Genomic DNA, 57671 nt, shown 5'->3' with positions numbered 1-57671 from the left:
CCCGGTTTAGTCGACAAACTCACCCCGGATGGCGTCATTCCGGAAGGTGGTTTGCTGGCGCAGGGGCTGGAGTTTTTCAAGGGGAAATTAACCTGAACATGATTCATCCGGCAAAAAAACCGTAAAGAGTCAAATCTGCATGCTACCGGGAATTCCGGGGACAGGCACCGATTACGCCGGGGCAGCCTGTCCCCTTTCCCGGCAGCACCCCGCCCTGCATACCGCACCCGCACGGATCCGTGAAAAATGACCCAATAGTGATCCATGTCACACCGTTGCAACCTCCATCCGTGTATCGTAAATAAAAAAACGAAGCGCAAAAAGATAAACGATAATGCTAAACCATCCGCGAGGATGGGACAGAAAATCCATGGGTCTCACCGAGACAGCCGGATTGCCGAAATATCTCAGGATATTTCCGCGATCCGGCTTTTTTTGCGTCAACACAGATCAAAGGAGGTCACATGAGCATGATGAAGCCTTTATCCGCTTTATTCCTGTCCTTACTGGTTATTATTTCCCTGGCGGGGTGCGGCAGCGGCGGCGGATCGACGGCGTCGACAGATAGTTCTTTGCCGAGCAGCGTCACTGGCGGCTCAACCGGAGGAACCACCCCGGCAGGAGGAACCACTTCGACAGGAGGAACCGCCTCGACGGGAGTCGTCAAGCTATCCTGGGATCCGCCGCAAGGCGCTGTCGCAGGAATCAACTTGCATTACGGGACGTCCCCCGGAAGCTATACGAGCACCATTAAAGCCGGGATGGTGTCAAGCTATGCCGTCAGCGGGCTTGCCCCGGGAACATACTACTTTGTCGTTACGGCGTATGACTCGGCCGGGAACGAGAGCGTGTATTCCAATGAAGTACAGGCCGTCATCCCGGCGAGCTCATAAAGGGAAGATGGAGGGACGCCGCGCCAGGGTACGTAGAGAGACGTAACCCCGGGGGATCAGCGCCCATCAAGCCCCGCAACGGCCTTGCCGATCCCGTCGCACAGTGTCCGCAACTCCCCCGGGGAGATGATGAACGGCGGCATGGTATAGACCAGCTTCCCGAACGGCCGCAGCCAGACCCCCTCGGCCACGAGGCGCTGCTGAAGCCGCCCCACGTCCACCGGCTCCCTCATCTCCACCACGCCGATCGCCCCCAGGACCCGCACGTCGGCCACCGAAGCGACCTGTTGCAACGGCAGGAGCCTCTCTTTCAGGGTCGCTTCGATACGCGCGACGTTTCCCTGCCAGTCGCCCTTCAGCAAAAGCCGGGTGCTGGCCAGGGCCGTGGCGCAGGCCAGGGGATTGGCCATGAAGGTGGGGCCGTGCATGAACACGCCGGGCGCGCCGTCGGAGATGGTGTACGCCACCTCTCGGGTGCAGAGGGTGGCGGCGAACGAGAGGCAGCCGCCCGTCAGGGCCTTGCCCACGCACATGATGTCCGGCGAGATGGCGGCGTGTTCGCAGGCAAAGAGCCTGCCGCTCCGGCCGAAGCCGGTGGCGATCTCGTCGGCGATGAGCAGGATGCCGTAGTCGGTGCAGAGCCGGCGCACCTGGCGCAGGTATTCCGGGTGGTAGAAGCGCATGCCGCCGGCGCCCTGGACGATCGGTTCGAGGATGAACGCGGCGATATGTTCGTGGTGTTGGCGCAGGAACGCCTCGACCTCGCCGGTCTCCGCCGGGTCGTAGGCGGCGTAAAAGCCGGAGCGGGGCGCGGGCAGAAAGTACTGCTTGGCCAGGTTCCTGTTGAAGATGGCGTGCATGCCGGTGTCCGGGTCGGATACGGACATGGCGTGCCAGGTGTCGCCGTGATACCCGTGGCGTACGGTGACGAACGCGTGCTTGGCGCCGCACGAACGGGAGTGCCAGTATTGCAGCGCCATTTTCATGGCCACTTCCACCGCCACCGATCCGGAATCGCTGAAAAAGACATGCTCAAGGCCGTCCGGCACGATCCCGATCAGCAGTTGCGCCAGTTCCACGGCCGGCTGGTGGGTCAGGCCGCCGAACATGACATGGGACATGCGCCCGATCTGGGCCGTCATGGCGGCATTGATGACCGGGTGGTTGTAGCCGTGGATGGCCGACCACCAACTGGACATGCCGTCGATCAGGCGCTGCCCGTCCATCAGCTCGATGTACACCCCCTCGGCCCTGGCCACGGGATAGCATTTCAGCGCCTTGGTGGCCGACGTATAGGGGTGCCAGATGTGCGCCCTGTCGAATTCGAGAAGCTCCTGCTCGGTCATTTTTCCAAAATTATCGGAATCAGCCATCTCCATACCTTTATCTCGTCGTTATTCGGGGAACATCCCCTCGCACTGCGTGTGCATTATACGGCAGACACCTCCATCTGTCATGGGGGAAACGCCCCAGCCCCCGTAACGCCATTTGCGCTGCGGGTTCCGTAAGTTTGATAATAAAAAAATAAATTTTGTCTTGTTGAACCCCCCCCCTCCGGTGGTATAATCATTCAAGTAATGAGTCGTTTTCATACGTTCGTTCTGTCCCGATAAGGCCAAACCTTTCGCGAGAGAGGGACGGAAAGCCACGGATCTCCCGAAGGACGGGAAGATGGCCGAGCTGCCGAAGGATATGTCATCTTCGTGGAGCCCGGCATTTTTTGCGCGCTTTTCGGCTCTGATGTCTCCGATGGACACCATGCAGTGGGGCGGGATTCAGTGAAATGCCGGGCGACCGGCAGAGGAGAAATGAGGGACTTATGTCTATACCGATTCAAAACTTCAGCGGAAGCGAGCCCAATGTGGCAGAATGCAGGACCGAGTATCTTGTCGATGAATTTTCCCGGTGTCTTGCCCACAACACCGCCTGCCGGTACGCCGTTCCGGCAGGCAACACCAGCAGCTACTGCATCCATCCCAACCACACCGCCTTTCAGGACATGCCGGCGTTCGGAGACCGGCAGGATCATGGGGCGTCGGGGCACAACCACTCCATGGCCCACTAGTGCCCTGGAACATAAAATATTTCGGGAAGTCCCCCTCCTGTGACGGGAGGAAGGCGCACGTTAATTCGGTCGGTACCGCGACCGGTCAGCCGTGGGGCAGTTCCCGGGCAAAGCGCCCGTAGGCGGCATCGGTCTTGAGGATGTGATTGGTGAGCCAGCTATGGAGGAATTGCAGCACCTCCAGGGAGAGGTGGGCCTCCCCCCGGCGGAACTCCTCCCGGATCTCCGCCACCCGGTCGCAGAACCGCTGGTGTTCCTGCCGGTGCTGCGGCAGGGCGGGGTACTGGTGGGTTTCCATCCACTGTTCCTCGGCGGCGAAGTGGTAGGTCGCATAGTCGGACAGCTCGTCGAGAACCGCCTCGATCTCATCCCGCTCCGCCTTGTACATAAAGCCGTCGAACGCCAGGTTGATCAGGCCCACCAGGTGCTTGTGATGCTCGTCGAACTCATGGATGCCGAGTTCGAAGTTCGGGTCCCATTGCATAAAGGTCATGGTGTCACTCCCCGTCACGCTCGCTTCGTCCGTAGCAAGTATTCCAAAAAATATCGGGTTGGCAAGGCCTGCCGCCATTTCCCGCTCCAGGGCCGCCCCGGGCTTTTTCCGCTGTTTACACTATTGTGTTGACGATTCCGAAATTTCCCCTATAATTATTTAATAATTCTAATTGGAAATCAATGGTTTATCTGGCCAGAAACCATTTTCCCGCGGAGGTGATCGCATCACATGCCCGACGTCACCCCCACGACATCCGGTACGACTGCGCCGGGCCGTGCTTCTTTCTACCGGCTCGTGGCCGGCGTCCTGCTCACCAACCTGTTCGTGATCGGGCTGGTCGGCTTTTCCCTGTACCAAAGCCGTCGGCAGTACGAATTCCGCGCCGCCACCCAGACCCAGGACCTGTCCCAATCCCTCAGCCTGACCATTGCCGGCATTATCGACAAGACCGGCATCGCCCTCCTGTCGGTGCAGCGGGAGCGGGAGCGGCAACTCAGAAGCGGCCGCGCCGCCGGCCCGGACCTGGACGACTATATCCTTGCCCAGAGGCTGCTCATACCCGAGTTGGACGGCCTGCGGGTTGCGGACGCCCGGGGCGCGTTCATCTCTGGCGATCTCCACCTCTTGGGCCCCGACACCCTGGTGAACGACCGGGAGTACTTCCGCCGGGCCCGGAACGACCCCCGGGCCGGTTTGATCATCTCCGAACCCCTGTTCGCGCGTTCTGCCGCCAAGTGGGTGATCAACATCGTCCGGCGCATCGACAACCCGGACGGCAGTTTCGCCGGTGTGGTCGTCGGCGCCATCTCTCTGGATTACCTGATGCGGCTCTTTTCCACGTTCGACATGGGCCGCCAGGGGGCCATCACCCTGCGGGACGGGGCGTTGAACGTTATCGTCCGCTACCCGGAGCCGCGCAGCATCGGCAGCGCCGTGGTATCCCGGGAACTGCGGGAGTTGGTGCGGGCGGGGCACGTCTTCGGCATCTACCGGAACCCGGGAAGCATCGACCCGGTGGAACGCTCTTTTTCCTTTCACAAGGTCTTCGACTATCCCCTGTATATAACGGCCGGCCTCGCAACCGCCGACTACCTCCTCCCTTGGCGGCGCGAAGCCCGGGGTATGGCGCTCCTGGTGGCCGTCTTTGCGGCGGGATCGCTCCTGGCCGCACGGTTGATCCAGCGCAACCGCAGGCGCGAGGAGGAAGCCAAGGCCGAGCTGCTCCGGCACCGGGAGCAGCTGGAGGATACGGTGCGGGAGCGGACCGCCCAGTTGGAGGCGGGCAACGCCAAGCTGGCCGAGGAGATCGTCCTGCGGAAGCACGCCGAGGCGGATTTGAAGAAGGCGGCGATCATCATGGACCGCATGGCCGACGCCGTGGCGTTGGTCGCCCCGGACGGCCGCTACCAGTACGTCAACGACGCCGCCTGTCGGATGTACGGCTACAGCCGCGAAGAGATGCTCTCCCTGTCGGTGCTCGATATCGGCCTGATGGGGTTCGATCGCGAGGCGTGGCAGCATTTCATGGAAGAGCTGCAGCGCCGCGAGTGCCTCCATATGGAGACCGAGGCCACGACCCGGGACGGCCGCCTGTTTTCGGTCGAGATCACGGCCAATTACCTGGAGATAGACGGCCAGGTGTACAACTGCTCCATCCTGCGGGACATCTCGGAGCGGCGGGCGGGGGAGGCCGAGCGGCAGGCGCTGATGATCCAGTTGAGCCAGTCCCAGAAGATCGAGTCCATCGGCCGCCTGGCCGGGGGGATCGCCCACGACTTCAACAACCTGCTGACGCCGATCCTGGGCTATGCCGAGTTGCTGAAGAACCACTTGCCCGCCGACAGCCGGGACTTCGAGCAGGTCGACCGGATCATGCAGGCGGCCGGCAAGGCCAAGGCCCTCACCCAACAGCTCCTGAGTTTCGGGCGCAAGCAGATCCTGGAGATGAAGACCGTCAATCTGAACAACGTGGTGATGTCGTTCTACGAGATCCTGCGCCGGACCATTCGGGAAAATATCGCCATCCGGCTGCGCCTCTCGGAGATCGTCTACGCCGTCCGCGCCGACCGGAACCAGGTGGAACAGATCCTCATGAACCTGGCGATCAACGCCCAGGATGCCATCGAGGACCGGGGCGTCATCACCATCGAAACGGCGCCGGTGACCCTGGACGACGAATACGTCCGCCGGCACGAGGGGCTTGCGCCGGGCAGGTACCTGATGCTGGGGGTCAGCGACACCGGCGCGGGCATGGCCCGGGAGACCATTGCCCACGTCTTCGAGCCGTTCTTCACCACCAAGGATGTGGGCAAGGGGTCGGGCCTGGGGCTGGCCACGGTCTACGGCCTGGTCGAACAGCACAACGGCTATATCCAGGTGTCGAGCGAGGCGGGGGAGGGCACGGCCTTCAAGATCTACTTGCCGATCGTCGAGGGGGCGTTGCCCGAGGAAACGGCGGCTGTGGAGAAGCTCTCGGAGGTCGACGTGACCGGCAGCACCATCCTGTTGGTGGAGGACAACGACATGGTGCGCACCCTGGTCGGCGATCTCCTGGAAGGGTGCGGCTGCCGGCTGATCGTTGCCGGGGGACCCCGCCAGGCCCTGGAACTGAGCGCGGGCCGGGAGGTGGACCTGCTGCTCACCGATGTGGTCATGCCCGACATGAACGGCCCGGAATTGTGTGAAAAAATGCGGTCGAGCCACCCGGGCCTTGCGACGCTCTACATGTCGGGATACACCAACGACACCATCGTCCACCACAGCGTGCTGGACGATGGCGTCAACTTCATCCAGAAACCGTTTACCGCCGGGGATCTCATGAGAAAGATCGACGCCATCCTGAACGGCCCGGCCGGGCACTAACCGCCGCGCGCAACCCGCCCACTATTATGTTGACGGTTTTCTATTATAGTTTATAATTAATTGTTGATATTTCAATGATATCAAGCGGATCGGTCGCATCGGCAGGTGACCGGCGCCGAGCGGAGGCTGTTCCCCACAATGCCCGAAGCCCCCCTCTCTACATCCAACCCGGTCATATCCACCCGGGTCTTTCTCCCCTGGCTCGCGGCGAGTTGCCTGCTCCTCAACCTGTTCGTCGCCGGGCTGGCAGGCTATTCCCTCTACCGGAGCCACCGGCAGTACGAGAGCCGCGCCGTCATCCGGACCCAGAACCTGTCCCAGTCCCTCAACCTGACCATTGCCGGCATTATGGACAAGGCCAGCCTCACCGTCTTTGCGGTGAAAAAGGAGGCCGAACGGCAGATCAAAAACGGCGGCATCGACGGCCCGGCTCTGCGCTCCTACCTCCGCGCCCATGACGAACGTATCTCCGAAATCCAGGACCTGAGGATAGCCAACGCCCGGGGCGAGATCGTCTTCAGCGAACGGACGGCCCTCGAAACGCCGGTCGACATCTCCGATCGCGACTACTTCGTCAGCGCCGGCCAGAATCCCTGGATCGGCCTGATCGTCACCAAGCCGCTTGTGAGCCGGATCACCAACCGGTGGGTCGTCAACATCGTCCGGCGCATGGACAACCCGGACGGCAGCTTCGCCGGCATCGCCTGTGCCGCCGTATCCCTGGATTATTTTGTCCGGCTGTGCGCCTCCTTCGACCTGGGCGCGCACGGCCTCATCGCCCTGCGGGACGCAGACCTGGCCGTCATGGTGCGCTATCCCGAACAGGCGGGGGGGAAGAGCAGCACCGGCAGCACCGTGGTGCCGCCGGAGTTGCGGGGGCTGGTCCGGGGAGGGCATACCTCCGGCACCTACCGGACCCGGGGGAGCCTGGACCCGGGGGAGCGCATCTTTTCCTTCCGCAAGATCGCAAACTACCCCTTCTACGTAACGACAGGCCTGGCCGTCGACGACTACCTGGCCCCCTGGCGCACGGAAGCGGCGCTCATGTCGGCCCTGGTGGCCCTCTTTGCCGCCGGGTCGCTCGTGACCGCCCGGCTGCTCTACCGTAACCGCAGGCGCGAGGAGCGGGGGAAGGCCGAACTGCTCCGGCACCGGGAGCGGTTGGAGGAGATGGTCCGGGATCGGACCTCCCAGCTGGAGGCGCGCAACGCCCAACTGGGCGAAGAGATCGTCCTGCGCAAACGGATCGAAGCGGATTTGCAGAGGTCGGCCAGCGTCATGGACCGGATGCCGGATGCCGTCTCCTGGATCGCCCCGGACGGCAGGATTCTCTACGTCAACGACGCCGCCTGCCGCCTGAGCGGCTACGAGCGGCGGGAGTTGCTTGCCCTGCGGGCGTGGGACGTTTCCTCCCACGCTACGGCCGAATCATGGCTCGCCCATTGGGAAGAGCTGCGCCGGGAGGGGCACCTGCATTTCGAGGCCGCGGCCCAAACCCGGGACGGCCGCCGGGTGCCCGTGGACGTGTCGGCCAATTATCTGGAAATCGACGGCCAGGGGTACGACTGCGCCATCCTGCGGGACATCTCGGAGCGCCGGGCGGGGGAAGCCGAGCGGCAGGCGCTGATGGTCCAGTTGAGCCAGTCCCAGAAGATCGAGTCCATCGGCCGCCTGGCCGGGGGGATCGCCCACGACTTCAACAACCTGCTGACGCCGATCCTGGGCTATGCCGAGTTGCTGAAGAACCGCTTGCCGGCAGACAGCCGGGATTTCGAGCGGGTCGACCGGATCATGCAGGCGGCCGACAAGGCCAGGGCCCTCACCCAGCAGCTTCTGAGCTTCAGCCGCAAACAGTTCCTCGAAATGCGGCCGGTGGACCTGAACAATGTCATCGCCTCGTTCTACGAGATCCTGCGCCGGACCATCCGGGAAAACATCGCCATCCGGCTGCGCCTCTCGGAGATCGTCTACACCGTCCGCGCCGACCGGAACCAGCTGGAACAGATCCTCATGAACCTGGCGATCAACGCCCAGGACGCCATCTTCGACCAGGGCGCCATCACCATCGAAACGGCGCCGGTGACCCTGGACGACGAATACGTCCGCCAGCATGAGGGGCTTGCGCCGGGCAGGTACCTGATGCTGGGGGTCAGCGACACCGGCGCCGGCATGGACCGGGAGACCATTGCCCACATCTTCGAGCCGTTCTTCACCACCAAGGATGTGGGCAAGGGGTCGGGCCTGGGGCTGGCCACGGTCTACGGCCTGGTCAAACAGCATGGCGGGCATATCGTGGTGTTCAGCGAGCGGGGGGAGGGGACGACCTTCAAGATCTTCTTCCCCCTGGATGAGGGCGCCGTGCCGGTGGAAACCGCAAGCGCCGCGGAGATCTCGGAGGTCAACGTGGCCGGCAGCACCATCCTGTTGGTGGAGGACAACGATATGGTGCGCAACCTGGTCCGGGACCTGCTGGACAGTTGCAACTGCCGGCTGATCGTCGCGGCAGGGCCCCGGCAGGCCCTCACCCTGAGCGCCGGCCGGGAGGTGGACCTGCTGCTCACCGACGTGGTCATGCCCGACATGAACGGCCCGGAGTTGCAGGAAAAGATGCAGAAGACCCATCCGGGGCTCGCGACCCTCTACATGTCGGGATACACCGACACCACCATCCTCCACAACGGCGCTCGGGACCGGGGGATCAACTTCATTCAGAAACCGTTCACCACGAGAGAACTTCTGAAAAAGATCGACTCGATCCTGAACGGGACCCCTGAGCCGTCGTCCGGCGCGCCGGCGGGGATGGGGGAGATGCGCTAATGGGGCAGCACTTCATCGGCAGGCAGGCCATCGTCAGCAAGGCGGAGGAGATCGTCGCCTACGAGCTGTTATTCAGGTCATCGGAAGCGCCGGACCATGCCGAGATTCAGGGTGACGTCAGCGCCACATCCAATACCATCATGAATACGATCTCCTGCTTCGGCACACAGGCCGCCATGGGGAGGCATCGCGGGTTCGTCAACGTGGATGCGGACCTGCTCATGAGCGATACCCTGGAAATCCTGCCGCCGGAACGGTTCGGCATAGAACTGCTGGAAACCGTCGCCATCACCCCCGACGTGATCGGGCGCTGCCGCGAACTGAGGGCAAAAGGGTACCTGCTGGCCCTGGACGACCACACCTACGATCCCCGCTGCCGGGAGTTGTACGACGGCGTGGTCAACGTCATAAAGATCGATATCACCGGGGTGGACAGCGCCGGCATGGCCCTGCTGGTCGAGCAGTTCAGGCCGTACCCGGTCAAGCTTCTGGCGGAAAAGGTCGATAGCCGGGAGCGCTACCAGGAATGCAACCGCTTGGGCTTCGACCTGTTCCAGGGGAATACGTTCTCCCGGCCGGCCGTCATGAAGAAGCGGCGCTGGGACGACTCTTCCGCCGTTATCTTCAAGCTGATGCAGCAGCTCACCGCCGAGGCGGAACTTGAGGATCTGGAGCAAACGATCAAGCAGAGCCCGCCGCTCGTCTACAAACTGCTGGTCCTGGTCAACTCCATCTCCCTGGGGCTGCGGGCAAAGGTCGTCTCCATCCGCCACGCCGTCATGATGATCGGGCTGCGCCAGCTCAAACGCTGGGTGCAACTGGCGATCTTCGCCACGGACGGGGAGACGTGCCTGGACGACCCGGCCATCGACCTGGCCGCGGTGCGGGCGGTCTTCATGGAGGAGTTGGTCAAACAGACCCCCCTGGTGCGCAGGAACCGTCATGCCGCCGATGAAGGCTACATGATCGGCATACTGTCGATCCTCACCGCCGTCTTCGATCTCCCCATGGAGGAGATCGTGGCGAATCTTCATCTCTCCGACGAGGTCCTGGATGCCTTGCTGCACAGGGAGGGGGACTTCGGCGTGCTGCTGAGTCTGGTGGAGCAGATAGAAAGCCTGGAATTCGAGCGCGCCGCCGAACGTCTGGAAGTGTTGGGGATACCGCTCATGGCGGTCCTGAACTGCCAGAAAACGGCCTATGGCTGGCGTTTTGGGTTGTGAAGACAAGAGGGGTAACGGGAGCTGGGACGTATGATAGTTTGAGGACCTATGCGTCCCATTGGTCCCATAACCCCCCTTTCCCATAAAAGTTACACAGGAGGACCATCATGCCCGAGAAAACCATCCTGATCGTCGACGACGAGGAGATGATCCGCGACGTTTCGGCCGCCATGCTCGAGGAACTCGGTTTTGCGACCCTTGCCGCCGCCAACGGCCCTGAGGCCGTCCGTATCTTCCGGGACCAGGGGGACGGGATCGCCGGGGTGCTCCTGGACATGAGCATGCCGATCATGGACGGCATCGCGGTCTTCAAGGAACTGCGCCGCATCCGGCCGGACGTCAAGGTCATCCTCGCCAGCGGTTATAGCGAACGGGAGGTCGCGGAATCCTTCGGGGAGGTGGGGGTGGACGGTTTCGTCCAGAAGCCGTTCAACCTGGAGAGCCTGTCCGCTGCCGTGCGGCGCGTCGTGGGACGCTAGGATATGGGAACATCTCTAGCTCCCCAGTCTATACACCGTCACGGGAGGGGAGCTGACCGCAACTACCTAACCGGACATTGCCACGAAGAAATAGATGTCACCTGGTACCGGCAACCCTAACCGACCGAAGGGATTCCCCCGATGTCCCATGCGCCGCTGTCCGTCAAAACCGTACTCTTCTTCATCATAGGGATCGTTGCGCTCCCCTGTGTCGGCATTATCATCCATACCGGGCTGCATCACCGGGACGAGGTCGTCGCGAGCGCCGGAGCGGAGACCCGGAGGGTGGTGGGGCGCATCGTCTCGGAGCAGCAGAACCTCACGGCGGCGACCGAACAGTTGCTGGCCACCCTTGGCCGGCTCCCCGAGGTCACGGGCGAGGATGCGGCCCGGACCGGGGCGATCCTGAAGAGCCTGGTCCTGCTCAACCCCCAGTACGCCAACCTCCTGATCGCCGATCCCCTGGGCAACGTCTGGTGCTCGGGCATACCGGCCATCCTCCCCCTCTCCATCGCCGACCGCCGCCATTTCAGAAACGCCCTGGCCAGCGGCCGCCTCTCCTCCAGCGAATACCTTATCGGCCGCACCACCAACAGGCCCGCCATCAGCTACGCCTATCCCTACCGGGGCCGGGACGGCGCCATCGCCGGGGTCATCGTCGCCACCCTCAATCTGGATTTCTACCAGAATATCGTGGAGCAGTTCAAGCTCCCTCCCAAAACCGGGCTCCTGCTCGTGGATCATCGGGGCATCATCATCTACGCCAGCAGGGAGGCGAACCCGAGGATCGGCACCCCGCTGCGGGCCGACCTGTTCCGGCAGATGGTCGCGGGGCCGGAGGAGGCGACCGGCAGCATCGACAGCATGGCGGGGGACCGGCGCATCGCCAGCTACCGCAAGATGCGCCTCGAGGGCGAGGCGGAGCCCTACCTGTACGCCCGGATGACCATCCCCTATAACGCGGCCCTGGCTTCGGCGGACACCCAGTTCCTCATGAACGTGTCCCTGCTGTCGGCCTTTCTGCTCCTGGCGGCCGGGGCAGCCTACCTGGTGGGCACCCGTCTCATCATCCGGCGGATCTCGGTGTTGACGGACGCCTCCCGGCGCCTGGCCGAGGGGGAACGGAAGATCCGGGTGGCGGAACTGGTGCGGGGGGGCGAACTGGGAGCCCTGGGGCAGACCTTCGACCACATGGCCGAGCAGCTTGAACGGCGGGAGAGCGCCCTGCGGGACAGCGAGGGGCAGATGCGGGTGCTCTTCGAGTCGTCCCAGGCCGGCATCGTGCTGCTGGACGCGGCCTGCACGATCATGGTGGCCAACGGGCGCCTGGCCGAGATGCTCGGCCGCACCCCGGAGGAGCTGACCGGCTCCCATTATACCGACCACGTCCCGCCGGACCAGCGTTCCCCCTGCAGCGAAAACCTGCGCAGGATCGTCGGCCGGGAAATCGATACCATAAGCACCGAACGGCCCTACCTGCGGAAGGACGGCAGCGTCTTCTGGGGGTATTTCACCGGCCGCCGTTACGAGGACGATCACGGCGGGCTCATCGGCATCGTGGGGCACATCAGCGATATCAGCGAGATCAAGCATGCCGAGGAGGAACGCCGCAAGATCGAACAGCAGATGCTGCACGCCCAGAAGCTGGAAGGTCTGGGGGTCCTGGCCGGGGGCATCGCCCACGACTTCAACAACATCCTCATGGTCATCATCGGCAATGCGGACCTGGCGCTGATGCGCATCAACAGGGAATCCCCCTGCGTGGAGAACCTGCACAAGATCGAGGAGGCCGCCGCCCGGGCCGCGGATCTGGCCAAGCAGATGCTGGCCTACTCGGGCAAGGGAAAATTCCTTGTCGAGAGCATCGACCTGAACCGCATCCTGGAAGAAATGGTCCAGATGCTGGAGGTCTCCATCTCCAAGAAGGTATCGCTGCGGCTCAACCTCTGCCCGAAACTCGCGGCGGTGGAGGCCGACGCCACCCAACTGCGCCAGGTCGTCATGAATCTGGTGATCAACGCCTCGGAGGCCATCGGCGACCGGGACGGCGTGATCGCCATCACCACCGGCTGCATGGAGTGCGACGCGGCGTACCTGAAGGACGCCTGGCTGAACGAGAGCATAGGCCCGGGGTTTTACGCCTGGCTTGAAATCGCCGATACCGGCTGCGGCATGGACCGGGAGACCATGGCGAAGATCTTCGACCCCTTCTTCACCACCAAGTTCACCGGGCGGGGTCTGGGCATGGCCGCGGTGCTCGGCATCATCCGCGGCCACCACGGGACCATCAAGGTCTACAGCGAGCCGGGGCGCGGCACGACCTTCAAGGTGCTGCTACCCGCCGCTACCCTGCCTGCGGAACTGCCCGCCCCGGAGCCCCCTGTCTGCGAGTGGCACGGGAGCGGCACGGTCCTTCTGGCGGACGACGAGGAGAGCGTGCGGGGCATCGGCACGGAGATGCTGAAGGCGCTGGGGTACGCTCCCATCACCGCCGTGGACGGCCGGGAGGCGGTGGAGTTGTGCCGGAACACCCCCGGCATCGCCTTCGTCATCCTGGACCTGACCATGCCGAACATGGACGGGGAACAGTGCTTCCGGGAACTCAGGCGGCTTGACCCCGGGATCAGGGTCATCATGTCCAGCGGCTACAACAAACAGGAGGTCGCCCCCCGGTTCGCCGGCAAGGGACTGGACGGGTTCATCCAGAAGCCCTACACCATGGTTGCCCTCTGGGAGGCCATATCCCGCCTGGGGCTGGCCAATCCGGGGGATGGTGTGCCGCTCGGGCACAGGTGACGTCAGGGTGGGGCGGTTCTCCCAAACCACCACATATGCAGAGAAGGAGCAACAAGGGATGAAGAGAGCCATAGCGGGTATCATGCTGGTCCTGTTCGCCTGCAGCGGGGCAGGGGCCGAATCGTCGGTGTGGAAGGCGCAAAAGGGGGGGAGCGTCCTCTACCTGGGGGGCACCTGCCATGTGCTGCGGGAGAAGGATTTTCCCCTGCCGGTCGAGTTCGACCGGGCGTACCGGGCGTCCCAGGTCGTGGTCTTCGAGACCGATTTGGGCACGCTCCAGGCCCCGGCGACCCAGCAGCGGTTTCTGGCCAGGGCCCTGTACAGCGACGGCAGCACCGTGGACAAGCATCTGTCGCCCAAGGCCTACGCCGCGCTCCGCGCCTTTTCCGAGGCCAACGGCATCCCGCTTTCGACCTTCGGCCAATTCAAGCCGTCCATGATCGTGACGACCCTGACGCTCATGGAATTAATGAAAATGGGGGTAACCCAGCAGGGGGTGGACAACGTCTACTACGCACGGGCCATCGCGGACAAGAAGGCCGTGGATGGACTGGAGACGGCCGACCAGCAGATCGACTACGTGGTCTCCATGGCGGACGGCAACGAGGATGCCTTTGTGGCCTACTCCATCGAGGATATGAAGAACATGCGGGAGCAGTTCGGGCTCCTCGTGGGAGCCTGGCGCACGGGGGATGCTGGGAAGCTGGACGAGTTGATGTCGGGGGAATTCAAGGCCCGCCAGCCCCAGCTCTACCAGCGGCTGATCGTGGAGCGCAACAAAAACTGGCTGCCGGTGATCGAGGGGTATCAAAAGCTGCGCCAGACCCGGTTCGTCCTGGTGGGGGTGGCGCATCTGGTGGGGCCGGACGGGATCATCGAGGCCCTGCGGCAGAAGGGGTATAGGGTGGAGAAGTTGTAGAGCGGCGGCATGTGAACTGCGTGGAAGACGTTGCCAGGTTTTATTTAATTGGCTACTATAATATCCATTCAGGCGTTAAAAACTACTATCGTATCCATTGAGAGCCAATAACGGGACAGGCGCCCAATGGGTGAGACCCCCCATGGGCTTTCCCCATCCGGGGCGTAGGCACTACGCCCCTACAGCCGGAGTTCATATATTTGACCGCCGGAGCACTACCCTCCTCCTGCCGCGCCTCTGGAAGCATCACGAAAGGGACACGTCGTTTCGTATGAAGGACTTTAAACTGTTTTCACCACGCCGCGACCGTACTGCCGCCATGCCGTTCATCATGCTGACCGTGTTGATCGACGTGGCGTCCATCGGCTTGATCATCCCGGTGCTGCCCCCCCTGGTCGGAAGTTTTACCGGCTCCCAGGCGGATCAGGCCTTCTGGTTCGGGGTGGTGGTGTTCGCCTTCGGGTTCGCCAACTTCTTCGGCTCGCCGGCCCTGGGGGCGCTGTCCGACGCCTATGGCCGCCGCCCGGTGCTGCTGCTCGGTTTCTGCGGGTTGGGGCTCACCTTTTTCGCCACCGGGCTCTCCACGGCCCTGTGGATGCTCATCGCGGTGCGGCTGGTGGGGGGCGCCATGCAGGCCAATGCGGCCGTGTGCAACGCCTATGTGGCCGACATCACCCCCCCGGAGGAGCGCGCCCGGCGCTTCGGCCTGCTGGGCGCCATGTTCGGCGCCGGCTTCATCATCGGCCCGGTCATGGGGGGGCTGTTGGGGGCGATCAGCCTGCAACTGCCGTTTTTCGTGGCCGGGGCTCTGGCCATGGTCAACTGGCTCTACGGCTACTTCGTGCTCCCCGAATCGCTCCCGATGGAGCGCCGCCGCCCGTTCCACTGGAAACAGGCCAACCCCCTGACCTCGCTGCGCACCCTGACCCAACTGAACGGCGTGGGGCGGCTGGTGGCCGTGGTCGCCCTGAGCGGGCTGGCCCAGTTCGTCATGTTCACCGGGTGGGTCTTGTACACCACCTTCAAGTTCGGCTGGGGCCCGCGGGAGAACGGCTGGTCCCTGGCGGCGGTCGGCCTCATGTCGCTGATCGTGCAGGGATTTCTGCTGGGCCGCCTGCTGAAGCGCTTCAGCCCGCGCCGCCTGGCGGTGGCCGGTCTGTTGTCCTCGTCCGTGGCCTTCCTGCTGTGGGGCATGGCCACCCAGGGGTGGATGATGTACGCGGTGATCTTCCTGAACATCCTCGGCTTCACGATTACGGCGGCGCTCCAGAGCATCATCTCCAGCGCCGCCGGCCCCCGGAACCAGGGGCAGGTCATGGGGGCGGTCAACTCCGTGAACAGCCTCGCGTCCGTATTCGCGCCCCTGTTCGGCGCGCCGCTTCTGGCCATGGTGTCCCACCTGCCCCGGGGCGACTGGCGCATCGGCGCGCCGTTCTACTTCTGTGCCGCGCTCCAGGCCGCGTCCCTGGCCCTGGCGTTTTTCCACTTCCGCAGCGAGCGGGGACGGAGCGTTGCGGGGGCTGTGAAGGGGAGCCGTCAGGATGGATGATGCGGTGCGGAAGGGAAATCGTGGCATAGCGGGCAACGTGGCAACCAGCAAGCGGCGGCAGACCATGAGGGAAACCGTCGTACGCTATGGGCGGCGCCTTCTGAGGCCGGGGCCCCGCAACGACCCCGCTGCCTTGCTCCATCTTATTGTCTGGATCGCCGGCCTCTCCATTGTCGTCATCCTGGCGTTTTCGGCGGCTGCCGTCTACGAGATCACCGTGCGTGATGTCACGCATGATGCGATGGCGGGGGCTGACAGGGTCAGCCGGGCCATGTTCGAGGAGCAGCGGGACCGGCTGGCCCCCGTGGGGAGCGACGGCCGGTACCGCCTCCAGCCGAATCAGGCCGACCTGCCGGCCATCGACCGCTATTTTCGCACCTATCTGCGCAATTTCGACATCCTCAAGGTCAAGATCTATACCCCTGCCACAGAGATCGTCTACAGCACCGACGGGAAGATCATCGGTCATACGGACCCCGATAACAGGCGTCTGGTCAGGGCTTTGCGGGGAGCGATCGATTCCCACATGGAGAAGAAGGACCGGATGCTCGACCTGGGCGACGAGACGAAATTCAACGTCGCCGTGGTGGAAACCTACATCCCCATCAGGGCGGGGAACGATGTCATCGGCGTCTTCGAGCTCTACACGGACGTTACCCCCTACAGCCGCGAAATCGTCCATATCGTTGCGCTGACCGTGGCTTGGCTGGCGGGTATCCTGCTGTTCGTGTTTGCCTGTTCCTATCTGGTGATCAGGAGGGGGGTCGGGATGCTCAGGGATACGCAGCGGGAGCTCGCGGACAAGGTGCTGCAACTGGAAGAGGCCCTGGCAAACGTGAAGCAGCTTGAGGGCATCATCCCGATCTGCATGCATTGCAAGAAGATCCGGGACGACAAGGAAAGTTGGCACCAGTTGGAGCAGTACATATCGAGCCACTCCGAGGCCCGTTTCAGCCACGGGCTCTGCCCCGAATGCTATGAAAAGCAAATGCAGGAAATAAAGGACGGGTGGGGGTGAGTGGTACGCGGTGTAACACCACCGGGCCAGAGAAAGGGGAACCCATGAAGCGGATACTGCACATCATCGGCGGCGACATTGCCGGGTCGAGCCTGGAAAAGAGCGGCATCCCCGGCGAGGTGTTCGTGTGGCACGACATCCTGTACGACGGCCCACGGGCTCCGGGGTGGCCGGATGAGGCGACCCTGGCCGCCCGCGCCCGGTTCCTGGATAAGGAGACCGGGGGCGGCATGGGGGTGGCGGAGATCCTGGACACGGTCAGGGCACAGTACCGCAAGTTGGAAACGGCCGGGGAGTACGACCGGCTCTGCCTCTGGTTCGATGCCTGCCTGTTCGACCAGGCCATGCTCGCCCATATCCTGGCCTGCCTCACGCTCAGGGGGATCGAGGGCGCGGAGCTTGTCTGCGTGGCCGCATTCCCCGGCATCGTCCCGTACCACGGCCTGGGACAGCTCTCCCCGGAACAGCTCGCCTCGGTGTACGAGCAGCGTCGCCCGGTGACCGGGGAACAGTTCGCTTGTGCCCTCCAGGTGGACCAAGCCTTTGCAACGCAGGATCAGGCCGCGTTCGTCCTGTTGTCCCGGCGCAAGGACACCCCCTTGCCCTGGGTCCCGGCCGCCGTGGCCCGATGGCTGGAGGAGTCGCCCGACCCGGCCACCGGCCTGGGGCGTCTGGAACAGTTGGTCCTGGATGCGCTCCACGCGGGTTGCACGGCCCCGGAAGAGATCTTCAAACATGTGGCCGCCCACGACGCGCCGCCCCAGTATTGGGGCGACATCACCCTGTGGGCCAAGATCAACGGCCTGGCGACCCACACCCCGCCGCTGGTGAAGATACAAGGCCCCGCGCCCCTGCTGCCCCAGTGGGATTGCCGCGGGAAGATGGGGGCGTTCGGGGTGGCGGCGGTGTAGGGAAATGGAGATCTGTCGCCTGTGACCTTTCCCTTTGCCCCTATGGGGGGTATAATCAACTGCAACCGAAGGACAATGAAGAACCGCAAGATTGGTGAAGAGTGTGAATCCGCGACGTATCAGACCAGAACTGCCCGGTGCCGTTAAACGCACCATCATGTATGCCCTCTTCTTTACCGCGCCGTTTTTCTTTTTCGCCTACCTGGTGGGGGGCGACACCCTGCAGCGGAACATCAGGAACTACCGCCTGGTGCACTCCGGATTGAAGTCCAGCGGGGTGATTATCGAGTACCGGGAGCGGTGGAGCATCTTTAACCGCAAAGACGTCAAGGAGTTGCGCCCGGTCGTCAAGTTCGGGACCCACGACGGCAGGACGGTTACCTTCGAATCCCTGTACCATCCCCATTACAGCGGGTTTTCCATCGGCCAGACCGTGCCGGTCCTCTACGACCGGGACAACCCGCACGATGCCGAAATCGACAAGCCGGAACGGCTCTGGGGCGGGATGGGGGTCCCCTATGCGGTGAGCGGCGCTCTGATCCTGATCGGCTGCTGGCCGCTCGTCGCCCTCCGCACCAACAGCCGCAGGCGGCACACATGGGGCGGCCGCGGGTGATCTGATGCCGAACGTGCGTGCCCAACGGGAAAAAGGACAGGAGTAATGCGCCATGACGACGAAGAAACGACATAAACCTTTTTCCATGATCCGGGAGTTCCAGCTTGCCGACTGGTTTACCCTGGCAAACGCGGTCTGCGGCACCGGGGCGCTGTTTTCCATGCTGACGTACCTGCAAACGGGCGAGATCAGCCATGTGTACTTTGCCTGCGGGATGGTGCTCGCCGCGCTGATCTTCGATGTCCTGGACGGGCGGGTCGCCCGGTGGCGGCAGAAGAGCTCGGGCATGGGGCGCGAGCTGGATTCCCTGGCGGATGTGATCTCCTTCGGCGTGGCCCCGGCCGTGATCGGGTACGGCTGCGGCATGCAGGGGCTCTACGACCGTATCGTCCTCACCGGTTTCGTCGCCTGCGGCGTCTCCCGCCTGGCGCGTTACAACGTTACGGCCGGGGAGTTGTCCGGCGCCGACGGCAAGGTGAAATATTTCGAAGGGACCCCGATCCCCACGTCGCTCTTGCTGGTGCTGGTGCTCTTTCTGGCGGCCACCCAGGGGGCCGTGCACGAGTATCTCTGGTTCGGGCAGGTGGCGTTCGCCGGTTTCACGCTGCACCCGCTGGTGCTGATCTTCGCAGTCTCCGGCTCGCTAATGGTGAGCCGCATCCGGTTTCCCAAGCTCTGATTCGTTCCCGTAGATGCTTTGTTCCAGGTGCCACTCCGGGGCAGGAACTGCTTAAGGAGGTTCAAAATGGCTGATTTGAAATATCAACCGGTAACGCATGACCATGCGGCGTTTCTCGAAAAAGCCGGGAAACGCGAAGGTTTTAAGAAGGCATATGAGGATTTGGCGACGGAATACGAACTCGTCAGGGATACGCTTGCCGCCCGTGCGCAAATTATCCAATAACGGCGCCCTGTTTGCGCTGTCGCTACTCTGGTATTCCCCGTTTCGGTACGGGGCCTACGTGTTGTCACCCAACTCCACACTACTATCTGTTAGCAGAGGCGCTCAATAATCTGCCTTTGATACTCTCGAATTCATCCGACATTCCTTCCACACGCGACCAGCGTGCCAGTTCGTCCAGGTCGATCAGACATGACCCGGCGACCATGAGCGCCTGCTCCAACCCCTGCTTGTCACCCCAGTGGAAGTAGTGGGCAAGGCGGTCCTTGATGCAGTCGGTCGGGGTAAGCATGCGCAGGGTGCCGGTAGAAAATGCCATCTCGGCGATCTCCCTGACCGGTTCGGAACCTATGGAGAGCGGTCCGGTCGGAAACTCAAGAAAGAATGGGGTGTCCGGGTGGACGAAGTAGCGCCTCTTGGGTTTGAAGCCGATCATGTCCAGGGCCGCGGCAAGTTTCTTGCGATCCTCCCGGTAGCGCTCGATGAAGTCGAGGTCGTCGGATCGGTAGCGATTGTCGCTGTAGACGGAGACGCAGCCTCCTCCGCTCAACACCACGTCGATGCCTTGTCCGGTCAGGTGGTCGGATACGTAAGCGGCCAGTTCGGCCAGGCTCATGTCACCCAGTGGGATGGACATTACAACGGTTTCCCTTTCCGCCTCGGCCTACGGCGATTGTCCTCCAGACGCTGGCGGACATCATCGGGATAGAAGGAGAGCGCCTTGGCGAGCAGCGCCTGGAGTTCAGCCAGAAATGGGTAGCGTGGGTTGAAGCCGAACACGCGGGTGCGGCCGACTGATTTGCTGTAGAGGATGCCGCCGGTTTCGAGTTTATCCAGTTGACGGAGCAGGGGTGCCGGCGCAATGTCGAAGAAGTCGGCAATCTCCCGCATATATCCCTCCGACCGGGCGGTGAGATAGATGAGCGCCTTTTCGCTGGTTGTGGAACCGATGAGTGCTTCTAACATTTCGATACCTTTTAGGTGTTACATGATACCTTTTAGATAACATATAACATGAACCACATGATTGGCAAGGAGAATGTCGGTTCACTCTTCGCCATTACTTACAGTGCTGCCGCTCCTGATGACCGTATTTATCCCCCATAGGTTCACCCCACCGCCACGGCATGCGACAGGGTGGACGGCGATGCTGTGCTGGTCCGGTCCCTCCTCCTCTTTCTCAACTCACCGGTTTTACATATTTTTTTCACTAAGTTATTCTAAATTGCCACAACGGTATGGTATGATGAGACAATGCCTTGAAGTACGAAGGGGCAGCCTGTTTCCCGCCCGGAGTTTCCGGGGGAGACCAGATCAGCGACAAGGAGACCTTATGAGAAAATTGTTAGCGGCAGCAGCGGCAGTGGCCCTGCTCCAGGCGGCTCCGGCGGCTTGGGCGGGCATCTCTTTCAACATCAACGTGGGCGGCCCGCCGGTCGTCATCGCGCAACCGCCTGACTTTCTCTATCCGGCGGAACTGGGCTTCGGCGTGGCTGTGGGCGTGCCCTACGACATGTTCTATCTCTCCGGCGTCTATTTCATCAACCGCGGGGGCGGCTGGTACCGCACCTCGTACTACGGCGGCGACTGGGTAAGGGTGCGCTATCGGGAACTCCCTCCGGAACTGCGCCGTTACAAGATGGGCCGGATTCACGAGTACCGTGACCGGGAATACCGCGTCTATTCGAGGGACCGGGATCATTACCGGGGAAGATACTATCGCCCGGACCGGGACGGGCGTGACGGGCGCCGCGACATGGGGCAGCCGGGACGCGAGCAGCGCCGGGAGATGAAAGAGGAACGCCGCGACCAGCGCCGGGATGTGAAGGAAGAGCGTCGTGAGCAGCGTCGGGATGCGAAAGAAGAGCGCCGCGACCAGAAGGAAGAACGTCGCGATCAGAAAGACGAACGTCGCGACGAGCGGGGCGGCCGGTAGGCGCACCCCTCCTTATACCGTTACGGATGCAAAGGGTCAGGCAGACATGCCTGGCCCTTTGTCCGTCTGGGCAATCGCGGGCAAGCTCGGGGGAGGGGATGCATCCCCGCGGCGGGCTGGAATCGGGTCCGGCTGGGAGGAGGGGGCGGTTTCAGAGGTCTTTGGGGAAGCCGATCCGCGACTGGATGTAGGGCAGCCACTCCGCCGCCCTGCCGAGTTCGCCGGGGTTGCACCGGCTGCAACCGACACAGGCCAGGGCATCGTTGTTCTTCTGGTACTTCACGCAGGCATCCGCGGTGATCCGGGCTGCCATCCTCCGGCAGTCGACCATGATGTGGGTTTGCATGAAGACATCGGATTCAAGAGATTCGGCCATATCATCACCTCGATGACACTGCTCTCATGGCTCTTGGCACTCCAGTGACCGTACCTATTCTATAGCACATGCCGATCCGTTTGCAAGGGGAGATGCGGGGCAGGGTGTATGGCAAAAACGTCCGTTATCCCATGGCCTTGCGGATCATCTGGCTGAGTTTGAGCAGATCGAACGGTTTCTGCAGGTAGTGGAGCGAGGCCTCCGGTATCCCCTTGGCGGAGATGACGTCGGCGGTGTAGCCCGACATGAAGAGCGCCGGGGTGCCGGGGCGCAGTTCCCGAATCCGGTCGCACATCTCCTTGCCGTTCATCCCCGGCATGATGATATCGGTCAGGATCAGGTCGATGTCGCCCAAGTGGCCCCCGGTGCACAGCTCGATGGCCTCCCCGGGTGATTTGGCTATGACGGCGCGGTAGCCCAGGGTGCCCAGCATCCTGGCCGCAAGTTCGCACAGCGCCTCCTCGTCCTCCACCAGCAGGACGGTGCCGCTGCCGGGGACCACGCGGTGCTCGTCCTCCTGGGGCTCGGGACTGCCCCCTTCCTGTGCCATGCGGGGGAAAAAGATGTTGAAGGTGGTGCCGAAGCCGACCTCGCTGTACACGGTGATGAAGCCCCTGTTCCGGGAAACGATGCCGAAGATGGTCGCCAGCCCGAGCCCGGTCCCCTTGCCGACCTCTTTGGTGGTGAAGAAGGGCTCGAAGATGTGCCCCAGGGTCTCCCCGTCCATGCCGCAGCCGGTGTCCCCCACGGACAGCCGCACGTAATCGCCGGCCCGGGCCTGGGCGATCCCCTGGCAGGCGGCCTCGTCCAGGGACGCGTTCCCGGTCTCGATGCTGAACAGGCCGCCGTCGGGCATGGCGTCCCGGGCATTGACCGCCAGGTTCATGATGATCTGGTCGATCTGCGTCGGGTCGAGCAGGGCCGGCCAGATATCCTCCGCCGGCCTGAATTCGAACTTGATGTCCTCGCCGATGAGCCGCCCCAGGCTCTTGCGGGCATCGGCGATGATGGCGTTGATGTTGACCGTGCGCGGCGAGATCACGTCGCTGCGGGAGAAGGCGAGGAGCTGGCGGACGATCTCGCAGGAATGGTTGGCCGCCTTCTGCATCTCCTCCAGGTAGTGGGTCTGGTTGTCGCTCAGGGGATTCGGCTGCAACTTCAGCAGGTCGGCGTAGCCCATGATGATGGAGAGCTTGTTGTTGATGTCGTGGGCGACCCCACCGGCAAGCCTGCCCACCGCTTCCATCTTCTGGGCCTGGTTGAATTTCTTCTGGAGCGCCTCCCGCTCCTGCTCCCCCTTCATCTGCCGGCAGATCTTCCAGGCGGAATCCAGCAGCACGCGCAGGTGAAGCACGTCCGCCTGATCGTAATCCCCGGCCTTGTTGGCGACGCCGACCACCGCTGCGATCTCCTGCCCGCCGAAGACCGGGACCGACAGGAACCGCTCCAGGGGGATATGCCCGGCCGGGCACCCCTTTTTCAACGGATCGGGGCGTTCATAGCTGTTCACGATGACCGGCTGCCGCTGGCGCAGCGCCTCGCCCCACAGGCCGGCTTCCTCGAGCGCCGAGGGCATCCGCTGCCCCGTGGCGCCGCACGCCTTCACCGCGTCCCGCGACCACGCCGTATGGATGAATTCGCGGCGGGCCTCGTCATAGACGAAGATGAAGCCAAACCTGCTGGCGGTGAGCCCCAGAGCCTCCTCCAGGGCATAGTCGAGAAAGCCCTGGACGGAGTCGCAGCGGTATTGCAGGATCCTCACCAGGCTCTCCAGACGCTGGAAATTGAGGCCCATCTGGAACTGCGCGTTGCGAAGCTCCGTGATGTCGGTGATCACGATGATGATGGCCAGCAGGCTGCCGTCGTCGCCCAAGTGCCGCTTGGCGTTCAAAAGCCCCCAGAAGTCGCCCCCATCCCTCTTCAAGTAGTGGCGCTTTTCCGTGATGGCGTCTATTTCGCCCCGCGCCAGCCTGTCGCGCAGTTCATCGGAGATCGGGCGCTCGTCCGGGTGCACATGGTCGTCGTACCGGGAGCCCGTCATCTCCTCTGTCTCGAAGCCGTAGAGCTTACTCGCGCACTGGTTGGCAAAGGTGATGACGCCGTTGGCGTCGAGCATGACGATGCCGGCCTGGGCCGCATCGAAAATGATGTGCAGCTTGTCTTCCGCCTGCCGGCGTTCGACGATCTCCTCCTCCAACTGGTATGCCTGCTCCTGCAACGCCTCCTGGGCCGCTTGCCGCTCCGAGATTTCCTCTTCCAGTTGGAACGCCTGCTCCTGCAAGGCCTCCTGAGCCGTTTGCCGTTCGGCGATCTCCTCCTCCAGTTGGACATTCTGGTCGTGGAGGAGCTCCTGCTTCCGGGCCAGTTTTTCCGCCATCTCGTCGAATGCCTGGGCCAGACTGCCGATCTCGTCCGTCCCCGGGGCCATGGCCCGGGCGCCCAGGTTGCCGCCGGCGATCTCCTTCACCACCCCCAGGAGCCTGTCGATGGGCCTGGTGATGAGGAGGTGCAGGAGAAACGACAGCACCAGCGCAAAGAGGAAGAGAATCGCGCCCAGTTTGGCGGCGCTCCGGAACGCCTCGTGCCTGAGGGCGCCGAGCTGGCCGGAAAAGTCATAGCCCACGAACAGGATGCCGGTGTGCTGCGGCCTGATCTCTCCGGCCCGCATGCCGAGGGTCACGGGGTAGTAGCCGTGGAGGCCATCGGTGGCCCCCGGGTAGAGCGTGCCCTGGTGGAGCGATATGGCTTTGTCGGCCAGCCCTCGGTCGTAATGGGGGATGGCGGCGGCGTCCCCGTTCACCCATTCCTGGCGGCTGGCGATGAGCACCCGGTGGTCGGCGTCCACCAGGGCCAGGGCGACCACCTGGGGGGAAAGGGCCGCGTAGGAGAGCCGTTGCGCCGCCTCCCCCTGTTCGCCCCGCATGAGGCTGTCCGAGAGGAGGTCCTGGAGCTGGTTCATCTGGGTGTGGGCCGTTTCGGTCAGGGAGCCGATGATCGCCTGCTTTCCTTCCCGGATGCGGTCGAGGGTGAGAACGAGGATCAGCAGGAGGGTCACGGTGAAAACGATGCCCGGGACGAGGAGGCGCAGGCGGTAGCGGGGAAGGGCCATGCTAGGGTCTCCTGACGACGAGCCGGGCGGGATCGACCGGCCGGTCCAGCAGTTTTCCCCGCAGCATGACGTCGGCGAGCCGCTTGGCCGGCGGCAGCAGGGCGCCGGACAGGAGCCGTTTGTTTTCGTTCCTGTCCGGGATGACGATCCCGTCGAGCGTCGCCTTGAACCGGGCCGCCGTCAGGCCTTCGCGTTTCCCCATGAGCCGGGCGGCATCGGCGGGGTTGGCGCGCAGGTACTCCAGCGCCTTGAACCACCCCTCCTCCAGCGTCTTTACCTGGCCGGGCCGCGATTGCAGCATATCGGCGCGCACCACGACCACATCGATGATCTCGTTCGGGATTTGGCGACTGTCGAAGATGTTGTGCGCCCCCAGGGCCACAAGCCGCGTCCTGGCCGGTTCGAAGGTGACCACCGCATCGATTTCGCCCGCACGGTAGGCGTGCTCGTGCTCCTGTACCGGAACCGGCACAACGGTCACATCCCGGGGGGAGAGGCCGGCCTGGTCGAGGGCCCGGGTCAGGACATAGGCGCCAAGGGCCATGGATTCGACGCCGACCCGTTTCCCCTTCAGGTCGCGGATGGTCTTGATGGCGGGACGGGCCATGATGGCGTCGGCGCCGTGGGAGATATCCGCGACCAGCAGTATCCGCACGTCGATCCCGTCCCGCACCAGCAGGAGCGCCTCGTCCAGGGTCAGGGCGGCGACGTCCACGGCGTGGTTGCGGAACGCCTTCAGCACATCGGCCGAGGTGGTCATCTCGTGGAACCGCACCGCGGAGTCCGGGTAATAGCCCAGGGAACGGGCCAGGTAGAGCGGCTCGTAGCCGGGCCAGACATTGGTCGCGACCTGCAGGGGGGCGGGGGCCTCCCGGCTGCACCCCGCCATGCCGAAGAACCACGGCAGGCAGAGCCAGGCGCACACCATGATTCGAACAACCGATATGTGCCTCATGGGCAGCCTCGTACCATTTTCCGCCCCTGCCATACACCGTGGTCAGGGGGGGCGTGGAGGGGAGGGAGGTGAAGAATTTTTAAGGTAGGCCGAAAATTGCGTAAAGTATACAGCAAATCAGGGAATTGTGAAGTCTTTTCAGATGCCTTTTACGGCCCGGCGCCCCGCCCGGACCTCTCGTTCCGGGACGGTGCCGGGTGTGCAACGCGCTATTTTTCAACGCTTTTAATTGTCTTTTTTTCACATTGCTCTTGAAATGGGGATTTGCGTAGGGTAGAAGTGATAGCGCACCATGCCCGCACGCCCCGTGCCCCAGATACCGGACAAGGGGCGCGGCCATTTCCCCTCTGGGGCGGAATGCCGGCATGCACCCGCACTCATCTTCTCAAGGGACTCTCTATGAAAGCCGATATCTATCATCTGGTGACCGTCAACGACGGTGCGTCGGACAATGCCGCCATCGTGCAGGTTTTTTCCGACATGGCGGCGAACAGGCTGAAACGCAACTTCTCGCTGCTGAACTATTACGACGAGGTGCCGGTGAGCTATGGCTCGACCATCGTCGGCGTGGAAGGCGACAGCGTGGAGCTCAAGGTCCATGAGCACCAGGCGCTGATCCTGAAACAGGACAACAACGCGCTCATAAAATGCCCCCACTTTCACAACGATCTGGGGGTGCATTGCTATGCCTCCTATGTCAACGTCGCCAAGAAGACCGTTATCCTGCACAAATTCAGCTATGCGCAGATCCGGGCGGAACGGCGGGAGGCGGTCCGGGTCCGGGTCCGCGATCCGTTGCCGGTGAAATTCACCTACGGCGACGTCGTGATCGCAGGGAACCTGGTGGATATCTCGGGAAGCGGTGTCTCGATCCATGCCGATCTGGTCCCGGCGACGGACACCGACCAGGGAGGGGTGCTGCATCTCGCACTCGCCGGGACCGCTCTGAAGATTCCGGGAACGTTCGTCAGGGCCACGGCTGACGGGAACGACGGCACTACCTGTGTCTTTCAGATAAAGCCCGACACCAGGGCCGACACGATCATCGGCCGCTTCATCTACCAGCGCCAGGTTGAAATCATCCAGCAACTCAAGGATGAAGTGGCGGTGGAATAACATGAAATTCAGATTCTGCGCCGTACTCCTCATGGCCCTTTTCGTGGCGGGCGCCGGGTTCGCCCCGGCGGCTCCGGCACCGGCGGCCGTTGAAAATTGGGCCTATACCTACCCCGATGCCGCCTTCGAACTCTGGTCGTGGTCCCGGGACAACCCCGCGGCGGCCCGTATCTTTTCCCGGTGGGATGCCGTCAATCACGAACGTTCCAGGATGATCGTCACCTGGGCCATCGCCCACCCCGGCAAGGGGATCGAGCTGTTTCTGGAAAGCCACCCCTACTGGGCGGACGTGGAACAGCTGGCGGGGCGGTACCGTCCCGCCGCCAGGACGCTTTTGGCGTGGTGCCGTCATTATCCCGGTGCGGCCAAGGCGTTGATGAAATCCGCCCCCAAGAGCCGTGTCCGGGCGGCAACGCCGCCGGCCAGACCCGCAGCGTCCCCGGAAGGGGCTTCCGAGCCAGGCCCGCAAGAATGAAAAGGGGAGACTGCACAAGCCTCCGGGGGACCCCATGAAAAAGGCCCCGGATTTTTCCGGGGCCTCCTGGTGCCGGTGCGGGTGCCGCCAGCCTCAGACTTTTTTGACGTTGGCGGCTTGCAGCCCTTTCGGGCCCTTGACGATGTCGAACGTTACCTTATCGCCTTCGGCAAGGGATTTGAACCCATCGCCGGTGATTGCGGAAAAATGGCAAAAAACGTCTTCGCCGTTTTCCTGTTCGAGAAAACCGAATCCCTTGCTGTCGTTAAACCATTTTACCGTTCCCGTTACCATGTGCTTGCGCTCCCCTGATTTTTGGATTTTATCCGTGACGGCTGCGGATACGTATGTAGTGTAGCTGCAACCCGCTCCATGTCAAGTTTGCCCGCACCACTCGCGCGTCCCTTGCCGGCGTTCCGCGCGACGCCCTCTACCCGTAAAAAAAAGAAGTTGACTGGTCAGTCAAATAGGATTACGGTAAAACCATAGCTTGATGAGGAGCTATACAATGAAAACGACGCAAACGGATACCAAAACGAAATTGATCGAAGCCGCCATGGAGCTGATCTGGAAAGGGAGCTACGGTTCGGTCAGCGTTGACGACATCTGCCGGGCCGCCGATGTGAAGAAGGGGAGCTTCTACCACTTCTTCCCCTCCAAGGTGGACCTGGCCATCGCCGTCATGGAGGAATCCTATACGCTCTTGCAGCCGGAGCTGGACAGCATCTTTTCACCGGGCACCGAGCCCCTGGCCCGTTTCGAGCGCTTGGCCGACTCCATCTACGAATTCCAGGCCCAGACCGCCGCCAAATACCATCAGGTGTGCGGCTGTCCCTTCACGTCCCTGGGCTCGGAGATGGCCGGCCAGGAGGCCGGTATCCGCGCCAAGTTCGCCGATATCGCCCACCGCAGGGAACGGTATTACGTGAATGCCCTGCGGGACCTGGTGGCGATGGGGCAGTTGCCGGAGACCACCGATGTCCAGGTCAAGGCCCAGGAAATTTATGCCTATATCGTCGGCCAACTGGTGATCGCCCGCATCGAGAACGATCTGGAACTGCTGAAGCGGGATCTGAAACCGGGGCTGCTGAAGATACTGGGAGCGGGGAACAGGACCGGAAAAGCCGCCTGAGGCGGCCCGGTCCGCTCTTTTACAACTATATACGCCGTTTCGTCGCACCACTGCCGCTTCCCAGCGGCATTTTTTGACGCCGCTATTGACTGACCGGTCAACTAGTAAACTGGGAAAGATCTTGATGGGTTAGGGGGACGGGGAAGAGACAGCAGACGAAACGGCAGCAAAATCATACCGACAGACACTCGCGGGGCGGCGCAACCGGCCGCCCCGGACAGCAAGGAGAAAAGCCATGGAACATCTGACAAACATAATCAGGAAACGCGCCGTCCTCGTGGGGATCGGCGCGATAATCGCCCTCGGCGGGGCCGGAGTGGCCGCCTACCACATGGCCGCGAACGTGAACGCCCAGCCGACCGCCGCGGCCCCGCCGCCCCCCCAGGTGGGCGTGGTGACGGTCAAGCCGCAGAACGTGCGCATCTGGTCCGAATTTTCCGGGCGGATGCGGGCCGTGGATTTCGCCGAACTGCGCCCCGAGGTGAGCGGGCGCATCACCGGGGTCCGCTTCAAGGAGGGGCAGATCGTGAAGGCGGGAGAGGTGCTGTTCGTCATCGACCCGCGCCCCTATGAGGCGGCCGTGGCCAAGGCAGAGGCCAATCTGGTCACGGCCCGGACCAACGCCGGGTTCGCCAGGACCGAGCGGGAGCGGGCCGCCAACATGGTGCAGACCCAGGCCATCGCCCAGCGCCTCTACGACGAACGGGCCAATGCCGACCGGGTCGCCCGGGCCGCCATCCAGGTGGCCGAGGCGGAGTTGAAACAGGCCCGCATCGACCTGGACCACGCCTACGTCAAGGCCCCCATCGGGGGGCGGGTCAGCCGCGCCGAGATCACCCTGGGCAACCGGGTGCAGGCGGGGGCGGGCGCGCCGCTGTTGACCTCCATCGTGTCCAACGACGGGATCTACGCCGATTTCGAGGTGGATGAGCAGACCTACATGAGCAGCATCCGGGCCCATGCCGACACCCCGGCCAAGGAGCGCCAGGTGCGCGTCGAGGTGACGGTGCAGGGGGACGAGGCCCATCCCTATCAGGGCACGATCCAGAGCTTCGACAACCGCATCGACCCCGCCTCGGGCACTATCCGGGCGCGGGCCCGCTTCGACAACAAAAACGGCGCCCTGGTGCCCGGCATGTTCGTGGCGGTCCGCCTGGCCAGCAGCAGCGAGAACGCCGCGCTGCTGGTGCCGGAACGGGCCATCGGCACCGACCAGAGCAAGCGGTTCGTCTACGTGGTGGGCGACAACGACAAGGTCGCCTACCGGGAGGTCAGGCTCGGCCAGCAGGCCAGGGGCGAGCGGATCGTGCTCGCCGGGGTGCGGCCGGGGGACCGGGTGATCGTTGACGGGGTGCAGCACGTGCGGCCGGACAGCACGGTGCGCGTCCAGGAGGTCGCCCAACATCAGGAGCCGGACCGGCTGGCGGCAAAGTAATATCTCTCTCTTTTTCCTCCCCTCCTTATCAAGGAGGGGGACCTTACGAATAAGTGATGTTACAAGGCACGAGCCCGTAACTACAGGATTGAATCCGGAAAGAGTGTGCCATGAACCTATCCAAATTCTTCATAGACCGGCCGATCTTCGCCGGCGTGATCTCGGTCGCCATCCTGTTGGCCGGCCTGATCTCCATGTTCCTGTTGCCGATCTCGGAATACCCCGAGGTCGTGCCCCCCTCGGTCATCGTCAAGGCCCAGTTTCCCGGGGCCAACCCCAAGGTGATCGCCGAAACCGTCGCCACCCCGCTGGAGGAGCAGATCAACGGCGTGGAGAGCATGCTCTACATGTTCTCCCAGGCCGCCAGCGACGGCACCCTGACCCTCACGGTCAGCTTCAAGCTCGGCACCGACCCGGACCTGGCGACGCAGCTGGTGCAGAACCGGGTCAACCAGGCCCTGCCGCGCCTGCCTGAGGTCACCCGCCAGTTGGGGGTGACCACGGTGAAAAGCTCCCCCGACCTGACCATGGTGGTGCACCTGAATTCGCCCAACGAGCGCTACGACATGCTCTACCTGCGCAACTACGCCCTGTTGAACGTCAAGGACCAGTTGGCCAAGATCCCGGGCATCGGCAGCGTGAATCTCTTCGGCTCGGGCGATTACGCCATGCGCCTCTGGCTTGACCCGCAGAAGGTGGCCGAGCACGCCATGACCGCCGCCGAGGTGGTTGCCGCCGTGCGCCGCCAGAACGTGCAGGTGGCGGCCGGGGTCATCGGCGGCCCACCCTACAAGGAGGGGGTCGAGCTGCAACTGCCGGTCAACGCCCAGGGGCGGCTGACCGACCCGGACCAGTTCGGCGAGATCATCATCAAGCGCGACAACGGCGTGGTCACGCGGCTGAGGGACGTGGCGCGCATCGAGGTGGACGCGGCGGAATACGGACTCCGCTCCCTCTTGAACAACAAGCCGGCCGTGGCCATCCCCATCTTCCAGACCCCCGGCTCCAACGCCATCGCCATCTCCGACCAGGTGCGCAGCACCATGGCCCAGTTGAAGAAGAACTTCCCGGCCGGGCTTGATTACAGCATCGTCTACGACCCGACCATCTTCGTGCGCGGCTCCATCGAGGCGGTCGTGCACACCCTTCTGGAGGCGGTGGCCCTGGTGGTCCTGGTGGTGATCCTCTTCCTCCAGACCTGGCGGGCCTCCATCATCCCGCTCTTGGCCGTGCCGGTCTCCATCATCGGCACCTTCGGGGTCATGCACATCTTCGGCTTTTCCATCAACGCCCTCTCCCTGTTCGGCCTGGTCCTGGCCATCGGCATCGTGGTGGACGACGCCATCGTGGTGGTGGAGAACGTGGAGCGCAGCATCGAGAACGGCCTGGCCCCCCGGGAGGCGACCATCAAGGCCATGGGCGAGGTCACCCGGCCGATCATCGCCATCGCCCTGGTGCTGTGCGCCGTGTTCGTGCCCATCGCCTTCATCAGCGGCCTGACCGGCCAGTTCTACCGGCAGTTCGCCCTGACCATCGCCTTTTCCACCGTGATCTCGGCCTTCAACTCCCTGACCCTGTCGCCTGCCCTCGCCGCCATCCTGCTCAAGGCCCACGACGCGCCCAAGGACCGGCTGACCCGGTGGATGGACAAACTCTTCGGCCCGGTGTTCCGGGGCTTCAACCGGTTCTTCCGCGCCAGCTCCCACGGGTACAGCACCGGCGTGACCGGCATCCTGGGGCGCAAATCCGCCGCGCTGCTGGTGTACGCGCTCCTCCTGGGGGCCACCTACGCAGGCTTCCGGCACGTGCCCCCCGGCTTCGTGCCGACCCAGGACAAACAGTACCTGGTGAGCTTCGCCCAGCTCCCGGACGGCTCCACCCTGGACCGCACGGAGGGGGTCATCCGGGCCATGTCCGACATCGCCCTGAAGGAACCGGGGGTGGAGAGCGCCATAGCCTTCCCCGGCCTCTCCATCAACGGCTTCATCAACAGCCCCACGGCGGGCATCATCTTTGTCTCGCTCAAGCCGTTCGAGGAGCGCAAATCCAAGGATCTGTCCGGTTTCGCCATCTCCGAGAAGCTGCAACAGAAGTTCAACGGGGTGAACGGGGCCTTCATCGCCATCTTCCCGCCGCCGCCGGTGCAGGGGCTCGGCACCATCGGCGGCTTCAAGCTCCAGGTGGAGGACCGCACCGACCAGGGGTACGAGGCGCTGGACCGGACCATGAAGGCGGTGCAGGCCCAGGCGGCCAAGTCGCCGGAACTGGCGCGGGTCTTCACCAGCTACAAGATCAGCGCGCCCCAGCTCTACGCCGACCTGGACCGCACCAAGGCCGCCCAACTGGGGGTGGATGTGCAGGACGTGTTCGACGCCATGCAGATCTACCTGGGGTCGCTCTACGTCAACGACTTCAATAAATTCGGCCGCACCTACCAGGTCATCGCCCAGGCCGACAAGCAGTTCCGCTCCAAGCCGAGCGATATCCTGAAACTCCAGGCCAAGAACTTCGAGGGGCGCATGGTGCCGCTCGGCTCCATCGTCCAGGTGTCCGAAACCACCGGGCCGGACAGCGCCATGCGCTACAACGCCTTCCGCTCCGCCGACCTGAACGGCGCCCCGGCCCCCGGCTACTCCACCGGCCAGGCCCAGGCGGCCATCACCCGGGTCCTGGGTGCCACCCTGCCCAAGGGGATGGGCTTCGAGTGGACCGAGCTGACCTACCAGCAGATCCTCTCGGGCAACACGGCCCTGTTGGTGTTCCCGCTCTGCGTGCTGCTGGTCTTCCTGGTCCTGTCGGCCCAGTATGAGAGCCTGTTCCTCCCCATGGCCATCATCCTCATCGTGCCCATGTGCCTGCTGTCGGCCATCACCGGGGTCTGGCTCACCCACGGCGACAACAACCTGTTCACCCAGATCGGCCTGTTCGTCCTCATCGGCCTGGCGTGCAAGAACGCCATCCTGATCGTGGAATACGCCCGCGAACTGGAGATCCAGGGGCGGACCACCGTTGCCGCCGCCATCGAGGCCGCGCGCCTCAGGCTGCGGCCGATCCTCATGACCTCCTTCGCCTTCATCATGGGCGTGGTGCCCCTGGTGTTCTCGTCCGGGGCGGGCGCGGAGATGCGCCACGCCATGGGGATCGCCGTCTTCTCCGGCATGCTGGGGGTCACCTTCTTCGGCCTGTTCCTGACGCCGGTCTTCTATGTGCTGATGCGCGCCCTGGAAAAACGCATCACGAAAACGGAAGAGGTACACCACCATGTCTAAGCTCAAACCAACTGCCATACTACTGACGGCCCTGCTGGCCGTCCTGCTGCTGGCGGCGTGCAGCGGCCCCCTGGGGCCCCAATCCTCCGGGATCGCCGCCCCCTCGTTCTGGAACCGCCTCACCGGGAAGGCCGGGACGGCGGACCCGAACGCCCCCCTGATCGTCACCCCGGAAGCCGAAGTGGACCACGCCTGGTGGACCCGCTTCGGCGACCCGACCCTGGACGCCCTGGTGGCCGAGGCCCTGGCCAACAACAAGACCCTCCAGATCGCCCGGGCCCGGGTGGAAGAGGCGCGGGCCGGACGGAGCGCCGCCCGGTCGCGGCTCTTTCCCCAGGTGAACGGCGTCGCCGCCGCCCAGCGCGGCAATCAGGGGTTTGCCACCAACAATCAGACCGTCTGGATCGCCGGGGCCGATGTGGAGGCCTCGTGGGAGATCGACCTGTTCGGCCGCAACCGGGCCCGGACGGCCGAGGCGTCGGCCCTCCTGGAGTCCAGCGAGGCGGGCAGCCAGGCGGTCCGGGTCGGCCTTCTGGCCGAGGTGGCCCGCAATTACTTCGACCTGCGCAACTATGAGCGCCAGCTCCAGTTGACCCGGCGGAACCTCAAGACCCAGCAGAAGACCCTGGAACTGGTGAAGGCGCAACTGCAGGGGGCCATGGCCAGCGACTTCGACGTGCAGCGCGCCGCGGCGCAGGTCTCGGCCACCGAGGCGCTCATCCCCTCCCTGGAGACCGCCTACGACGCCGCCATGAACCGCCTGAACGTGCTGATGGGCTCTCCGCCGGGGACGAAGGACACCCTGCTCGCCACCGCCCGCGAGCTGAAACCCCTGGACCACCGGATCCTGCTCGCGGCCCCGGCCAAGGTCCTGGCGGCGCGGCCCGACATCCGGGCCGCCGAGCGCCGCTTTGCCGCCGCCATCTCGGCCAAATCCGCCGCCCGGGCGGAGTTGTTCCCCAACATTTCCCTGACCGCCCTGTTCGGCGTCCAGACCGCGACCCCCTTCGGGGCTACCCCCTGGGGTATCGGCGTTAATCTCGTGCAGCCGCTCCTCAATTTCGGCCGGATCGAGGCGCAGATCGACGCGGCGGACGCGCAACAGAAACAGGCGTTCCTGGGGTATCAGCAGACCGTGCTGGAGGCGCTGGAGAACATGGAAAACGCCCTGTCCGGCTATCTGCACGAGACCGCGCGCAACGCAGCGCTCACCACCGGGGTGGGGCAGAACCGCCGCGCAGCCGACCTGGCCATGCAGCAGTACATCAACGGCTACACCGGCCTGTTGGACGTGCTGGTGGCCGTGCGCAACCTGCTCGATTCCGAGGCCGCTCTGGCCGCCTCGGACGCCGGCCTGAGGAACGACTTGGTCAACATCTACGCCGCCGCCGGGGGCGGGTGGCGGGAATAGGCCGGCTGCTCAGGGAAGCACCATCCCCGGAAACAGCTTCATGTGCAGCGGCATGAACCGCTTTTTTTGCAGGAGATCGTCAGAGGTAACGGGGAGTGTTCAGCGGTTGGGGCGTCGGCGCCGGTCGGATGGACCGGCGTCTCGGGATGAAAAAGGGCGGGACGGAAGAAACCAACTATTCCGATGATGCTCGCGGTTGCGGGGTTGCGTTCCGATCAGAACCGTTCGTCGATCTCGCGCGGGGGCTTCGTGTCCGGGCGCGAGGCGTCGAAGTATTCATTGGGCAGCAACGCCGCCGTTTCCCGTGCCAGTTCGTCCAGGTCGCTATGCCAGGCCGTAACCGCGTTTGTGGAGGTGCTGACGATATACCAGTCGCCCAGATTCGACTTGTCGCTCTCGCTGCGCGACTTCACCAGGCGATGTTTGCCCTTGGTCAGTACCCGGTTGATCCTCTGTACCAGCTCCTTCGTTTCCACGGCCACTTTAAAATCGTTCATATTCACCTCAATGCTTACAGTATGCCAAACCGTAAACAAAGCCAAGCTAATACGTTGCGGGAAGCCGGGGCGGGCTCTCCGGGGTGGCCCCGGCCGCTTGGCGATTACGTTCCCCGTGATTGACGCTTGTGCCGGCACATGGTAAGCTTTGTCCCGATTGCGCGTTGTAACTCTCACTACCGATAAAGCCTAACCCTTCGCGAGGAGGGGGCGGAAAGCTACGGGTCTCCGTCATGCCCTGCGACTAAGCGCGCCGGGCATCGGGGAGACGGCCGGGTTGCCGAAGGATCTGTTTCTGTGCGCGGCCCGGCTTTTTTGCGCCCGGATTCCGGGAACGCCGCCGGATTCCCGGCGGCGCGGCGCTCCCTACTTTCACGCGAGGCAACTATGGCAAAAGGGTATCAGGCCCACAAGGTACGTGAGGAAACCATCGCCGTCTTCGGCAAGTCCATCGGCAAGCGGGCCGGTTTCAAATGCGAATGGTGCGGCGGCAAGGACGATCTGCGGGTTTGGGACTACAAGCCGGAGATCGAGCCCAACATGGACACCCTGGCTCTGCTGTGCGGGCGGTGCCGCGAACTGGCCGCCGGCAAGCCGGCCGATGGGAATGAACTGCGCTCGCTGCGCAACGCCCTGTGGAACAACATCCCCTCGGTTGCCGAAGGGGTCGCGCGGGTGCTCGCCCGGTGCAAGGAATCCTGGGCGCGGGAAGCGATCGAGGAGAGCTACATCGACGACGGCGTCAAGGAAGAATTGATCGGTCAGACCGTGCGCTAAGGGCGGGCATCCGGGATCATCCGTGCTGCATGGGGCCTCCGGGGCCCATAGTAGCCATACGTCACAGGAAACCATCACCCATGTTCCTCCCCGCCATTCCCTGCCGTTGCAAACCCAATGAGCAGATGGTGCCGGCGTTGTTCCAAACACGGATAGTGGGACCCCTGTATCATAATGGGACAGACAGGGGCACCCGGAGGCGGTCCGTGTACCTTTTCTCGTTCAAAATCGGGTAGTTGACGGAATAATCGCTGTTTGTTACTTTTTTTAACAGATCAGGGCGACGTGGTAATAATTTTAACATAGCGGAATTGCGGTTGAAATGGGTATTTTGCGGGGTAGGACGGACAGTGGTTCTCGCGAAATGCGTGTCTTTTTGAGTGGTTGGCGGGACGGCTGCCGGGAAAGGCCCGGGGGCCGAACGGGCAGGGAGGTGGAGAGGAAAATGGCTCCTTGTCCCGGGGTGACCCCGTATCGTTCTTCCGGGACGGGCTTTCCCCAGCCGCCTGTGGAAAAGCTTGGGGAGTAGTGTGGTAAGGTGTTGATTTTGTGACGCTCCGGTTACTTTGCCGGATTTTTTGGCAGGGGGGCTGTCAAGGAAAAAACACCCCAACACCCATAAAAAATGACCGTTCGGAGATAGAAGAATAAACCCGGATAGTTGACCCGCACGCCGCCGGAATGGTGTGCGGGAGCGGGAAAACGGTTCGGCCGGGGCTGGGGATGCTACGGGAAAACAGGGGTGTGCCATGAAAAAGATCGGTATTATCGGCGGGCTCGGGCCGGAATCGACCATCGACTACTATAAACGGATCATCGAGGCGCTCCGGTCCGCGGGAAGCCTGGCGGCCCCGGAGATTATCGTCTACAGCGTCGATATCGAGGAGGTGCTTGGCCTGGTCGCCCGGCAGGAGTGGGGGCTCCTGACCGCTCTCCTGGTGGCGCGGATCGAGGCGCTGCACCGGGCCGGCGCTGATTTCGCCGCGATCTCGGCCAATACGCCCCATATCGTCTTCGACCGGGTCCGGGCGCAAGCGCCCATCCCCCTGGTGAGCATCGTCACCGCGACCCTCGACGCGGCACGGGCCGCGGGGTTGCGGCGGGTCGGCCTCCTGGGGACGCTTTTTACGATGCAGGCCAACTTCTTTGCCCCGCCGTTTGCCGACCAGGGGATCTCGGTCGTCGTGCCTGCGGCGGCCGACCAGGGGTATATCCAGGAAAAGCTGATGTCCGAGATCGAGCTGGGGATCATCCGGGACGAGACCCGTGAGGGGCTTTTGGCGATTATCGGGCGCATGGCCGCCCGGGAGGGGATCGACGGGGTGATCCTCGGCTGCACCGAGCTGCCGCTGATCCTGGAACAGAGCCCGTCGGGCATCCCGCTCCTGAACACGACCGCCATCCATGTGGAGGGCATTGTGGATTACGCACGGGGGTGATGGGGGGAGTGCAAAGATGCCGGGCTGATGGTAAAATGGTTCAGACCGGTCTTTCGAGACCCCACAACGCACCTGGGAGGCACTATGAAACGCCTGCATGTATCCGCACTATTCCTGGTCCTGCTCCTCTGCATATCCCCCCTGGCCGCCCATGGCGGCTTCTTCGACGATCTGACCCACGGATTGGGGCTTTCCGGCTCCTCCGGCGCAGGTCTGGACGATTCCACCATCGTCAGAGGGCTGAAGGAGGCGCTCGCCACCGGCACGACCAAGGCGGTCACGGCGGTGGGGCAGCGGGACGGTTACTTCAACAACGCCGCGATCAAGATCCTCGTGCCCGAGAAGATCCGCACCGTCGCCGACCTGCTGGGCAAGTTCGGGTTCCAGGCCCAGGTGGACGAGTTCGTCCTCAGCATGAACCGGGCCGCGGAACAGGCGGCGCCCAAGGCCACGGAGTATTTCGTCTCCGCGCTCAAGGAGATGACCTTCGACGACGCCCGGAAGATCCTCCAGGGGGGCAACACCTCGGCGACCGACTATTTCCGGCAGAAGACCGGCGACCGGATCTATGGCGCGTTCAAGCCGGTGGTCGCGTCGAGCATGAAGGATGTGGGCGTGGCCCGCAGCTACAATCAGATGATGGGCAAGGTGGAGTCCATCCCCTTTGCCGGGGCGACGGTCGGTGGGTTCGATCTGGACCACTACGTCGCCACCAAGGCGGTGGACGGCCTCTTCACCATGCTGGGCGAGGAAGAGAAGAAGATCAGGACCAACCCGGCGGCGCGGGGGACCGAGTTGCTGAAGAAGGTGTTCGGGAGGTAGGGGCGGGCGGTTGTTGCGTTGCGGCGACAGGAAAGGGTAGCATGCCCCCCCGATACCCTCTGGAGTAACTAGTGGCAAACACCGACTACGTGCGGGAAAACCGGATCACCCAAGAGCTTGCCCGCGACTGTAGCAGACGGCGAAAGTACGTGGCATATATCGGCCTCCCCCTGGCGCTCGCGGCCTCGGCGCTGTATCCCGCAGGGGTTCTCCTCTGGTTCGGGATGGTGGGCATCCTCCTGCTGGCCGCCGGATACCGGGACAACGCCAAAGTATCCGGTGCCGCCGGCGAGAACTATTCCCTCGGCATCCTGAAACAACTCCCCGACACCTACACCATCTTCTATCAGGTCTGTCTCCCGGACCCCCGGTCGTCAACGGGCGAACGGGAGCTGGATTTCATCGTCTGCGGTCCCAACGGCGTTTTCGTCGTCGAATCCAAAAGCCATAACGGCGTGCTGGAAGGTGGCCCTGATGACCGCCGCTGGACCATCCACAAGGTCGGGCGGGGCGGCACGGCGTACCGCGATACGGTGCGCAATCCCATCAAGCAGGTGCGGCAGCAGGTACACCTCCTCTCGGCCTATCTGAAAGACCGCGGGGTGCGCGTCTGGGTGACCGGCGCGGTCGCCCTGTCCCGCGACAACAGTCTGGATCGGGTTGACGGCGGGGGCATCCCCATTATCCCGTCAACGGACCTGGCGGCGTTCCTCCTTGCCCACCGGCCGGACCGATCACCCCGGGAAAGTCACATCGCGCAATCCATCCGGGCCATCGCCGCCCTGGTCGGTTGACGCCCGCCGCCGGGCTCTCCGGGGGCGCCTTTTGAGCGGATTTTTGTAACAAAAGAGCGGGAAGAAACGTCTTATAGAGTAAGGGGGGAAGAACCCGGCATCGAAGGAGGTGCCACATGAAAAGGCTACTGCTTCTGATCGCCGTCTCGCTCCTGGTGACGGGCTGTGTTGCCGTCCCGGTGTACGATGGCGCCTATTATCATCCCTACTACGGCTATTACGGCGACTATTACGGCCCGTATCCCTACGGCTATTGGGGCCCGGACTTCGTGTTCATTAACGGTGGCCACGGCGGGCGCGGCTTCCATGGCCGGGACGTTTTCTACGGCAGGGGCTACTTCCGCGGCGGCGACGGCGGATTCCGTGGCGGCGGTTTCGTTCGCGGCGGCGGGTTCCGTGGCGGTGGCAGGCGTTAGAAAAATGCCCGGCGGTTGAGGGCGCCGGTGCCGGGGCAAGAGGCGGCAGGGACGTGCGGGGCGGCCCGATGAGCGGCCTTTGAGTCGTTCTTGTGCGCTGCCGCAAAAGTTTTTTTGTATCAAAATGACGCAATGGAAGGCATCCGGCTGTGGGTCGGGTGCCTTTTTTTAAATGAAAACAGTCAAATAGGAGTATTGCCTTAAAATGTTAATAAAATTAACACTTTAGTTTTTAATTGAAAACCGTTTTTGCGGGGTGTAGAAGGGGGTATCGCAATTATTGCACAATTGGGCCGGCGTTGTTTGAAGCGGGCGGTGGGGAGCGATCCCGGCGGGTGGGGCTGGCGTGATAACGCCGCCTGTCTGCCCGTTTTTGCGTCGTGACGCTGCAAGGTTGACCTCCGGCATGTGTAAATGCCGCACGGCGATACCACATCATATCCTTGAGCAGGAGGCGGGCATGGCACAAGCGGCAGGTAGCCGGATGGCGGGTTTCTTCATGGTGTGGTGCGTGACGGCGTTCCTTGCCGGATGCAGCGGCGGCGGGGGAGGGGGCGCCAAATCCGGGCAACTGGTGGACCCTTCGTCGTCGTACACAGGGACCGCCGCCATGGCCGTGGTGACCGGGACGAACGCCGAGGACCTGGCCTTGGGCGGTTTCGGCGGCACGCGCATCGCCGCAGCCGTCGGCAGCGTCGCCAAGACGACCGACGGCAGCACCGCGCAAGCCGCGGCGCGCCCTCCCGCTTTCGCTTGTGCCCAGGCGCTCAAACAATCGGTCCGGCGCATGGAACTCCCCCAAAAGGCCGCCCTGCTTCGCACCTCGACCCCCTCCACCGCCACGGCCAAAAAGAGTGTCGCCCGGGCCGTCTCGTACCAGATAGCGGGGGACAACGGCGGCACGGCCAACTATACCCTGGATGTCAACGATACCGACGGTACCTTCTCCGGGACGATCGACTATCAGGGGTTCACCGCCAACGGGATCATCATCGACGGAACCACCGACATTCTCGGCGCCCTGGACGCAAGCCGGCAGAAGTTCACCCGCCTCACGCTTTCTTTCCCGTCCCTGACGTTCCGCTCCTCCAGCTTCGCTTACACCCTGACCGGTTCCCTGTCGTGGGGGTTCAATCTGAGCGCATCCACCGAAACCCTGTCCATGAACATGGTCCTGCGGGACCAAGCCACCGCCAGGACCTACTGGTTCAAAAATTACGAAGTGACGACCGTCTATGGAGCGAGCAGCCTCACCCAGAGCATGGCCGGCCGCTACTATGACCACGAACAGGGTTATGTGGACCTTACCACCCGGACGCCGCTCGTTGCCGTCTACGGCAGTCAGTGGCCCTCCCAGGGGGCCCTCGCCTTCAGCGGGACCAACAGCCGTTGGGCCAGGCTGGTTTTCCAGGCAACCACCCTGCAGATTCAGGCGGACACCGACGGCGACGGCGCTGCCGACTGGCAGGTGGAGCGGCCATCCAACGTCGCCCCGCCGGTCAATACCGCGCCCGTGGCCAATGCCGGCCCCGATCAGACCGTCGGCCAGTATGCCACGGTTCACCTGGACGGCAGCGCCAGCAGTGACGCGGACGGTGACACGCTCACCTATACCTGGACCATTGTCAGCGGTCCCGCCTATCCGGCCCTGACCGGCGCCGCTACCGCCACCCCGTCCTTCGTCGCCACGCAAGCCGGCACCTATGTCCTGCGGCTGACGGTGTACGACGGCAACTCCACCAGTCCGGCGGATACGGTGACCGTGACCGTGACGCCTCTCACGGCCAGCGACCCGGCCTTTATCGCGCAGCAGTGGCAATACGGGATCTACGGAACGTACATCGGCCTGGCCGGGCTGTACACCACCGACCTGGACGGCGACGGGACGCCGGAGATCATCGCCAGTTCCATTGTCGGCGCCGATTCCGTGTGGTACGTCGTCCGGAAAAATGCGAGCGGCGGGTATGACCAGGTGTGGCGCAGCCCCCTGTACGGGGTCGCCATCGTCCGTATCCTGCTCGCGGACATGAACGGCGACGGCAAAGACGATGTGGTCGTCGCCCAAGCGGACGGCACCGTCAGCATCTACGACGGGCCGACCCTGAAAGAGATCCGCACCCTGCACATCATTACCTCGCTGAGCGACATTGCCGTGGCCGATCTGGACGGCGACGGGATCAGGGAGATCGTCGCCAGCGACGGCCTCAAGGTTTCCGTCTACAACTCCCAGACCGGCGCGGTGAAGTGGAGCGTCGCCTCGGGCGGCGGCACCTCCATCGCCGTGGGCAATGTGGATGCCGACGCGGCCCCGGAGATCGTCACCACCACCTACGGCGGCAAGGGGTACGTGTTAAGCGGCCTCACGGGCGCGGTCAAATGGGCTTACGCCAACAGCTTCGGCGCCAAGGTCAGGCTGGCGGACCTTGACGGCGACGGCATGCAGGAGATCATCGGCGCCTCTTCCTGGTACAAGATCACGATCTTCGACGCCGACCTCCAGTCGCCGACCTGGGAGATCGCCACCAGCCAGGATATCGGGGCCGTCACGGTCACCGATACGGATGGTGACGGCATCCCCGAGATCATCTACGGCGATGGCCAGTGGGGCAAGGTCCATGCCGTGGATGCCCGCACCCATGCCGAACGGTGGTCCGTCGCCAATCCCGAACACGGCGTTTCCGGCATCGCCATGGGGGATGTGGACCTGGACGGGGCAAAGGAACTCCTGTGGGGAGCCGGCGGTACGTCGAGCGGCCCCGATTACCTGTACATTGCCGACCCGCTGGCCGGCACGGTCAAGTGGCAGAGCCAGGATATCTACGGCATGAGCGCCCTGGCCGCTGGCGATGTGGACGGCGACGGCACGGACGAGGTCGTCATGGTCACCGCTTCCAGCAACAGCGGCTATGCCAGCGGGATAATCCATGTCTTCAACGCCGCAACCCATGCCCTGAAATACCAGGTGAACCTGGGAACGAGGGACTGGATGGGATACAGCCGGGCGGTGAGCATCGGCGATGTGGATGGAGACGGCCGCACTGAGTTTGTGGTCAGTTCTTCGGACCTGTATGACGGCTCGATCAACGTCTACGACGGCGCGACCGGTGCCCTGAAACGGCAGAGCGCAAAGTACGCCAGCAACTACTTTTCTGCCATCGCCATCGGGGATGTGGACAACGACGGCACCACGGAAATCGTCGCCGGCATGGGGCGTGCGGATAGCGGGGCAACGGGCGCGTACCTGGTCACTCTCGACGGCGCCACGATGCAGGAAAAGTGGCGCAGCGTCGATCTGGGAGGCGGCTTTGTCCACAGCATAAAGATCGCCGACCTGGACAAGGACGGCCACCCGGATATCATCCTCACCATGGCCGACAACCGCCTGATCGTCTACGACGGGGTGACCCACGTCCAGAAACAGCTGATTGCTACCGCTGCCCGGGCTGTCGAGGTGGCGGACGTGGACGGGGACGGCCGCCTGGAAGTCCTGGTCGGCCGCAACGACGGTTATATCGACGTTTACGACGGTGTCACCTTCGCCGTCAAGAAGAGCGTTTTCACCTATGGCACGGCTGCGGTCGACGCCCTGCGTATCGCGGACCTGAAGGGCGACGGCAGCCTGGAATGGCTCATGGCCAGCAACGGGGTGTTCTCCATCCTCGATGCCCAGGGCGGGTTGAAATGGCGCAGTTCCCCCCTTGGCTATAACCTGGGGAAAGGCAACAACATTGCCGTCAAGGACGTCAACGGCAACGGCAGCAAGGACATCTTTATCGGTTCCGACATGATGCTGTACCAGTTCGAGTAGCGGGGCGCGGGTGAAGGTGGTAAAGTGCACGTATCCCGCCTGATCCTTGCGGGCTACTAATTACACTGGAGATCATATGAAACAATCGCTTGGCGCAAAGACACTGCTTTTTCCCACACCCGTACTCATGGTTGGAACCTACGACAAGGCAGGCAAGCCGAACATCATGACCGCCGCGTGGGGCGGCGTCTGCTGTTCCGAGCCCCCCTGCATCGCCGTATCCCTGCGCAAGTCACGGCATTCCTACGACAGTATTGTGGAACGCAAGGCGTTCACCGTGGGGATCGCCAACGGGGCGTACATGGCGGAAGCCGACTATGCCGGGATGGCCTCGGGGCGCAGCGCGGACAAGTTCGGCGTGACCGGGTTGACCGTGGTGAGGAGCGACGTGGTGGATGCCCCCTATGCGGAGGAGTACCCGCTTGTCCTGGAGTGCCGGCTGGTGCACACCTTCGACCTGGGGATACATACCCAGTTTGTCGGCGAGATTATCGATGTGAAGGCGGACCGGGATACCCTGAGTGAAGACGGTCTCCCCGACATCCTCAAGCTGCAACCGCTCATCTACGATACCGCCCACAAGGGGTATCATGCCGTCGGGCCGCTGCTGGGCAAGGCTTACTCGGTCGGGAAGAAATTTATGTGAGGGTGAGGGGGCTGGTACGGTCACCGACAACGAATTGGTTGCCAGTGACCGTAAAAAGAGGCTTTTATAGACCTGCTTATCTGGGGCAACCGCTACATTTATGGATTTAACATATTTTTTGAAGCTGATTTTGTTGAGATGATATTTATAATTTGCGAGGAACTGCATGCATCGAAAAGCCAATCGTGCCTCATTTATGGGGCGAGCAAATTCAAGCTGCCTTGCGTCAACCTATGGTAAATTGGTCGCAATTGAGATCACTCTTAAAGATATTATGGGTGCAGTTGCTGATCCGACATGGCAACACAATTTGCCTCTTATACTGACATCATTTGCGGATCATCGGGCAACAACGAATCCTTCAGCAACCTTAAATTCGTTAGCAGCTCAATTGGGAAATCAATTATCACAACTAATTTTTCAAATGGTTTCAGGCCGCAAATCGGCTGTACCTCGACATTGTTATCCACATATGCGATATCTTTTACACGAATGGGATGGACAAGATACTAAAGAAACTGATATTAAGGCGGTTGATGCAATTGCTGACAACATTATTAGTACTCTTAAAATCAAATACGGAGTATCACCATGATTACTACTCAAAATTTAATTAAAATATTGAAAAATGCAGGATTGCTTTACTCGAACAGATATTCATTCCCATCGCTTACTCTGAATGTCTGCCATAAGGAATTTGATATTGACAATTTTGATCATAATCTTTCTGTTATTAGTAAATTGACAGAATTAGATACTGATATTTTAAGTGATGCAATAAGCCGACCACTCATAAATGTTCAGTTTTTTAGTTCAGAAACAGATGCACCAACGCCGGTTGATAATATTTCTGACACATGGCTTGCGCTGATTGCTGAACCATATCTCAGAGAAAAAAGAAAAATATTTAGTGATATTAATAACGATGAAATACGAGCAATACATTTTTATGGATATAAGGGTGGTCAGGCTCGCACCACAACTTTGGCAATCACAGCAAAGCGGCTAGCCGACCGAGGCCTTCGAGTATTGGTAGTTGATGCAGATATTGAAGCTCCGTCCCTTCATGTTTTTTTTAATTCTGCTATTCCACAACTTTCGGCATCATTAATGGGTTTATGTGATCGTGTTGGCGAAATTAATCCAATAACAGCATACTCCGGTCAAGAAGGTGGGAGCGTTGAGCTCATAGGCTGTCGCCCTTCAAACACAGAATTTGATATTGATTTTATGGCTTTTGCGCTCAATACGGCTCTTGACCCTTCAGTACTTAGGAGGGCTTTTGAAAAACTTAGGAACCACACAGCAAACAATGATTTATGGGATATTGTTTTAGTTGACCACCGTACCGGCGTGGCACTGTCTGTCTTGCCAATAATGACTGCATGGCCAGGATCTGCGGTTATGAGTTTAAGGCCGGATACGTTGTCGCTTCCAGCAACCTCAATTGCCAAGATACTATTTAGTATTTATCCTCCTTTTCCAGGGGCGTTTTTGAGCTTTTCGATTGATCCTGAAGCCCGCAAAGAGCAAGCCACTGGCCGTGAGGGACAAGTACGAGAGGCGTTCTTAGAAGTTCTCGCAGAGGCAATAGAGGCAGGTGCTGAAGTTTACGATGAGATTGATCCTGACGTATTGGAAAAGAGTTTTATTACTTGGTACTATGATCGTGCAATGTTAGAGTCAGAGCTTCCTGATTACGCTCGGCTTTCCAAAGACAATCAAGATTCTATTTCAGACTTAATTCAAATACTTGGTATTGATAGTTTGAAGCGTCATACTTCAATACGACCGATTCAAGAAAAAAGTAAAAAAGCACAACAAAGAACACCAAGTGGGGCAACAGACTCAGGATGGTTTATCGAGACAAGAGATATATCTAATTTAATGCAACGGAGTTCATCTATTTCCTACATTTTTGGTAGGAAAGGAACTGGTAAAACTCGAATTTATCGCGAGATGCACATTCGAAATTTTGGTATACCTCTGTTTGCAGCATCAGATTATAAAGATGGAGGACTTCGGTCACAGTCTATATTGTCCCAGGAGTTGTTAAAATGTTGTAAGGGTGAGTTTGAAACTTTTTGGTGGGAATTACTTAAATGTGCTTTTTCAGCCGATTGTGACCCTGAGCGCATTGAAAAGGAAATAAAATCGAGTATTAACGAATATAAAGAAACTGCTATCCCTGTACCTAGTAGTAGGTTAAGTCTATATTCTTACGTTAAAACAATGTATAAACCGGTTATATTTCTCATTGACGGCGTTGAAACAGCCGTTAATTCGAAGGATACAAAGAGATTTGTAGAAGCGCTCTTCCGCTTTTTGAGCACAATCCAAAATGATGCAAGTTTGAACGAAAAAATACAATTCAAGTTGCTGATTCGCCCAGATTTGAGTGTTGGCATTCAGAACGTTGAACAACAAATAGCTGGAAGGAAAGTTGACCTCCGGTGGGATGAGGCTTCAATTTTCAATTATATGTTAGCAGAGATTGAAAGAAATGCTTGGTTTAAATCAAATTACATAGAAGCCTGTGAAAAAATTACTATTAATAATGTTGCTGTTAAAGAGGCGCGCCTTGATCGTGAAGGCTACGAAATTATTTTGCATATGATTTTTCCTGTAAAAATACGTCGTAATAATTTGCTTACGATGACTTTTTTGCGTACCTATTTTTCCGACTCTGTAAGCGAAGCTGATAAACGCTCATCCTTCTATCCAAGGGTTATTGGTTCTTTTTTAGAATTCATTACTAAGATTTGTGAGCACAATCCAGCGGAGGCCTTAGATGGAGATGGAAGGATTTCTCATTCAGTAATTCTAGCGGCATTTGAAAATGCGACGAAGGGTTTTATAGATGAAATAAAGCAGGAATTATATTTCGCTCTAAATTTGACGGATGACTCAGATTCAAATCAGCTTCTTGTGGATGAGTTGATTTTGTCGCTAGCTGGAATGCAAACTCCTTTTGTTCTGGATGACTGCATAGATAAATTACAAACGAAGCTTGGTACAGCAGGAGTGACCGTAAAGGCATTACGCGATGCGTTACGCCAAATGAAAGATATGGGTATGTTTGAAATCCACCCTTCTGACGCACGTAAGTGGAGAGTAGGCCGGTTATTCAAAGAAGCTCTACGTATGAAGTATGTCAGATGATTGTGAAACAATAAGGGGGCCGGCTCTTGATTGAGGAGCCGACATGCCGGGGGGGATTCCACATGATCAACACATCCAACTATTCAAGCGTCCCCGGCTTAATATAATCGAAGACCTCTTTCGACCATACCGCAGACCATTTCCCCAACGGCAGGATAATGTCGCGCAGTTCCTTGCCCCGCCGCGTCAACATATACCCATCGAGTGTCTTTTCAACCAGATCCGCCTCACGCAAATCCTTGATGCGGCTATTGAGGATAGAGGGGGAGATGTCCCCGCAATGTTCCTGCAAACTGCGGAACGTGCAGGGGCCTTTTTCCAGGTTCCACAGGATGCCGAGCGCCCAGCGGCGGCCCAACAGGTCGAACAGGGCGTTGATCGGCGTGCCGGAGAGTGAACCGCGTACCTTTTTCCCTGGGCTTGGAATGGACATCGGAAGCGATTGTCTCCTTTGGGGTGTTGGATGAACAGGCCCTGATCCGGCTGCCGCGGACAACCGGATCAGGATAGTGTGTGATTTAACGGGCCCGAGCGGCTTTGAGCTCGGCGAGCGTCTGGCCGCCGATCCCGATGTTGGTGCTGTCGAGTTCGTTGATCAGGATGGTGAACTTTTCAGCGGAGATATTTGTGACCTCTACAGCGGTCTTTGTCAAGTTTTTGATCAGGGCCTTCTTTTGTTCCGTATCGATGCTGTGCAGATCAACGGTGATAACCGGCATGACAGTCTCCTTGCTATTTATTTTGTAGCGCGCTACTGATTATATAGCATGCTACTAAAAGAGAAGCAAGGCGTTTATGCTTTTATGGGGGATTCAAGCAGGATACCTGATTCAAGGGCGGCCAACCGACCCCTTGCGTACTTATCGAGGTAAGCTTCACCTCTGCCCCCCGCACACTCGATACTCTCCCACCCGCTCCAACGCATTCGGGGCAAGCTGCACTCCACTCGGCCCCGTGAGGGCTGCAAACGCCGGAGCGGGAATAAAAAAAGGCCACACCTTGCGGTGTGGCCTTTTTTCTTCCTTCGGAGGAAGAATTACTTTGCAGCAGGAGCAGCAGGAGCAGCAGCGTCAGCAGCAGGAGCAGCTGCGTCTTTCTTAGCGGCTTTCTTTGCTTTCTTTGCTTTTTTTGCTTTCTTAGCCGGTTTCTTCACTTCTTTTTTCTCGGTTGCAGCAGGAGCAGCAGCGTCGGCAGCCGGAGCAGCAGCGTCAGCAGCGAAAACAACGGCGGAGAAGGACAGAGCAACGATAGCGGCTACGAGGGTGGAGAGAACTTTTTTCATGTGATAATGCCTCCAGATGAGTTTAAATGCTTCTTGTCTAAGGTAATAGCATTAACGGTGCCAACTACGACGGTTAAGTTAACATACCGATATGTTTGGAATTAGTTTTTTTGTCCCGGTTGCGCCCGGCTTGCGGCCACCGCAAATCGTCCTGTGCATACCCCATATGGGGTATGGTCTGCGAGACCAACAAGAAAAGAGGGGGAATGCGGGGGGCAGGCCCCGTTACCCTGCCCGCTGCGCCGCCAGAATCGTCGGCAGGTTGATCTCTATCCAATCGGCCAACGACTCCACCTTGCGGCCGATCTCCGCTCCCAGGGGCGTCAGGGAATATTCCACATGGGGCGGCACGACCGGCAGGGACACCCGGTGGATGAAGCCGTCCTTTTCCAGGCATTGCAGCGTCTGCGCCAGCATCTTCTCGCTGACCCCGCCCACCTTGCGCCGCAGATCGCTGAAGCGGTGCGTGCCCTCCATCAGGGCCACCAGCACCAGCACGCCCCAGCGGCTGGTGACGTGTTTGAGGATTTCCCGCGAGGGGCATTCGACGGCAAAGATCTCCCCGCGCCGCAGCAGTTCGGAGAGTTTTGGGGTTTTGGTTTTCGTCATGGCACTTACCTTTTTGTGCGTACTTACTAAAAGTAATTATAACTGATATAATGCATCCATACAATACAGCAATCACCGTTGAAAGGAGTTTGGTCATGATCGTCATCACAGGAGCAACCGGGCAATTGGGCCGTTTGGTCGTCGCAGCACTGCTGAAAAGAGTACCCGCAACCGATATCGTCGCCGCGGTGCGCAATGTGGACAAGGCCAAGGATCTGGCGGCATTGGGCGTGCAGGTGCGTCATGGGGATTACAGCCAGCCCGCCACCTGGGACGCGGCGCTCAAGGGGGCGGACAAGCTGCTCCTGATCTCTTCCAGCGAGATCGGACAGCGCGCGGCCCAGCATAAAACGGTCATCGACGCCGCCAAGCGGGCGGGGGTGAAATTCCTGGCGTACACCAGCGTCCTGCATGCCGACACGTCGGTGTTGGGGCTGGCCGGCGAACACCGGGAGACCGAGGCGCTGCTCCGCGCCTCCGGGATCCCGTTCGCGCTGCTGCGCAACGGCTGGTACACCGAGAACTACACGGCCGGCGTGCCTGCCGCGCTGAAGCTTGGCGCCGTGTACGGCTGCGCGGGCGACGGCCTGATCTCATCCGCCGCGCGCGTCGACTACGCGGAAGCGGCGGCTGCCGTGTTGACTGCGGACAACCAGGCGGGGCGGGTCTATGAACTGGCCGGCGACACCGCCTACACCCTGACGGAGTTTGCCGCGGAGGTCTCGCGCCGGTCCGGCACGGCAATCGGGTATGTGAACCTGCCGGAAGCCGACTACAAGAACGCCCTTCTCAAGGCGGGGCTGCCGGAGGTGGTCGCGGAATTGCTCGCCAATTCGGACAGCGGCGTTGCCCAGGGCGCTCTCTTCGATGACGGCCGCCAGCTCAGCCGGTTGATCGGCAGGGCCACGACGCCCCTGGCGGCATCGGTTGCGGCGGCGCTGTAGGAGAGAATCAGGGGAGGGCGGCCAAGCGGCCGCCTTGCGTGCTTCTTGAGGGAAAGTCGGGGAGCAGGCGGCGGTAAAACTTTTTTCGTATTACCATGGCACCATGAAAGGCATCCGGCCACGTTCCGGGTGCCTTTTTTTTACGCGAAAACAAGGGGATAAGGGGCGTGCCCGTTTAAATTTTTTAACATTCTGAAATTACATTGAAATTTGGTTTCGGGTAAGGTAGAAGGGGGAAGCAGGTTTTATCAGATGGAGCTTGCTCTACGTATCATGCCGCAGAATGGAGGATCGATCCCCCCAACGCTCTCGTTAATCGATAAACATTCCTATTACGTCCATTATTATCTGTCTATTGTATCCCATGAAGCAAAAAAAAGGAGAGTGTAGCATGCTGTCAGATTTGAAGATCAGTGCCCGGCTGGCCCTCGGTTTTTCCGTGATGCTGCTGATTATGGTCGTGATCAGCGGGATTGCCCTGAACGGTTTCACCCGCATCAACGACAAGGTGCATGTCATTACCGACAACAGGTGGCAAAAGACGGTCGCGATCCATGTTATCAAGGACAATACCAACCTGATAACGCGTCTCATGAGAGACGCCATTATCTCGGAAGACCCTGCCACGCTGAAAAACGGCCTTGAACAGATCAAGAAAGCTAAAAAAGAGAACGCCGGCTTTTTTGAACAGCTCGACAAGGCGATAGACAGCGGCGAAGACAAGACGCTGCTCCAGGCGATCAAAAACGCCAAGACGCCATATAACGCAGCGCAGAATGAGATCTTCGAATTGCTTGACGCCAACAACAAGGCCGAAGCCGGAAAGCTGCTGCTGACAAAGCTGCAACCGGTCCAGAATGACTATCTGGATTCGCTCAACAAAATGATCGACTTCCAGGCCAGGGAGATGAGCAAATCGGGTGATGCGGTGAAGGAAACCTACCGGTCGGCTCGACTGGAGATCATCATCGTTGTCGCGGTCTCGCTGCTTGTCGCCGCGCTGATCGGCTTCGTGACCGCCCGCAGCATTACCCTGCCCCTTAGTCATGCGGTGCAGGTCAACCGGAGCATCGCGGACGGGGACCTGAAGGTGGCAGTCGTTGTCGATCGCAAGGATGAAATCGGCCAGCTCAACGAATCGGCAAAACATATGATCGAAAACCTGCACAACATCATCAGTAAACTGTCCAGCACGTCGGCCCAGGTTGCCGCTGCCTCCGGTCAACTGCATTCCACCGCGGAGCGCATCGCCAGCGGCTCCGAGGAGGTCGCCGTCCAGGTCGGCACCGTGGCCACGGCCGGCGAAGAGATGTCGGCCACATCGGGGGATATCGCCCGGAACTGCCAGCTTGCCGCCGAAGGGGCGCAACGGGCCTCCCAGTCGGCCGAAAACGGCGCAGCGGTAGTCGAGAAGACCGTGGCGGTCATGGGGCAGATCGCCGAGAAGGTGCAGGAGTCGGCCAGAACCGTGGAAAACCTGGGGGCGCGCAGCGACCAGATCGGCGCCATCATCGGCACTATCGAGGATATTGCCGACCAGACCAACCTTCTGGCCCTGAACGCCGCCATTGAAGCGGCCCGCGCCGGTGAGCAGGGGCGGGGCTTCGCGGTCGTTGCCGACGAGGTGCGCGCCCTGGCCGAACGCACCACCCGCGCCACCCGCGAGATCGACGTGATGATCAAGGCCATCCAGAGCGAAACCAAAGGCGCCGTGAGCGCCATGGAGCAGGGAGTGAACCAGGTGGAGGCCGGCACCATGGAGGCGGCCCGTTCCGGCGAGGCGCTGCGGGATATCCTGGAGCAGGTCAACGACGTGGCCATGCAGGTCGGCCAGATCGCCACGGCAGCCGAGCAGCAGACCGCCACGACCAGCGAGATCTCCAGCAACATGCAGCAGATCACCGCAGTGGTGCAGGAGACCTCCCTCGGCGCGCAGGAATCGGCCACGGCATCGGCGCAGTTGCGGGGCAATGCAGAGGAGTTGCAGCGGCTGGTGCAGCAGTTCAGGCTGTAAGCAAGGAAACAGGGGCTCTGTCGGGGATCGTGACGAAAGGCTGAAATTGTCATAGGCGCGGATCTGACCCCGGAAGGATTCAGCGGGGCAAAAAAAGCGCGTGTCAGACCCGATCCCGTGCCCCTGTAAACTTTTTATGTATCAAAATGACGCAATGAAAGGCATCCGGCTAGGTTTCGGGTGCCTTTTTTTAATGTGAAAACAGGGAGATGAGGGGATTGGCGGTTTTGTGTTAATTTTATTAACACTTTGATTTTACGTTGAAATTTGGGGTTGGGTGGGGTAGAAGGGGAGGGCGGTACGCTGTTGCTGTGAGAGAACGGAGGGCTAGCCCCTGCGGGGTGTCTAAAAGGGTAACTATGCAAAAAATAAAATACAACAGTCTGAATTCCCGCCAAAAGGAAAATTATAATTTTCACAAAGTGGCCGCGGTCCTCGCTGACTATGGTTTCACCTCAATCAGGCTAAGTGATGATTGGCAAAGCGCAGATTTTATAGCTCAACATATAGATGGGGAAACTTTCCTTAAGATTCAGCTTAAAGGTCGAATGTCTATCGACAAAAAATACATAGGCAAAAATATTCATATTTGTTTTCCTTATGGTAATGCTTGGTATCTTTTCCCACATGATGAGGTAGTAGAGTACTTATTATCTTCCAGTAATATTGGTAAAACAGTCTCATGGATTGAAAATGGCGCGTATAGCTTTAAAATTATTAGCCAGAAAAATATCAACTATTTTAAATCGTTTATGTTGTGATTTTTGGTATTTGGATGGCATAATGATTTAGAATGGAGGTAAGTATGTTAAAGCCACCCATTTTAAACTTTGCTGTTACACAACGTAAAGACACTGGTGTTATCTATAAATACTAATAATTTACCTGGGGTGTCAGACCTACACAATTGACACATATAAAATGCGTAGGTCTGACACCCTGATAACTTTGCTCCCCGGAATAATCCTCTTTTCTAAACTGACACCTTCCCCAGCGGCGCCGGCAGGGGGCATTCCCGCGCTCCTCGACAACCCCCAAACCGGCCAGGGACGAAATCGTTCTTGAGATATGGAGTGGATGGTTTTACAATCCCCCGCGTTACCTCTGCGGACCGGGGACTTCTTCTTTGCGGTAAAGCGGGTGAGGTATGGGCGATTCTGCAACACAACGGAAGCAGTCCGGCAATTATGTGAAATCGGTACGCCGGTACGCGCTGATAGCGGCGCTGATATGGACGGCGGTGATAGCCGGCTCCTTTGCGTGGTATTACCGGCTGAGCGAACAACAACTATTGGCGGTCAGCAAATCCAAGGCGGTGATCGCCTTTGAACGCGACGTCCTCTACCGCCAGTGGGTATCCAAACAGGGAGGGATTTATGCGCCCGTCACCCCGGCCATGCAGCCCAACCCTTTGCTCAGCCATGTGCCGGAGCGCGACATCGCCACCCCTTCGGGCAAGCCGCTCACCTTGGTCAACGCCACCTATCTGGTGCGCAAGGTTTTTGAGTTGAATGGCACGAACGAGGCCGGGGGGTATGGCCACCTGGCCAGCCTCAACCCGCTGAACCCCGCAAACCACCCGGACCCCTGGGAGGAAAAGGCACTGCGCAGCTTTGAGCGGGGAGTCAAGGAGGTCAGCGAGATCCAGACGATCAACGGGCGTGCCTACATGCGCCTGATGCGGGCGGCTGTCACGGAAAAAAACTGCCTGCACTGTCATGGCCACCAGGGCTACCATGTGGGGGATATTCGCGGCGGGATGGGGGTGACCGTACCGATCAGCGATATTGTCGAGGCCAACCGTCCGCAGGTGATCGGCGGGATGCTCGGCCACGGCCTGGCATGGATACTCGGGCTGGGGGCGCTGTGGTTCGGCTCCCGCAAGCTTACCCTCAGCGTCGCGGCATTGCAGCACAGCGAGAAGAGTCTGCAATTGCAGACGGAACAACTGGAGCGGCTGAGCGCGGAGCTCGTCACCAAAAATTGGCAATTGGAAGCCTTGACCCTCCAGGACGCGCTGACCGATCTGGCCAACCGGCGCTGTTTCGACGAAACCCTCGACACCGAATGGGCGCGCGCCGTCCGTACCGGCCAGCAGTTGGCGCTGCTCCTGTTCGACGTCGATTATTTTAAGGAATACAACGATCGGTACGGCCACCAGGCGGGCGACGAATGCCTGAGGAGTATCGCCCGTATCCTGCAGACGGGAGCGCGGCGGGTAAGCGACCTGGCCGCGCGTTACGGCGGCGAGGAATTCGTCATCATCGCCGCCGACACCGATGCCGCCAGCGCGCTGTACCTCGCCGAGACGATGCGCAAGCGGGTCGAAGCGCTGGCCATTCCCCACGAGCAGACGCCTCTGGGGCATGTCAGCATCAGCGTCGGCGTCGCGGTCATGACGCCGGACGAACGGTTGGAGGCGGCTAAACTGCTGCGCACGGCCGACGAGGCGCTCTACCGCGCCAAGGACGGCGGGCGCAACCGGGTCGAACTGATCGCTCCTCCCAGCGTCCGCACATTCCCGCAAAGAGGCGGCAGGACGGCCGAGGAGCCGCCCGTTATCCAGATAACCTGGAAACAATCCTATGCCTGCGGCGAACCGACCATCGACGAAGACCATCGCAAGCTGTTCCGGCTGGCCAACACCCTGTTCACCCGGGCGCTCCTTCGGGATAAAGACCCGGAGCTGTTCAACGCGGCGTTCGACGAGCTTTTGGCGCACGTGTCGACGCATTTCAGCCAGGAGGAAGAAATCCTGCGCCGCCACGGCTACGAAGATGTGGACGAACATGCCGAACAGCACCGGCTCCTGGTGGAACACGCCGTAAGGCTGCGGCGCCAGGCGGATGAAACCGGGCTTTCGGCCGGAGAGTTGATCGACTTTTTGGTCAATGAAGTTGTGATTGGCCACATGATGCGTTCGGATTGGTTGTTCTACCGGCTCTTCGCGACGCCCGCCCATGGGGCGGCCTGAGGGAAATCCCAGGCGGCAGCCGGTTTTTTTCGTATCAAAATGACACAACAGAGGGCATCCGGCTAGGTTTCGGGTGCCCTTTTTAATGTGAAAACAGGGAGATAAGGGGATTGGTGGTTTTGTGTTAATTTTATTAACACTTTGATTTTACTTTGAAATTGGGGGTTTGGGGGTGTAGAAAGACGAGGGCCGGCGCATTGGGAACGGCGGGGATTGTCACTTTTGTGGTGAACGGTGACCCCAACATTTTTTTCCTATTTGAGGAGGGACACCAATGTCAGGTGGCTGGCTTGCACTACTAAAAAATGTTCCCTGGTCTGAGGTGATCAGCAATGCGCCCAAGGTTGTTGATGGCGCTAAAAAGTTGTGGAACACTGTTGCCAAGAGACCATCTCCTCCTGAGATTTCCGATTCAAACGTGCAATCAGCCACTTCACCCGGACCTCAAGCCATAGCTTTGATAGAAGCCCGTACTCTCGCATTGGAAGATGCCGTGGCCAATTTGCAAGGCCAAATGCGCGAATCCTCCGAACTCATCAAGGCACTCGCTGACCAAAACGCACAGCTTATCCAACGTATTGAAAGCAATCGAGTACGAACACTGTGGCTAAGCGCAACGACCGCCGTTGTTGCAATGGTCGCCGTGCTCGGCCTTCTTTTAACATTCTCCCGGCATGGGGCCTGATTATGAAACGTGAAGAAAGAGCACAACAGCTGTGGGCTATTCTTGTTCTTGCGGCACGTAATCGCCAAGTCCTCACGTATGATTTGATTGCCAGGGCAACAGGTATGATGACACCGGGCATTGGTGACATATTGAGGCCGATTCAACAGTATTGTACTGAAAATATGCTTCCCGCACTAACGTCATTAGTTGTCAACGGACAAACAGGACTGCCAGGCACAGGGTTCATAGCGGCAGAAAATGTCCCGAAAGCTCAGCTTGAAGTATTCAATGAAGATTGGCTGTTGCACAAGGCACCGTCGGCAGCGGATTTTGCATCTGCATATGAGCGGGCGCCAGAGGCGAGGTAATTAAGTATACTGTCCCCTGAATTCCCGCACGAAACTTCGGAAACTCTGCGCCAGCGCGCGCAGTGACGCAAAGCATTTTGCCGCCTTGACGGTGCTGCTTACTCCGGTGGCGGTGGAGAGGCCGTGAGGGTGAGGTCTACATTCTACATAAAATGCGGAATGTAGACGCCCACATGGTTTCTTAAGATTTAAATATGAAAGGAGGAAAAGATGAGATTAATGCAAGTTTTAATGCTGCTCATTTCTGCAACAGTAATGGCTTGTAGCGGTGGGGGATCAAATAACACAATTTCAAATTCTCCAACTCAACTCTCTCCTGGGCAATCCATCACGTTAGTAAGCGGCCAGACAATTAATGTGCCTTCTGGGGCAACCGTTCAGTTTCCGAACAGTGGTGGCGGCGTGAACACGATAAACGGAGATTATGATACAGTCAAGATGACATCTGGCGCCTTGACGATAAACGGAAATAACAATACAGTCAACACAACCGCTGGCGCTGTTGTTTCTGTTCCGACCAGCGCTACGGGTCCGGCGAATAATACTGTCGTTGCTGTTCTTTCGGCAACTCTAAGCGCCGACCAAGCAGTGTTTGAAAGTTGTTTCTTGTCTCCAAGCGTTGCCTATGAGTTTCATTACTTGCTACCAATAACTGGGATGCCGGAAAATGGTACCAATTACTTTGAAGCAAATTATTTTTCTATTTCAGCGTCACCTCTAACCAATGGCACCCAACAACTTAATTCATCGGCATTGACCTCAATTGCAAATACATTGAGTGTTATTACGCCTAAAAAAGTAAGATATATTGTTAATGGACAAATTTATGCAAGCTCATTTCAAAAAGTAAGCTATCAGGGTACTGGCGTTAGATATGACACCCTTGCGGCAGACGGCATTACAGCTCTATGTAGTGACCTCCGCTCAAATTATTCTATAGTTCCTTTGACAGGCACCGTGGTTTCGGCCCCGACCGATTTAGCACACGCGTTATCCTTGCTTTTCTATAATCCTTCCCTTCTCACCCCTTCTGCGACATGGAAAATCGGTGCAGCGTATATGAAATTTACAGCAACGACCATAGGCGATACCTATGAAGTTTTAGACTGGGATACAACCACTACTGGCAATACGCCATCGCCTGTAGCTACTAACAGCACAATCACTACATTAATGACTTCGGGTGGAATCGTAAGCAGTTCAGACGGCATAACCTACAATATGACTAATGGCAATATCTCCATAATCAATGGGATAAACACATATATAGCAACCACCCCTATCATTAATGAAACAGGTACTCGATATCGCACCTTTTATGAGCTCAATGGTAATGTTTATGCAGGTGTGCTGCTTAAAGATGGGTCAATTGCAGGCGGCATGCCGTTCTATGTTGCTGCACCTGGGACACCTTCGGGGTACACTAAGGATTACAGCCCAACATATCAAATTCGTCTGAACAAAATTGCTATTGACAGCCTCAAGTCTGCCGTTACTTTTTGATAGATTCTTGAGAACAATAGGAATGTTGACGGAATCTACCTAGGGTGTCACCCATTAAAAGGCTGCTGTCAACGGCACAAACTTCCTCACTGCTAGAAAAAAGGTTTTCCCGGCCTTGTTGATAGTTACCGACATCGTTACCATTGCCGTTATTTCATTCTTTTCGATGTCAGCCTTTGCTGCACCAGTC

Annotated in this window: 51 protein-coding genes and 3 riboswitches (1 of these 54 running past the window's edge); of the genes, 38 read left to right on the top strand and 13 right to left on the bottom strand. The window is 60.4% G+C overall.

What is annotated here, in order from left to right:
* Together F6V25_RS14435 and F6V25_RS14430 are read left to right on the top strand one after the other, a co-directional pair.
* Nucleotides 1–96, top strand: the end of a protein-coding gene (locus F6V25_RS14435; protein ID WP_151129327.1) for a YidB family protein. 315 nt of this gene lie to the left of the window's left edge; the window shows 96 of its 411 coding nt (coding positions 316–411); its start codon lies beyond the left edge, outside the window; it ends in the stop codon at nt 94–96.
* A gap of 230 nt (nt 97–326) precedes the next feature.
* Nucleotides 327–402: riboswitch (cyclic di-GMP riboswitch) on the top strand.
* A 62-nt stretch (nt 403–464) separates the two neighbouring features.
* Nucleotides 465–893 (top strand): fibronectin type III domain-containing protein, encoded by a 429-nt coding sequence (locus F6V25_RS14430; protein WP_151129326.1) that lies wholly within the window; start codon nt 465–467, stop codon nt 891–893.
* Between the two features lie 56 nt (nt 894–949).
* Here the strand turns inward: F6V25_RS14430 and bioA are convergent, their stop codons facing one another.
* Nucleotides 950–2272: an adenosylmethionine--8-amino-7-oxononanoate transaminase gene (gene bioA / locus F6V25_RS14425; RefSeq protein ID WP_246167056.1), complete on the bottom strand. Its 1323-nt coding sequence runs from the start codon at nt 2270–2272 to the stop codon at nt 950–952.
* A gap of 225 nt (nt 2273–2497) precedes the next feature.
* Nucleotides 2498–2581: riboswitch (cyclic di-GMP riboswitch) on the top strand.
* Between the two features lie 131 nt (nt 2582–2712).
* Between bioA and F6V25_RS14420 the strand changes: the two genes are divergently transcribed.
* Nucleotides 2713–2958 carry a hypothetical protein gene (locus tag F6V25_RS14420; protein ID WP_151129325.1) on the top strand — a complete coding sequence of 82 codons (246 nt, stop codon included), beginning with the start codon at nt 2713–2715 and terminating at the stop codon, nt 2956–2958.
* An 85-nt stretch (nt 2959–3043) separates the two neighbouring features.
* Here the strand turns inward: F6V25_RS14420 and F6V25_RS14415 are convergent, their stop codons facing one another.
* Nucleotides 3044–3451: a bacteriohemerythrin gene (locus F6V25_RS14415; protein ID WP_149306358.1), complete on the bottom strand. Its 408-nt coding sequence runs from the start codon at nt 3449–3451 to the stop codon at nt 3044–3046.
* A 231-nt stretch (nt 3452–3682) separates the two neighbouring features.
* On the opposite strand from F6V25_RS14415, the gene F6V25_RS14410 reads away from it, so the two are divergent.
* The 12 genes from F6V25_RS14410 (at nt 3683) to F6V25_RS17060 (ending at nt 19548) form a co-directional block, all read left to right on the top strand.
* On the top strand, nt 3683–6316 hold the full coding sequence (locus tag F6V25_RS14410) for a hybrid sensor histidine kinase/response regulator (protein WP_151129324.1): 2634 nt from the start codon (nt 3683–3685) through the stop codon (nt 6314–6316).
* Between the two features lie 138 nt (nt 6317–6454).
* Nucleotides 6455–9133, top strand: a complete 2679-nt coding sequence (locus F6V25_RS14405) for a hybrid sensor histidine kinase/response regulator (RefSeq protein ID WP_151129323.1) — start codon at nt 6455–6457, stop codon at nt 9131–9133.
* Nucleotides 9133–10356 carry an EAL and HDOD domain-containing protein gene (locus tag F6V25_RS14400; RefSeq protein WP_151129321.1) on the top strand — a complete coding sequence of 408 codons (1224 nt, stop codon included), beginning with the start codon at nt 9133–9135 and terminating at the stop codon, nt 10354–10356. Before F6V25_RS14405 ends, F6V25_RS14400 begins: the two co-directional genes overlap by 1 nt.
* A gap of 107 nt (nt 10357–10463) precedes the next feature.
* The gene (locus F6V25_RS14395; RefSeq protein ID WP_151129320.1) at nt 10464–10835 is read left to right on the top strand and encodes a response regulator; all 372 of its coding nucleotides are present in this window, start codon (nt 10464–10466) and stop codon (nt 10833–10835) included.
* A gap of 141 nt (nt 10836–10976) precedes the next feature.
* Nucleotides 10977–13631, top strand: a complete 2655-nt coding sequence (locus tag F6V25_RS14390; RefSeq protein WP_151129318.1) for a hybrid sensor histidine kinase/response regulator — start codon at nt 10977–10979, stop codon at nt 13629–13631.
* A 58-nt stretch (nt 13632–13689) separates the two neighbouring features.
* Nucleotides 13690–14550: a TraB/GumN family protein gene (locus tag F6V25_RS14385; protein WP_151129316.1), complete on the top strand. Its 861-nt coding sequence runs from the start codon at nt 13690–13692 to the stop codon at nt 14548–14550.
* Nucleotides 14551–14821: 271 nt separating this feature from the next.
* Nucleotides 14822–16099, top strand: a complete 1278-nt coding sequence (locus tag F6V25_RS14380; protein WP_246167055.1) for an MFS transporter — start codon at nt 14822–14824, stop codon at nt 16097–16099.
* Nucleotides 16092–17117 carry a hypothetical protein gene (locus F6V25_RS14375; protein WP_151129314.1) on the top strand — a complete coding sequence of 342 codons (1026 nt, stop codon included), beginning with the start codon at nt 16092–16094 and terminating at the stop codon, nt 17115–17117. The genes F6V25_RS14380 and F6V25_RS14375 overlap by 8 nt, the downstream gene beginning before the upstream one ends.
* 44 nt (nt 17118–17161) lie before the next feature.
* Nucleotides 17162–18028, top strand: coding sequence for a hypothetical protein (locus tag F6V25_RS14370; RefSeq protein WP_151129313.1), 867 nt, complete (start codon nt 17162–17164; stop codon nt 18026–18028).
* Nucleotides 18029–18131: 103 nt separating this feature from the next.
* The gene (locus tag F6V25_RS14365) at nt 18132–18644 is read left to right on the top strand and encodes a DUF3592 domain-containing protein (RefSeq protein ID WP_151129311.1); all 513 of its coding nucleotides are present in this window, start codon (nt 18132–18134) and stop codon (nt 18642–18644) included.
* A 52-nt stretch (nt 18645–18696) separates the two neighbouring features.
* Nucleotides 18697–19323 (top strand): CDP-diacylglycerol--serine O-phosphatidyltransferase, encoded by a 627-nt coding sequence (gene pssA / locus F6V25_RS14360; RefSeq protein WP_151129309.1) that lies wholly within the window; start codon nt 18697–18699, stop codon nt 19321–19323.
* Between the two features lie 66 nt (nt 19324–19389).
* Entirely contained in the window at nt 19390–19548 is a 159-nt protein-coding gene (locus F6V25_RS17060; protein WP_191966206.1) for a hypothetical protein, read from the top strand.
* 82 nt (nt 19549–19630) lie between these two features.
* Here F6V25_RS17060 and F6V25_RS14355 read toward each other — a convergent pair whose 3' ends face one another.
* Both F6V25_RS14355 and F6V25_RS14350 read right to left on the bottom strand, forming a co-directional pair.
* On the bottom strand, nt 19631–20182 hold the full coding sequence (locus tag F6V25_RS14355) for a hypothetical protein (protein WP_151129307.1): 552 nt from the start codon (nt 20180–20182) through the stop codon (nt 19631–19633).
* The gene (locus F6V25_RS14350; RefSeq protein ID WP_151129306.1) at nt 20182–20511 is read right to left on the bottom strand and encodes a winged helix-turn-helix domain-containing protein; all 330 of its coding nucleotides are present in this window, start codon (nt 20509–20511) and stop codon (nt 20182–20184) included. The genes F6V25_RS14355 and F6V25_RS14350 overlap by 1 nt, the downstream gene beginning before the upstream one ends.
* Nucleotides 20512–20878: 367 nt before the next feature.
* Here F6V25_RS14350 and F6V25_RS14345 point away from each other — a divergent pair, with 367 nt between their 5' ends.
* Nucleotides 20879–21481 carry a hypothetical protein gene (locus tag F6V25_RS14345; protein WP_151129304.1) on the top strand — a complete coding sequence of 201 codons (603 nt, stop codon included), beginning with the start codon at nt 20879–20881 and terminating at the stop codon, nt 21479–21481.
* Nucleotides 21482–21632: 151 nt separating this feature from the next.
* On the opposite strand, the gene F6V25_RS14340 is transcribed toward F6V25_RS14345, so the two are convergent.
* The 3 genes from F6V25_RS14340 to F6V25_RS14330 all read right to left on the bottom strand — a co-directional run bounded on the left by F6V25_RS14340 (nt 21633) and on the right by F6V25_RS14330 (nt 25921).
* A complete protein-coding gene (locus F6V25_RS14340; protein ID WP_151129302.1) occupies nt 21633–21857 on the bottom strand; it encodes a hypothetical protein in 225 nt (74 codons plus the stop codon).
* Nucleotides 21858–21981: 124 nt separating this feature from the next.
* Nucleotides 21982–24966, bottom strand: a complete 2985-nt coding sequence (locus F6V25_RS14335; RefSeq protein ID WP_151129300.1) for a GAF domain-containing protein — start codon at nt 24964–24966, stop codon at nt 21982–21984.
* Between the two features lies 1 nt (nt 24967).
* Nucleotides 24968–25921 carry an ABC transporter substrate-binding protein gene (locus F6V25_RS14330; RefSeq protein ID WP_191966205.1) on the bottom strand — a complete coding sequence of 318 codons (954 nt, stop codon included), beginning with the start codon at nt 25919–25921 and terminating at the stop codon, nt 24968–24970.
* A 399-nt stretch (nt 25922–26320) separates the two neighbouring features.
* On the opposite strand from F6V25_RS14330, the gene F6V25_RS14325 reads away from it, so the two are divergent.
* The gene (locus tag F6V25_RS14325) at nt 26321–27037 is read left to right on the top strand and encodes a PilZ domain-containing protein (RefSeq protein ID WP_191966204.1); all 717 of its coding nucleotides are present in this window, start codon (nt 26321–26323) and stop codon (nt 27035–27037) included.
* A 1-nt stretch (nt 27038) separates the two neighbouring features.
* Nucleotides 27039–27512 carry a hypothetical protein gene (locus F6V25_RS14320; RefSeq protein WP_151129294.1) on the top strand — a complete coding sequence of 158 codons (474 nt, stop codon included), beginning with the start codon at nt 27039–27041 and terminating at the stop codon, nt 27510–27512.
* Nucleotides 27513–27605: 93 nt separating this feature from the next.
* On the opposite strand, the gene F6V25_RS14315 is transcribed toward F6V25_RS14320, so the two are convergent.
* Nucleotides 27606–27806 carry a cold-shock protein gene (locus tag F6V25_RS14315; RefSeq protein ID WP_151129292.1) on the bottom strand — a complete coding sequence of 67 codons (201 nt, stop codon included), beginning with the start codon at nt 27804–27806 and terminating at the stop codon, nt 27606–27608.
* A 214-nt stretch (nt 27807–28020) separates the two neighbouring features.
* Here F6V25_RS14315 and F6V25_RS14310 point away from each other — a divergent pair, with 214 nt between their 5' ends.
* From F6V25_RS14310 to F6V25_RS14295, 4 genes are all read left to right on the top strand, one after another.
* The gene (locus tag F6V25_RS14310; protein ID WP_151129290.1) at nt 28021–28644 is read left to right on the top strand and encodes a TetR/AcrR family transcriptional regulator; all 624 of its coding nucleotides are present in this window, start codon (nt 28021–28023) and stop codon (nt 28642–28644) included.
* Between the two features lie 235 nt (nt 28645–28879).
* Entirely contained in the window at nt 28880–30079 is a 1200-nt protein-coding gene (locus F6V25_RS14305; RefSeq protein WP_151129288.1) for an efflux RND transporter periplasmic adaptor subunit, read from the top strand.
* Nucleotides 30080–30189: 110 nt separating this feature from the next.
* Complete coding sequence (locus tag F6V25_RS14300; RefSeq protein WP_151129287.1) at nt 30190–33348, top strand: efflux RND transporter permease subunit; 3159 nt, start codon at nt 30190–30192, stop codon at nt 33346–33348.
* Nucleotides 33341–34759, top strand: coding sequence for an efflux transporter outer membrane subunit (locus F6V25_RS14295; RefSeq protein WP_151129285.1), 1419 nt, complete (start codon nt 33341–33343; stop codon nt 34757–34759). The genes F6V25_RS14300 and F6V25_RS14295 overlap by 8 nt, the downstream gene beginning before the upstream one ends.
* Before the next feature lie 215 nt (nt 34760–34974).
* On the opposite strand, the gene F6V25_RS14290 is transcribed toward F6V25_RS14295, so the two are convergent.
* A complete protein-coding gene (locus F6V25_RS14290; RefSeq protein ID WP_151129283.1) occupies nt 34975–35256 on the bottom strand; it encodes a hypothetical protein in 282 nt (93 codons plus the stop codon).
* A 177-nt stretch (nt 35257–35433) separates the two neighbouring features.
* A riboswitch (cyclic di-GMP riboswitch) is annotated at nt 35434–35541 on the top strand.
* Nucleotides 35542–35643: 102 nt separating this feature from the next.
* Between F6V25_RS14290 and F6V25_RS14285 the strand changes: the two genes are divergently transcribed.
* The 9 genes from F6V25_RS14285 (at nt 35644) to F6V25_RS14250 (ending at nt 47120) form a co-directional block, all read left to right on the top strand.
* Nucleotides 35644–36033 carry a hypothetical protein gene (locus tag F6V25_RS14285; RefSeq protein WP_151129281.1) on the top strand — a complete coding sequence of 130 codons (390 nt, stop codon included), beginning with the start codon at nt 35644–35646 and terminating at the stop codon, nt 36031–36033.
* A gap of 749 nt (nt 36034–36782) precedes the next feature.
* Nucleotides 36783–37472: an aspartate/glutamate racemase family protein gene (locus F6V25_RS14280; protein WP_151129279.1), complete on the top strand. Its 690-nt coding sequence runs from the start codon at nt 36783–36785 to the stop codon at nt 37470–37472.
* 84 nt (nt 37473–37556) lie between these two features.
* The gene (locus F6V25_RS14275; protein ID WP_151129277.1) at nt 37557–38294 is read left to right on the top strand and encodes a DUF4197 domain-containing protein; all 738 of its coding nucleotides are present in this window, start codon (nt 37557–37559) and stop codon (nt 38292–38294) included.
* A gap of 71 nt (nt 38295–38365) precedes the next feature.
* Nucleotides 38366–39088, top strand: coding sequence for a nuclease-related domain-containing protein (locus F6V25_RS14270; protein WP_151129276.1), 723 nt, complete (start codon nt 38366–38368; stop codon nt 39086–39088).
* Nucleotides 39089–39204: 116 nt separating this feature from the next.
* On the top strand, nt 39205–39504 hold the full coding sequence (locus tag F6V25_RS17055; protein ID WP_191966203.1) for a hypothetical protein: 300 nt from the start codon (nt 39205–39207) through the stop codon (nt 39502–39504).
* 460 nt (nt 39505–39964) lie between these two features.
* Entirely contained in the window at nt 39965–43312 is a 3348-nt protein-coding gene (locus tag F6V25_RS14265) for an FG-GAP-like repeat-containing protein (RefSeq protein ID WP_151129274.1), read from the top strand.
* Between the two features lie 76 nt (nt 43313–43388).
* Nucleotides 43389–43958 carry a flavin reductase family protein gene (locus tag F6V25_RS14260; RefSeq protein ID WP_151129272.1) on the top strand — a complete coding sequence of 190 codons (570 nt, stop codon included), beginning with the start codon at nt 43389–43391 and terminating at the stop codon, nt 43956–43958.
* 166 nt (nt 43959–44124) lie between these two features.
* On the top strand, nt 44125–44553 hold the full coding sequence (locus tag F6V25_RS14255) for a hypothetical protein (protein WP_151129271.1): 429 nt from the start codon (nt 44125–44127) through the stop codon (nt 44551–44553).
* Entirely contained in the window at nt 44550–47120 is a 2571-nt protein-coding gene (locus tag F6V25_RS14250; protein ID WP_151129269.1) for an AAA family ATPase, read from the top strand. The genes F6V25_RS14255 and F6V25_RS14250 overlap by 4 nt, the downstream gene beginning before the upstream one ends.
* A gap of 79 nt (nt 47121–47199) precedes the next feature.
* On the opposite strand, the gene F6V25_RS14245 is transcribed toward F6V25_RS14250, so the two are convergent.
* From F6V25_RS14245 to F6V25_RS14230, 4 genes are all read right to left on the bottom strand, one after another.
* Nucleotides 47200–47553 (bottom strand): winged helix-turn-helix transcriptional regulator, encoded by a 354-nt coding sequence (locus F6V25_RS14245; RefSeq protein ID WP_151129267.1) that lies wholly within the window; start codon nt 47551–47553, stop codon nt 47200–47202.
* Between the two features lie 85 nt (nt 47554–47638).
* Nucleotides 47639–47839 carry a 4-oxalocrotonate tautomerase DmpI gene (gene dmpI / locus F6V25_RS14240; protein ID WP_151129265.1) on the bottom strand — a complete coding sequence of 67 codons (201 nt, stop codon included), beginning with the start codon at nt 47837–47839 and terminating at the stop codon, nt 47639–47641.
* 317 nt (nt 47840–48156) lie between these two features.
* A complete protein-coding gene (locus tag F6V25_RS14235; protein ID WP_149306323.1) occupies nt 48157–48402 on the bottom strand; it encodes a hypothetical protein in 246 nt (81 codons plus the stop codon).
* A gap of 225 nt (nt 48403–48627) precedes the next feature.
* Nucleotides 48628–49011: a winged helix-turn-helix transcriptional regulator gene (locus tag F6V25_RS14230; protein WP_151129264.1), complete on the bottom strand. Its 384-nt coding sequence runs from the start codon at nt 49009–49011 to the stop codon at nt 48628–48630.
* 50 nt (nt 49012–49061) lie between these two features.
* On the opposite strand from F6V25_RS14230, the gene F6V25_RS14225 reads away from it, so the two are divergent.
* From F6V25_RS14225 to F6V25_RS14195, 7 genes are all read left to right on the top strand, one after another.
* Nucleotides 49062–49955: an SDR family oxidoreductase gene (locus tag F6V25_RS14225; protein ID WP_338045603.1), complete on the top strand. Its 894-nt coding sequence runs from the start codon at nt 49062–49064 to the stop codon at nt 49953–49955.
* A gap of 391 nt (nt 49956–50346) precedes the next feature.
* Nucleotides 50347–51969: a methyl-accepting chemotaxis protein gene (locus F6V25_RS14220; RefSeq protein ID WP_151129262.1), complete on the top strand. Its 1623-nt coding sequence runs from the start codon at nt 50347–50349 to the stop codon at nt 51967–51969.
* A gap of 359 nt (nt 51970–52328) precedes the next feature.
* Nucleotides 52329–52730: a hypothetical protein gene (locus F6V25_RS14215; protein WP_151129260.1), complete on the top strand. Its 402-nt coding sequence runs from the start codon at nt 52329–52331 to the stop codon at nt 52728–52730.
* Between the two features lie 386 nt (nt 52731–53116).
* Complete coding sequence (locus F6V25_RS14210) at nt 53117–54943, top strand: diguanylate cyclase (protein WP_151129259.1); 1827 nt, start codon at nt 53117–53119, stop codon at nt 54941–54943.
* 274 nt (nt 54944–55217) lie between these two features.
* Complete coding sequence (locus F6V25_RS14205) at nt 55218–55628, top strand: hypothetical protein (protein ID WP_151129257.1); 411 nt, start codon at nt 55218–55220, stop codon at nt 55626–55628.
* A 2-nt stretch (nt 55629–55630) separates the two neighbouring features.
* Nucleotides 55631–55978, top strand: coding sequence for a hypothetical protein (locus tag F6V25_RS14200; protein ID WP_151129255.1), 348 nt, complete (start codon nt 55631–55633; stop codon nt 55976–55978).
* A 210-nt stretch (nt 55979–56188) separates the two neighbouring features.
* On the top strand, nt 56189–57481 hold the full coding sequence (locus tag F6V25_RS14195; RefSeq protein WP_151129253.1) for a hypothetical protein: 1293 nt from the start codon (nt 56189–56191) through the stop codon (nt 57479–57481).
* Nucleotides 57482–57671: the final 190 nt, after the last annotated feature.

It is taken from the genome of Oryzomonas japonica, assembly GCF_008802365.1.
In the GTDB taxonomy this organism is placed as follows: domain Bacteria; phylum Desulfobacterota; class Desulfuromonadia; order Geobacterales; family Pseudopelobacteraceae; genus Oryzomonas; species Oryzomonas japonica.
This window is presented reverse-complemented; position numbering and strand designations above follow the sequence as displayed.

Excerpts from the sequence above, each read along its gene's own strand:
- F6V25_RS14430 (WP_151129326.1), top strand. The coding sequence starts at position 465 with ATGAGCATGATGAAGCCTTTATCCGCTTTATTCCTGTCCTTACTGGTT.
- bioA (WP_246167056.1), bottom strand. The coding sequence starts at position 2,272 with ATGGAGATGGCTGATTCCGATAATTTTGGAAAAATGACCGAGCAGGAG.
- F6V25_RS14420 (WP_151129325.1), top strand. The coding sequence starts at position 2,713 with ATGTCTATACCGATTCAAAACTTCAGCGGAAGCGAGCCCAATGTGGCA.
- F6V25_RS14415 (WP_149306358.1), bottom strand. The coding sequence starts at position 3,451 with ATGACCTTTATGCAATGGGACCCGAACTTCGAACTCGGCATCCATGAG.
- F6V25_RS14410 (WP_151129324.1), top strand. The coding sequence starts at position 3,683 with ATGCCCGACGTCACCCCCACGACATCCGGTACGACTGCGCCGGGCCGT.
- F6V25_RS14405 (WP_151129323.1), top strand. The coding sequence starts at position 6,455 with ATGCCCGAAGCCCCCCTCTCTACATCCAACCCGGTCATATCCACCCGG.
- F6V25_RS14400 (WP_151129321.1), top strand. The coding sequence starts at position 9,133 with ATGGGGCAGCACTTCATCGGCAGGCAGGCCATCGTCAGCAAGGCGGAG.
- F6V25_RS14395 (WP_151129320.1), top strand. The coding sequence starts at position 10,464 with ATGCCCGAGAAAACCATCCTGATCGTCGACGACGAGGAGATGATCCGC.
- F6V25_RS14390 (WP_151129318.1), top strand. The coding sequence starts at position 10,977 with ATGTCCCATGCGCCGCTGTCCGTCAAAACCGTACTCTTCTTCATCATA.
- F6V25_RS14385 (WP_151129316.1), top strand. The coding sequence starts at position 13,690 with ATGAAGAGAGCCATAGCGGGTATCATGCTGGTCCTGTTCGCCTGCAGC.
- F6V25_RS14380 (WP_246167055.1), top strand. The coding sequence starts at position 14,822 with ATGAAGGACTTTAAACTGTTTTCACCACGCCGCGACCGTACTGCCGCC.
- F6V25_RS14375 (WP_151129314.1), top strand. The coding sequence starts at position 16,092 with ATGGATGATGCGGTGCGGAAGGGAAATCGTGGCATAGCGGGCAACGTG.
- F6V25_RS14370 (WP_151129313.1), top strand. The coding sequence starts at position 17,162 with ATGAAGCGGATACTGCACATCATCGGCGGCGACATTGCCGGGTCGAGC.
- pssA (WP_151129309.1), top strand. The coding sequence starts at position 18,697 with ATGACGACGAAGAAACGACATAAACCTTTTTCCATGATCCGGGAGTTC.
- F6V25_RS17060 (WP_191966206.1), top strand. The coding sequence starts at position 19,390 with ATGGCTGATTTGAAATATCAACCGGTAACGCATGACCATGCGGCGTTT.
- F6V25_RS14355 (WP_151129307.1), bottom strand. The coding sequence starts at position 20,182 with ATGTCCATCCCACTGGGTGACATGAGCCTGGCCGAACTGGCCGCTTAC.
- F6V25_RS14350 (WP_151129306.1), bottom strand. The coding sequence starts at position 20,511 with ATGTTAGAAGCACTCATCGGTTCCACAACCAGCGAAAAGGCGCTCATC.
- F6V25_RS14345 (WP_151129304.1), top strand. The coding sequence starts at position 20,879 with ATGAGAAAATTGTTAGCGGCAGCAGCGGCAGTGGCCCTGCTCCAGGCG.
- F6V25_RS14340 (WP_151129302.1), bottom strand. The coding sequence starts at position 21,857 with ATGGCCGAATCTCTTGAATCCGATGTCTTCATGCAAACCCACATCATG.
- F6V25_RS14335 (WP_151129300.1), bottom strand. The coding sequence starts at position 24,966 with ATGGCCCTTCCCCGCTACCGCCTGCGCCTCCTCGTCCCGGGCATCGTT.
- F6V25_RS14330 (WP_191966205.1), bottom strand. The coding sequence starts at position 25,921 with ATGAGGCACATATCGGTTGTTCGAATCATGGTGTGCGCCTGGCTCTGC.
- F6V25_RS14325 (WP_191966204.1), top strand. The coding sequence starts at position 26,321 with ATGAAAGCCGATATCTATCATCTGGTGACCGTCAACGACGGTGCGTCG.
- F6V25_RS14320 (WP_151129294.1), top strand. The coding sequence starts at position 27,039 with ATGAAATTCAGATTCTGCGCCGTACTCCTCATGGCCCTTTTCGTGGCG.
- F6V25_RS14315 (WP_151129292.1), bottom strand. The coding sequence starts at position 27,806 with ATGGTAACGGGAACGGTAAAATGGTTTAACGACAGCAAGGGATTCGGT.
- F6V25_RS14310 (WP_151129290.1), top strand. The coding sequence starts at position 28,021 with ATGAAAACGACGCAAACGGATACCAAAACGAAATTGATCGAAGCCGCC.
- F6V25_RS14305 (WP_151129288.1), top strand. The coding sequence starts at position 28,880 with ATGGAACATCTGACAAACATAATCAGGAAACGCGCCGTCCTCGTGGGG.
- F6V25_RS14300 (WP_151129287.1), top strand. The coding sequence starts at position 30,190 with ATGAACCTATCCAAATTCTTCATAGACCGGCCGATCTTCGCCGGCGTG.
- F6V25_RS14295 (WP_151129285.1), top strand. The coding sequence starts at position 33,341 with ATGTCTAAGCTCAAACCAACTGCCATACTACTGACGGCCCTGCTGGCC.
- F6V25_RS14290 (WP_151129283.1), bottom strand. The coding sequence starts at position 35,256 with ATGAACGATTTTAAAGTGGCCGTGGAAACGAAGGAGCTGGTACAGAGG.
- F6V25_RS14285 (WP_151129281.1), top strand. The coding sequence starts at position 35,644 with ATGGCAAAAGGGTATCAGGCCCACAAGGTACGTGAGGAAACCATCGCC.
- F6V25_RS14280 (WP_151129279.1), top strand. The coding sequence starts at position 36,783 with ATGAAAAAGATCGGTATTATCGGCGGGCTCGGGCCGGAATCGACCATC.
- F6V25_RS14275 (WP_151129277.1), top strand. The coding sequence starts at position 37,557 with ATGAAACGCCTGCATGTATCCGCACTATTCCTGGTCCTGCTCCTCTGC.
- F6V25_RS17055 (WP_191966203.1), top strand. The coding sequence starts at position 39,205 with ATGAAAAGGCTACTGCTTCTGATCGCCGTCTCGCTCCTGGTGACGGGC.
- F6V25_RS14265 (WP_151129274.1), top strand. The coding sequence starts at position 39,965 with ATGGCACAAGCGGCAGGTAGCCGGATGGCGGGTTTCTTCATGGTGTGG.
- F6V25_RS14260 (WP_151129272.1), top strand. The coding sequence starts at position 43,389 with ATGAAACAATCGCTTGGCGCAAAGACACTGCTTTTTCCCACACCCGTA.
- F6V25_RS14255 (WP_151129271.1), top strand. The coding sequence starts at position 44,125 with ATGCATCGAAAAGCCAATCGTGCCTCATTTATGGGGCGAGCAAATTCA.
- F6V25_RS14250 (WP_151129269.1), top strand. The coding sequence starts at position 44,550 with ATGATTACTACTCAAAATTTAATTAAAATATTGAAAAATGCAGGATTG.
- F6V25_RS14245 (WP_151129267.1), bottom strand. The coding sequence starts at position 47,553 with ATGTCCATTCCAAGCCCAGGGAAAAAGGTACGCGGTTCACTCTCCGGC.
- dmpI (WP_151129265.1), bottom strand. The coding sequence starts at position 47,839 with ATGCCGGTTATCACCGTTGATCTGCACAGCATCGATACGGAACAAAAG.
- F6V25_RS14235 (WP_149306323.1), bottom strand. The coding sequence starts at position 48,402 with ATGAAAAAAGTTCTCTCCACCCTCGTAGCCGCTATCGTTGCTCTGTCC.
- F6V25_RS14230 (WP_151129264.1), bottom strand. The coding sequence starts at position 49,011 with ATGACGAAAACCAAAACCCCAAAACTCTCCGAACTGCTGCGGCGCGGG.
- F6V25_RS14225 (WP_338045603.1), top strand. The coding sequence starts at position 49,062 with ATGCATCCATACAATACAGCAATCACCGTTGAAAGGAGTTTGGTCATG.
- F6V25_RS14220 (WP_151129262.1), top strand. The coding sequence starts at position 50,347 with ATGCTGTCAGATTTGAAGATCAGTGCCCGGCTGGCCCTCGGTTTTTCC.
- F6V25_RS14215 (WP_151129260.1), top strand. The coding sequence starts at position 52,329 with ATGCAAAAAATAAAATACAACAGTCTGAATTCCCGCCAAAAGGAAAAT.
- F6V25_RS14210 (WP_151129259.1), top strand. The coding sequence starts at position 53,117 with ATGGGCGATTCTGCAACACAACGGAAGCAGTCCGGCAATTATGTGAAA.
- F6V25_RS14205 (WP_151129257.1), top strand. The coding sequence starts at position 55,218 with ATGTCAGGTGGCTGGCTTGCACTACTAAAAAATGTTCCCTGGTCTGAG.
- F6V25_RS14200 (WP_151129255.1), top strand. The coding sequence starts at position 55,631 with ATGAAACGTGAAGAAAGAGCACAACAGCTGTGGGCTATTCTTGTTCTT.
- F6V25_RS14195 (WP_151129253.1), top strand. The coding sequence starts at position 56,189 with ATGAGATTAATGCAAGTTTTAATGCTGCTCATTTCTGCAACAGTAATG.